This window comes from Streptomyces sp. NPDC001135 (assembly GCF_053598395.1).
Genome location: NZ_JBSFKD010000028.1, coordinates 1 through 57,671 on the forward strand (window position 1 = coordinate 1; position 57,671 = coordinate 57,671).

At 72.0% G+C, this 57,671-nt stretch carries 41 protein-coding genes (1 of these 41 running past the window's edge); 16 read left to right on the top strand and 25 right to left on the bottom strand.

Annotation, left to right across the window (positions count from 1 at the left end; translation table 11 throughout):
- Positions 1-153: 153 nt before the first annotated feature.
- The 5 genes from ACWC94_RS29115 to ACWC94_RS29135 are packed head-to-tail and all read right to left on the bottom strand — an operon-like array spanning position 154 to position 5,806.
- Positions 154-1,464, bottom strand: a complete 1,311-nt coding sequence (locus ACWC94_RS29115) for a DUF58 domain-containing protein (RefSeq protein ID WP_450800161.1) — start codon at positions 1,462-1,464, stop codon at positions 154-156.
- Positions 1,464-2,453, bottom strand: coding sequence for an AAA family ATPase (locus tag ACWC94_RS29120; protein WP_450800162.1), 990 nt, complete (start codon positions 2,451-2,453; stop codon positions 1,464-1,466). Before ACWC94_RS29120 ends, ACWC94_RS29115 begins: the two co-directional genes overlap by 1 nt.
- The gene (locus ACWC94_RS29125; RefSeq protein WP_450800163.1) at positions 2,453-3,649 is read right to left on the bottom strand and encodes a DUF4350 domain-containing protein; all 1,197 of its coding nucleotides are present in this window, start codon (positions 3,647-3,649) and stop codon (positions 2,453-2,455) included. Before ACWC94_RS29125 ends, ACWC94_RS29120 begins: the two co-directional genes overlap by 1 nt.
- The gene (locus ACWC94_RS29130; RefSeq protein ID WP_450800164.1) at positions 3,646-4,425 is read right to left on the bottom strand and encodes a DUF4129 domain-containing protein; all 780 of its coding nucleotides are present in this window, start codon (positions 4,423-4,425) and stop codon (positions 3,646-3,648) included. Before ACWC94_RS29130 ends, ACWC94_RS29125 begins: the two co-directional genes overlap by 4 nt.
- Positions 4,426-4,429: 4 nt before the next feature.
- Entirely contained in the window at positions 4,430-5,806 is a 1,377-nt protein-coding gene (locus ACWC94_RS29135) for a glycerophosphoryl diester phosphodiesterase membrane domain-containing protein (RefSeq protein WP_450800165.1), read from the bottom strand.
- A gap of 140 nt (positions 5,807-5,946) precedes the next feature.
- Between ACWC94_RS29135 and mtnA the strand changes: the two genes are divergently transcribed.
- The 7 genes from mtnA (at position 5,947) to ACWC94_RS29170 (ending at position 14,666) form a co-directional block, all read left to right on the top strand.
- Positions 5,947-7,089, top strand: a complete 1,143-nt coding sequence (gene mtnA, locus ACWC94_RS29140) for an S-methyl-5-thioribose-1-phosphate isomerase (protein WP_450800166.1) — start codon at positions 5,947-5,949, stop codon at positions 7,087-7,089.
- A 4-nt stretch (positions 7,090-7,093) separates the two neighbouring features.
- Positions 7,094-7,783 carry a two-component system response regulator MtrA gene (gene mtrA / locus ACWC94_RS29145; protein WP_187279108.1) on the top strand — a complete coding sequence of 230 codons (690 nt, stop codon included), beginning with the start codon at positions 7,094-7,096 and terminating at the stop codon, positions 7,781-7,783.
- 1 nt (position 7,784) lies between these two features.
- Positions 7,785-9,899, top strand: coding sequence for an MtrAB system histidine kinase MtrB (gene mtrB / locus ACWC94_RS29150; protein WP_450800167.1), 2,115 nt, complete (start codon positions 7,785-7,787; stop codon positions 9,897-9,899).
- Positions 9,889-11,727, top strand: coding sequence for an LpqB family beta-propeller domain-containing protein (locus ACWC94_RS29155; RefSeq protein ID WP_450800168.1), 1,839 nt, complete (start codon positions 9,889-9,891; stop codon positions 11,725-11,727). Before mtrB ends, ACWC94_RS29155 begins: the two co-directional genes overlap by 11 nt.
- A gap of 126 nt (positions 11,728-11,853) precedes the next feature.
- The gene (locus ACWC94_RS29160) at positions 11,854-12,714 is read left to right on the top strand and encodes a ComF family protein (RefSeq protein ID WP_450800169.1); all 861 of its coding nucleotides are present in this window, start codon (positions 11,854-11,856) and stop codon (positions 12,712-12,714) included.
- A gap of 311 nt (positions 12,715-13,025) precedes the next feature.
- Positions 13,026-13,718, top strand: a complete 693-nt coding sequence (hpf, locus tag ACWC94_RS29165) for a ribosome hibernation-promoting factor, HPF/YfiA family (RefSeq protein ID WP_450800170.1) — start codon at positions 13,026-13,028, stop codon at positions 13,716-13,718.
- A 201-nt stretch (positions 13,719-13,919) separates the two neighbouring features.
- Positions 13,920-14,666 carry a response regulator gene (locus ACWC94_RS29170; protein ID WP_450800171.1) on the top strand — a complete coding sequence of 249 codons (747 nt, stop codon included), beginning with the start codon at positions 13,920-13,922 and terminating at the stop codon, positions 14,664-14,666.
- A 10-nt stretch (positions 14,667-14,676) separates the two neighbouring features.
- Here the strand turns inward: ACWC94_RS29170 and ACWC94_RS29175 are convergent, their stop codons facing one another.
- Positions 14,677-15,879 carry a winged helix-turn-helix domain-containing protein gene (locus tag ACWC94_RS29175; RefSeq protein WP_450800172.1) on the bottom strand — a complete coding sequence of 401 codons (1,203 nt, stop codon included), beginning with the start codon at positions 15,877-15,879 and terminating at the stop codon, positions 14,677-14,679.
- A gap of 49 nt (positions 15,880-15,928) precedes the next feature.
- Positions 15,929-16,501 (bottom strand): GNAT family N-acetyltransferase, encoded by a 573-nt coding sequence (locus tag ACWC94_RS29180; RefSeq protein ID WP_450800173.1) that lies wholly within the window; start codon positions 16,499-16,501, stop codon positions 15,929-15,931.
- Between the two features lie 252 nt (positions 16,502-16,753).
- Between ACWC94_RS29180 and secA the strand changes: the two genes are divergently transcribed.
- A complete protein-coding gene (gene secA, locus ACWC94_RS29185) occupies positions 16,754-19,564 on the top strand; it encodes a preprotein translocase subunit SecA (RefSeq protein ID WP_450800174.1) in 2,811 nt (936 codons plus the stop codon).
- A gap of 138 nt (positions 19,565-19,702) precedes the next feature.
- Here secA and ACWC94_RS29190 read toward each other — a convergent pair whose 3' ends face one another.
- Complete coding sequence (locus ACWC94_RS29190) at positions 19,703-20,290, bottom strand: Rv3235 family protein (protein WP_450800175.1); 588 nt, start codon at positions 20,288-20,290, stop codon at positions 19,703-19,705.
- Positions 20,291-20,619: 329 nt separating this feature from the next.
- Here ACWC94_RS29190 and ACWC94_RS29195 point away from each other — a divergent pair, with 329 nt between their 5' ends.
- A complete protein-coding gene (locus tag ACWC94_RS29195) occupies positions 20,620-21,132 on the top strand; it encodes a DUF6912 family protein (protein ID WP_450800176.1) in 513 nt (170 codons plus the stop codon).
- Between the two features lie 57 nt (positions 21,133-21,189).
- A complete protein-coding gene (locus ACWC94_RS29200; protein WP_450800177.1) occupies positions 21,190-21,858 on the top strand; it encodes an HAD family hydrolase in 669 nt (222 codons plus the stop codon).
- Between the two features lie 119 nt (positions 21,859-21,977).
- Here the strand turns inward: ACWC94_RS29200 and ACWC94_RS29205 are convergent, their stop codons facing one another.
- Complete coding sequence (locus ACWC94_RS29205; RefSeq protein WP_450800179.1) at positions 21,978-22,544, bottom strand: DJ-1/PfpI family protein; 567 nt, start codon at positions 22,542-22,544, stop codon at positions 21,978-21,980.
- Positions 22,545-23,242: 698 nt separating this feature from the next.
- Here ACWC94_RS29205 and ACWC94_RS29210 point away from each other — a divergent pair.
- The 3 genes from ACWC94_RS29210 to ACWC94_RS29220 all read left to right on the top strand — a co-directional run bounded on the left by ACWC94_RS29210 (position 23,243) and on the right by ACWC94_RS29220 (position 30,288).
- Positions 23,243-28,180 carry an NAD-glutamate dehydrogenase gene (locus ACWC94_RS29210; RefSeq protein WP_450800181.1) on the top strand — a complete coding sequence of 1,646 codons (4,938 nt, stop codon included), beginning with the start codon at positions 23,243-23,245 and terminating at the stop codon, positions 28,178-28,180.
- 127 nt (positions 28,181-28,307) lie between these two features.
- Positions 28,308-28,796: a GtrA family protein gene (locus ACWC94_RS29215; RefSeq protein ID WP_450800182.1), complete on the top strand. Its 489-nt coding sequence runs from the start codon at positions 28,308-28,310 to the stop codon at positions 28,794-28,796.
- A gap of 55 nt (positions 28,797-28,851) precedes the next feature.
- Positions 28,852-30,288, top strand: coding sequence for a hypothetical protein (locus tag ACWC94_RS29220; protein ID WP_450800264.1), 1,437 nt, complete (start codon positions 28,852-28,854; stop codon positions 30,286-30,288).
- Positions 30,289-30,525: 237 nt separating this feature from the next.
- Here the strand turns inward: ACWC94_RS29220 and ACWC94_RS29225 are convergent, their stop codons facing one another.
- The 4 genes from ACWC94_RS29225 to ACWC94_RS29240 form a co-directional block, all read right to left on the bottom strand.
- Positions 30,526-32,205, bottom strand: coding sequence for a glycosyltransferase family 2 protein (locus tag ACWC94_RS29225; protein ID WP_450800183.1), 1,680 nt, complete (start codon positions 32,203-32,205; stop codon positions 30,526-30,528).
- Positions 32,202-34,418, bottom strand: a complete 2,217-nt coding sequence (locus ACWC94_RS29230; RefSeq protein WP_450800184.1) for a CDP-glycerol glycerophosphotransferase family protein — start codon at positions 34,416-34,418, stop codon at positions 32,202-32,204. The genes ACWC94_RS29225 and ACWC94_RS29230 overlap by 4 nt, the downstream gene beginning before the upstream one ends.
- Positions 34,419-34,568: 150 nt before the next feature.
- Positions 34,569-35,390, bottom strand: a complete 822-nt coding sequence (locus ACWC94_RS29235; protein WP_450800185.1) for an ABC transporter ATP-binding protein — start codon at positions 35,388-35,390, stop codon at positions 34,569-34,571.
- Positions 35,383-36,297: an ABC transporter permease gene (locus tag ACWC94_RS29240; protein ID WP_450800186.1), complete on the bottom strand. Its 915-nt coding sequence runs from the start codon at positions 36,295-36,297 to the stop codon at positions 35,383-35,385. Before ACWC94_RS29240 ends, ACWC94_RS29235 begins: the two co-directional genes overlap by 8 nt.
- A 221-nt stretch (positions 36,298-36,518) precedes the next feature.
- Here ACWC94_RS29240 and ACWC94_RS29245 point away from each other — a divergent pair, with 221 nt between their 5' ends.
- A complete protein-coding gene (locus ACWC94_RS29245) occupies positions 36,519-37,145 on the top strand; it encodes a TetR/AcrR family transcriptional regulator (protein WP_450800187.1) in 627 nt (208 codons plus the stop codon).
- A gap of 152 nt (positions 37,146-37,297) precedes the next feature.
- On the opposite strand, the gene galE is transcribed toward ACWC94_RS29245, so the two are convergent.
- The 3 genes from galE to ACWC94_RS29260 all read right to left on the bottom strand — a co-directional run bounded on the left by galE (position 37,298) and on the right by ACWC94_RS29260 (position 41,346).
- Entirely contained in the window at positions 37,298-38,278 is a 981-nt protein-coding gene (galE, locus tag ACWC94_RS29250; RefSeq protein WP_450800188.1) for a UDP-glucose 4-epimerase GalE, read from the bottom strand.
- Positions 38,279-38,377: 99 nt separating this feature from the next.
- On the bottom strand, positions 38,378-40,033 hold the full coding sequence (locus tag ACWC94_RS29255) for a glycosyltransferase family 2 protein (protein WP_450800265.1): 1,656 nt from the start codon (positions 40,031-40,033) through the stop codon (positions 38,378-38,380).
- Positions 40,034-40,077: 44 nt separating this feature from the next.
- A complete protein-coding gene (locus ACWC94_RS29260) occupies positions 40,078-41,346 on the bottom strand; it encodes a glycosyltransferase 87 family protein (protein WP_450800189.1) in 1,269 nt (422 codons plus the stop codon).
- 241 nt (positions 41,347-41,587) lie between these two features.
- Between ACWC94_RS29260 and ACWC94_RS29265 the strand changes: the two genes are divergently transcribed.
- Entirely contained in the window at positions 41,588-43,183 is a 1,596-nt protein-coding gene (locus ACWC94_RS29265; protein WP_450800266.1) for a glycosyltransferase family 39 protein, read from the top strand.
- Positions 43,184-43,198: 15 nt separating this feature from the next.
- On the opposite strand, the gene ACWC94_RS29270 is transcribed toward ACWC94_RS29265, so the two are convergent.
- Both ACWC94_RS29270 and ACWC94_RS29275 read right to left on the bottom strand, forming a co-directional pair.
- Positions 43,199-43,615 (bottom strand): hypothetical protein, encoded by a 417-nt coding sequence (locus ACWC94_RS29270; RefSeq protein WP_450800191.1) that lies wholly within the window; start codon positions 43,613-43,615, stop codon positions 43,199-43,201.
- 9 nt (positions 43,616-43,624) lie between these two features.
- Positions 43,625-44,119, bottom strand: coding sequence for a MarR family winged helix-turn-helix transcriptional regulator (locus ACWC94_RS29275; RefSeq protein WP_450800192.1), 495 nt, complete (start codon positions 44,117-44,119; stop codon positions 43,625-43,627).
- A 96-nt stretch (positions 44,120-44,215) separates the two neighbouring features.
- Between ACWC94_RS29275 and ACWC94_RS29280 the strand changes: the two genes are divergently transcribed.
- Positions 44,216-44,629 (top strand): organic hydroperoxide resistance protein, encoded by a 414-nt coding sequence (locus ACWC94_RS29280; RefSeq protein WP_450800193.1) that lies wholly within the window; start codon positions 44,216-44,218, stop codon positions 44,627-44,629.
- 61 nt (positions 44,630-44,690) lie between these two features.
- Here ACWC94_RS29280 and ACWC94_RS29285 read toward each other — a convergent pair whose 3' ends face one another.
- The 7 genes from ACWC94_RS29285 to ACWC94_RS29315 all read right to left on the bottom strand — a co-directional run.
- A complete protein-coding gene (locus ACWC94_RS29285) occupies positions 44,691-46,898 on the bottom strand; it encodes a bifunctional glycosyltransferase/CDP-glycerol:glycerophosphate glycerophosphotransferase (protein ID WP_450800194.1) in 2,208 nt (735 codons plus the stop codon).
- A 6-nt stretch (positions 46,899-46,904) separates the two neighbouring features.
- Positions 46,905-49,106: a bifunctional glycosyltransferase/CDP-glycerol:glycerophosphate glycerophosphotransferase gene (locus tag ACWC94_RS29290; RefSeq protein ID WP_450800195.1), complete on the bottom strand. Its 2,202-nt coding sequence runs from the start codon at positions 49,104-49,106 to the stop codon at positions 46,905-46,907.
- 152 nt (positions 49,107-49,258) lie between these two features.
- Positions 49,259-51,496 carry a bifunctional glycosyltransferase/CDP-glycerol:glycerophosphate glycerophosphotransferase gene (locus ACWC94_RS29295; RefSeq protein WP_450800196.1) on the bottom strand — a complete coding sequence of 746 codons (2,238 nt, stop codon included), beginning with the start codon at positions 51,494-51,496 and terminating at the stop codon, positions 49,259-49,261.
- A 157-nt stretch (positions 51,497-51,653) separates the two neighbouring features.
- The gene (locus ACWC94_RS29300) at positions 51,654-52,493 is read right to left on the bottom strand and encodes a carbohydrate ABC transporter permease (protein WP_450800197.1); all 840 of its coding nucleotides are present in this window, start codon (positions 52,491-52,493) and stop codon (positions 51,654-51,656) included.
- On the bottom strand, positions 52,490-53,836 hold the full coding sequence (locus tag ACWC94_RS29305; RefSeq protein WP_450800198.1) for a carbohydrate ABC transporter permease: 1,347 nt from the start codon (positions 53,834-53,836) through the stop codon (positions 52,490-52,492). The genes ACWC94_RS29300 and ACWC94_RS29305 overlap by 4 nt, the downstream gene beginning before the upstream one ends.
- 7 nt (positions 53,837-53,843) lie before the next feature.
- Positions 53,844-55,223: an ABC transporter substrate-binding protein gene (locus ACWC94_RS29310; protein ID WP_450800199.1), complete on the bottom strand. Its 1,380-nt coding sequence runs from the start codon at positions 55,221-55,223 to the stop codon at positions 53,844-53,846.
- A gap of 165 nt (positions 55,224-55,388) precedes the next feature.
- Positions 55,389-57,671, bottom strand: partial view of an FHA domain-containing protein gene (locus ACWC94_RS29315; RefSeq protein ID WP_450800267.1) — the 3' portion only. The gene runs 1,620 nt beyond the window's last position; 2,283 of the gene's 3,903 nt are visible here — the last part of the coding sequence; its start codon lies beyond the right edge, outside the window; its stop codon occupies positions 55,389-55,391.

The following is a 57,671-nucleotide window of genomic DNA, read 5'->3' on the forward strand; positions in this document are numbered from 1 at the left end:
CCGATGGTACTGCAGGGGGGACCCTGTGGGAGAGTAGGACACCGCCGAACAAATTTTGAGAAAACCCCCGCATCAATCGATGCGGGGGTTTTCTGTTTTCAGACGCATGCTGACGCATCCCCGAAGGGCGGCTGAGCCGGAGCGGACCAGGGGTCAGAGCCGGCCCGCCGCCTTCAGGGCCAGGTACGCGTCCGCCAGGGCCGGCGCCAGATCCTCGGGTGTCGCGTCCACGACCGTCACTCCATGTCGTCGTAGCTGCTCGGCGGTGCGCTGACGTTCGCTCTGGGCCCGGGCCGCCGCGGCGGCCTCGTACACTGCCTCCGCGTTTCCGCGGGCCTCGGCCATGCGCGCGATGTGCGGGTCGGCCACCGAGGCGACCAGAAGACTGTGCCGTTGAGCGAGCTGGGGGAGGACAGGGAGCAGCCCCTGTTCCACCGGAGCCGCGTCGAGCGTCGTGAGCAGCACGATCAGAGAGCGGCGGGGTGCCGTACGCAGAGCCGCCGCGGTGAGCCCGCGGGCGTCGGTCTCGACGAGTTCCGGCTCCAGCGGCGCCATTGCGTTCACCAGGCCTGGCAGAACGTCTCCCGCCGAGCGGCCCTGGACCAGGGCACGTACACGGCGGTCGTACGCCAGGAGAGCCACGCGGTCGCCGGCTCGGGAGGCCAGTGCCGCGAGGAGGAGTGCCGCGTCCATGGAGGCGTCGAGGCGTGGTGCGTCGCCCACCCGGCCGGCCGAGGTGCGGCCGGTGTCCAGGACGAGCAGGATGTGCCGGTCGCGTTCCGGGCGCCAGGTGCGCACGGCGACGACGGACTGGCGGGCGGTGGCGCGCCAGTCGATCGAGCGGGTGTCGTCTCCGGGAACGTACTCGCGCAGGCTGTCGAACTCCGTTCCCTCACCCCGTGTCAGCACGCTGGTCCGGCCGTCGAGTTCACGCAATCGGGCGAGTTTCGACGGGAGATGCTTTCGGCTGGTGAACGGGGGCAGGACTCGTACCGACCAGGGCAGTTTGTGGGCGCCTTGGCGGGAGAACAGGCCGAGTGGGCCGTAGGAGCGGATCGTCACGCGGTCGGCCTGGCGGTCGCCGCGGCGGGTCGGCCGCAGTCTGGTCGTCACGCGCCTGCGTTCGCCCGGCGGGACGGTCAGACGGTGGCGGGACGCCTCGGTTTCGGTGCCGGGCCCCCAGCTGCTGGGCGGCCACCCGTCCCGCAGCTGTGCACGCAGGGGGCGGCGGGAGGGGTTGGTGATCGTGAGCGTGACGTCGGCGGTCTCGCCGAGACGGGTGGAGGTGTCACCGGAACGGGACAGGACGAGCCGTCGTACGGGGGCGGCGAGCGCGTAGTCGCAGGCGCAGGCGAGGGCCAGCGGGCCGTTGACCGCGAGGATTCCCGTCCAGCCGGGTTCCAGGATGCCGACGGGAATCGAGCCGAGGGCCGCGAGGAGGGCGGTGCGTCCGGTGAGGGCCATCAGCGGGGGACCGGGACGTGGGCGAGGAGGGCGTTGATGACGGAGTCAGCTGTCACACCTTCCATCTCCGCCTCGGGCCGCAGCTGGACGCGGTGACGCAGGGTGGGCAGGGCGAGTGCTTTGACGTCGTCGGGGATGACGTAGTCGCGGCCCGTCAGCCAGGCCCAGGCGCGCGAGGTGGCCAGGAGGGCGGTGGCCCCGCGCGGGGACACGCCGAGGGTGAGGGAGGGCGACTCGCGGGTGGCGCGGCAGATGTCGACGACGTAGGCGGTGATCTCCGGGGACACGGTCGTCTTGGCGACGGCGGCGCGGGCGGCTTCCAGTTCGGCGGGGCCGGCAACGGGGCGTACGCCGGCGGCGCGCAGGTCGCGTGGGTTGAAGCCCGAGGCGTGACGGGTCAGGACGTCGATCTCGTCCTGACGGGAGGGCAGAGGAACCGTCAGTTTGAGGAGGAAGCGGTCCAGTTGGGCTTCAGGGAGGGGGTACGTGCCCTCGTACTCGACCGGGTTCTGTGTCGCGGCGACCAGGAACGGTTCGGGGAGCGGGCGGGGAGTGCCGTCGACCGTGACCTGCCGTTCCTCCATGGCTTCGAGGAGGGAGGACTGGGTCTTGGGCGGGGTGCGGTTGATCTCGTCCGCGAGGAGGAGGTTGGTGAAGACCGGGCCTTCCTGGAAGGAGAACTCGGCGGAGCGGGTGTCGTAGACGAGGGAGCCGGTGACGTCGCTCGGCATGAGGTCCGGGGTGAACTGGACGCGCTTGGTGTCGAGTTCCAGGGCGGATGCGAGGGCGCGGACGAGCAACGTTTTGGCGACTCCGGGGACTCCTTCAAGGAGAACGTGTCCGCGGCACAGGAGGGCGACGACGAGGCCGGTCACAGCGGGGTCCTGGCCGACCACGGCTTTGGCGATCTCGGCGCGCAGGGCCTCCAGGGAGGCCCGGGCGGTGCCCGCGTCCCCGGTGTTCCCGGCGTTGTCAGTGGTCGGGGCCATCATGGACGGCGTACCTCTCTTTCGAGGGCGTCGAGTTGGTCGGTCAGTGTGATGAGGGCCGCGTCGTCGCCGGGCGGCGGTCCGAAGAGGAGGGATTGCAGGGCCTGTCCGTCGCCGGAGAGGTGGGCGGACAGGGCGGGGAGCAGGGCCTCGGGTGTGTGCGCCCGGGTGACGGGGACGCCGACGAGGGGGGCGAGGCGGGTGCGTGTGGTGGAGCGAAGAGCGTCGGCGGCACGGTCGCGGGCGTTGGCCTTGCGGTAGAGGCGGGCGCGGCCTTCGGCGGTCTCGGAGGCCCGGATCGCGACGGGGAGTTGCTCGGGTACGAGGGGGCCGAAGCGGCGTGCCCGCCAGAAGGCGGCGAGGACCGCTGCGACGAACAGCTGCAGGGTGCCCCAGAGCCAGCCCGAGGGGAGCAGGTCGAGGAAGTCCTTCCGGTCGCCGGTGTCGGTGGCCGAGGCGTCGGAGAGCGAGGGGAGGTACCAGACCAGATGGGGGCGGGAGCCGAGGAGTTGGAGGGCGAGCGAGGCGTTGCCCTGCTTGTCGAGGCGGTCGTTGTAGAGGATGTCGGGCGCGCCGAGCACGACGGTGTCGCCGCCCCCGGATGCGTCGGGGATGCGGAGCACGGTGGCGAGGCGTGCGCTGAAGTAGCAGGAGTCGGCGTCGAGGTGGGTGGTGGTGTAGCGGGTGCCGCCGGTGTCGGCGCTGCCCGCGCGCTGGGCTTCGGGCAGGGTGCAGTCGGGGGCGAGCGTCGTGCCGGTGCTGGTGGCGGGGTCCGCGGTCACTCCTGGAACCAGTCGCTGCACGGACGAGCTGCCGGCCGCGACGAGGACGGTGCGCCCGCCGGAGGTCGCGGTGGCCTTGCGCAGCCGGCCTTGTTGACGGGGGGTCAGCAGGTCGGGCACGGCGACCAGGAGGGTGGTGTCGGGTCCGGCGGCGGCGCGCGCCGCGCCGAGTGTGTGGACCACGCGCGTGGAGACGCCCCGGTCGGCGAGGAGTTGGGCGACGGCGCGGCTGCCGTAGGGGTCGGCGGAGCGCGGGTCCAGGTCGCCGTGCCGGGCGGTGGAGTGTACGGCCGCCAGGGCGACCGCCCCGGCCAGGATCAGCACGACGGCGAGTGCGATGCCTCGTGTCCGTGTCCACACCTGGCGGACGGTGGGCGCGGTGGAGGTCGTCGGCAGCGTGGCCTCGGCGGTCACTCGGCGGCCCCCTGGTGGGTGCTGTGGGCCGTGGCGGCGGTGCTGTGGGCGAGGGCGGCCCTGGTGCGTTCCAGGTCACGGTCGAGTTCGGCGATGCGGAGGTACGACTGCTCCCCCGCCCGGCGTCCGCCGTATGTCACGTCGTCGAACTCGCGGGCCGCGGCGTGCAGCCGGTCGGTGTGTGCGGGCAGCGTGCGGCCGGCCTCGGCGGCCGCTTCGTCGGCGGTGCGGCCGGGACGGACGTCGAGGAGGGTCCGCTCCTCCAGGGAGCGGACGATGGCCCGCATGCGTTCCTGCACTGCCTGGTTCCAGTGGCCCTGGGCTGCGTGTGCCTCGCTGGCGGCGCGGTGTTCGGCGGCGCTGCGGGGGCGGTCGTCGAACAGGACGGCGGTGGAGGTGGGCTGCCGGCGCGGGGTGCCGAGGCGCCACCACAGGGCGGCCACGACGGCGACGACGAACAGGACGACGACGATCAGGCCGATCGTGCCGCCGGGTGTGGCGGAGGCTGCCGAGGTGAACAGCCGGTCGAGCCAGTGCCAGAACGCGTTCAGTGCGCGCTGGAACAGTCCGGGGTCGTTCTCGTGGTACATCCGCTTGGACAGCTCGCGGCGGGCCGCATCCCGCGCGGGATCGCGCGGGATGGTCACGGGCGGCTCGTCTCCCGAGCCGTCGGCCGCGCGGACGGCCGTGTCCACAGCCCGCAGCAGGCCTCGTACGACCGTTTCACCGGTGCCGGACGAGGCCGCCGCCGTGAGCGCTCCCCCCGTGGGACTCACCGCATCAGCTCCCCGGGACGGGACCGGGGGCGCCGGTGCCGGAGGTCTGGACGCCGGCGGCGCGGGCCAGTTCGAGGTCGAGGGCCTCGCGGCGGATGCGCTGGTCGATGTAGAGGAGCACGGTGACGCCCGCGCTGATCGGCAGGGTGAGTGCGCTGCCGATCAGGGTGCCGATTCCCTGGATGACCAGGGCCGTCCAGCCGGGGTGTCCGCCGCCGCTGCCGAGCAGGTCGTTGATGCCGTCGCCGCTGACGGCGGCCCCGACGACGGTGAAGGGGATGGCGACGAGTGCCTGCACGATCCTGACGATGAGCCCGGTGAGCAGCAGGATGCCGAACGTGCGCCACCAGGAGCCGCGTACCAGCTTCGCGGAGCGGCTCATGGCCTTCACGATGCTCTGCCGTTCCAGCATCAGGGCGGGCGTGGACAGGCAGAAGCGGATCACCAGCCACGTCGTGACGACGGTGGCTGCGAGGAGGCCCAGGGCCAGCAGGCCCGCACCCGCGACCTCGTCGCCGCCGACGAGGACGACGAGAATGCCGGGCAGTGCCCCGGCGCACATGACGCCGACGACGATCAGTCCCAGCAGGAGGATCAGGCCGAACAGCTTCGGGAGTTGCGGGCGTGCGTCGCGCCAGGCCTCGCCAATGCCGACCGGCCTGCCCAGGACGGCGCGGCTGGTGATGGTCGTCAGCAGGGCGGTCGCGATGATCACGGCGATCGTGGAGATCACCGCGACGACGCCGGTGCCGATCATGACGTCGGGCAGGGCGCGGAACACGTCGTCGGGGTTGGCGTCACGGCTGCCCAGCTGCACCTGTGCGACGGCGTCGTTCAGGACGAAGCCCTGCATGAGGACGAGGCTGGTTGTCGTGAACAGAGCGACTGCGAGCGAGATGCCGAGCACCGTGCGCCAGTAGGTGCGCATGGTGGAGACGGCGCCGTCGAGGATCTCGCCGACGCCGAGCGGGCGCAGCGGGATGACACCGGGCTTGGCGGCGGGCGGGGGGCCGCCCCAGCCGCCGCCCCATGCTCCGTAGCCGCCGGGAGGGCCGTAACCGCTGTAGCCGCCGGGAGGGCCTGCGTAACCGCCGGGCCCCGGGCCCATGGGCGGCCGGCCGCCCCAGCCCGGGCCGGGCGGCGGGGGCGGCGGGGTGTGGTTCGGGCCGGGGGCACCGGTGGGCGCGGACCACTGCCCGGGTGGCGGCTGCTCCTTGGACCACTTCACGCCTGGGCCCTGCGCGTTCGCGTCCGGCTGCGGTGCGGGTGGGGTGTCGCCGGGGCGGCGGTCGGCAGGCTCGGTGGGACCGGACGCGCCGGGTTCCCGCCCCTCGGACGACGGGGCGGATCCGGGCGAGGCCCAGCCCGGAGTGTCTGTCATCGAAGCTCCTTCTCGGTGCCCGTCCGCGGTCGCGGCGGCAGGTTGGCAGCCATCGTGCCATGGGGTGGTCACCGGGGGACCGGCCGCGGTGGGCGCCGGATCCCTTCAATTGTCCGCCGGATCCGGGGCAGACTGACCGCATGGCTGATCAGCAGGCGCGAACCGACGGGGACAAGCGGCCGACCGAGATACCTGCGATCCGATGGGAGGAACCACCCGAAGGCCCTGTGCTGGTCCTTCTCGACCAGACGCGGCTGCCGGCCGAGGAGGTCGAGCTGGTGTGCACGGACGCGCCGGCGCTGGTGGAGGCGATCCGTTCACTCTCCGTGCGCGGGGCGCCGCTGCTGGGGATCGCGGGCGCGTACGGTGTCGCGCTCGCCGCCGCGCGCGGCTTCGACGTGGCCGAGGCGGCACTGGCGCTCGAGGGCGCCCGGCCCACCGCGGTGAACCTGTCCGTCGGCGTGCGCCGGGCGCGGGCCGCGCATCAGGCGGAGCTGGCGAGGACCGGGGATCCGACGGAGGCGGCCGGGGCGGCGCTGGCCGCGGCGCGGGCGCTGCACCGGGAGGACGCCGAGGCCAGCACTCGGATGGCGGCGCATGGTCTAGCGCTCCTGGACGAGTTGCTGCCCGGCGGCGGGCACCGGATCCTCACCCACTGCAACTCCGGTTCGCTGGTGTCGGGCGGTGAGGGCACGGCCTTCGCGGTGGCCCTGGCGGCGCACCGCGAGGGGCGGCTGCGGCGGCTGTGGGTGGACGAAACGCGTCCGTTGCTGCAAGGTGCTCGCCTGACGGCGTACGAAGCGGCCCGCAGCGGCATGGCGTACACCTTGCTCACGGACAGCGCGGCGGGTTCCCTGTTCGCGGCGGGCGAGGTGGACGCGGTGCTGGTCGGGGCGGACCGGATCGCGGCCGACGGCTCGGTGGCGAACAAGGTGGGGAGTTATCCGCTCGCTGTGCTGGCGCGCTACCACCACGTGCCGTTCATCGTGGTGGCGCCGGTGACGACGGTCGACCCGGACACCCCTGACGGTGCGTCCATCGAGGTCGAGCAGCGCGCCGGATTCGAAGTGACGGAGGTCACAGCACCCCAGGTGCCGGTGACAGGAGCAGGAGGCGGGATTCCGGTGGCACCCCTGGGGACCCAGGCGTACAACCCGGCGTTCGACGTGACGCCGCCCGAGCTGGTGACGGCCATCGTCACCGAGGAGGGAGCCGTTTCACCCGTGACGGCCGAGGCTCTTGCGGAGCTGTGTGCCAGGTCACGCCAGGTAACGATTAGCTAATGGGATGATGTCGTTTATGAAGGGACGAGTCCTTGTCGTCGACGACGACACCGCACTGGCCGAGATGCTCGGGATCGTGCTGCGTGGTGAAGGTTTTGAGCCGTCTTTCGTAGCCGACGGCGACAAGGCGCTGGCCGCTTTCCGGGAGAGCAAGCCCGATCTGGTGCTGCTCGACCTGATGCTGCCCGGGCGTGACGGCATCGAGGTGTGCCGGCTGATCCGGGCGGAGTCCGGGGTGCCGATCGTGATGCTCACGGCGAAGAGCGACACCGTCGACGTGGTCGTGGGCCTGGAGTCGGGTGCCGACGACTACATCGTCAAGCCGTTCAAGCCGAAGGAGCTGGTCGCCCGGATCCGGGCGCGGCTGCGGCGTTCGGAGGAGCCGGCGCCGGAGCAGCTGACCATCGGTGACCTGGTCATCGACGTGGCCGGGCACTCGGTGAAGCGGGACGGGCAGTCGATCGCGCTGACCCCGCTGGAGTTCGACCTGCTGGTCGCGCTCGCCCGCAAGCCGTGGCAGGTGTTCACGCGTGAGGTGCTGCTCGAGCAGGTGTGGGGCTACCGGCACGCCGCCGACACGCGGCTCGTCAACGTGCACGTCCAGCGGCTGCGTTCCAAGGTCGAGAAGGACCCGGAGCGGCCGGAGATCGTGGTGACCGTCCGTGGTGTCGGTTACAAGGCCGGGCCGAGCTGACATGTCCAGGGACAGCGCCGCTTCGGCTCCCGGCCGGTCCGGGGCCCGTCCGGGGCGGCCTGTCGGCCGGACGGCGGGTGCGCGGCTCAGGAGCCTCTTCGAGGGCGGACTGCTCGAGGGCGGGGTCCAGGGCAGCCCGGTCATCAGGCTGTTCCTGCGCTGGGTGCGCCGTCCGCTGCTGCCGGTGATGCGGCTGTGGCGGCGCAACATCCAGCTGCGGGTCGTCGCCACGACACTGGTGATGTCGCTGGGCGTGGTCCTGCTGCTCGGCTTCGTCGTGATCGGGCAGGTGCGCAACGGCCTGCTGGACGCGAAGGTGAAGGCCTCGCAGAGCCAGGCCACGGGCGGCTTCGCGGTGGCCAAGCAGAGGGCCGACGAGGCGGAGAGCGGTGCCGGAACCGGCGCCGGCGCCGGTGCGGCCGCCGGTGCCGGCACCGCCGACGGCACGGCGACCGTGGACGGCCGGCAGTCGCAGAACGTCATCCAGTGGATGAGCGACCTCGTGGAGTCGCTGTCCAGCGGCGGCGCGGGCGCCTTCGACGTCGTCACGCTGCCCGTCGGCGACGACAGCGGTGGCGGGCGCAGCCCGCGCGGTTCCGGGAACGTCAACCCGACCTCCAGCGTGCCCGCAGACCTGCGCGACAAGGTCAACGGCGGTACGACGGCCGCCCAGAGCTACACCCGGATCGTCTATTCCAACGGCAAGGAGTCCCAGCCGGCGCTGGTCATCGGCAAGCAGGTCAACGACCCCAACGGGCGGCCGTACGAGCTGTACTACCTCTTCCCGCTCACGCAGGAGGAGAAGTCGCTGAGCCTGGTCAAGGGCACGCTCGCGACCGCCGGGCTGTTCGTCGTCGTGCTGCTGGGCGCCATCGCCTGGCTGGTGGTGCGGCAGGTCGTCACGCCGGTGCGGATGGCGGCCGGGATCGCGGAGCGGCTGTCCGCCGGGCGGCTGCAGGAGCGGATGAAGGTCACCGGCGAGGACGACATCGCGCGTCTGGGCGAGGCCTTCAACAAGATGGCGCAGAACCTCCAGGTGAAGATCCAGCAGCTGGAGGACCTGTCGCGGATGCAGCGCCGGTTCGTGTCCGACGTCTCGCACGAGCTGCGTACCCCGCTGACGACCGTCCGCATGGCCGCCGATGTCATCCATGAGGCCCGCGAGGACTTCGACCCGGTGACCGCCCGGTCGGCCGAACTGCTCGCCGACCAGCTGGACCGGTTCGAGTCGCTGCTCGCGGACCTGCTGGAGATCAGCCGGTTCGACGCGGGGGCGGCGGCACTGGAGGCCGAGCCGATAGACCTCAGGGAGGTCGTGCGGCGTGTGGTCAGCGGCGCCGAGCCGCTCGCCGAGCGCAAGGGCACGCACATACGCGTGCTCGGTGATCAGCAGCCCGTCGTCGCCGAGGCCGACGCCCGCCGGGTGGAGCGCGTGCTGCGCAATCTCGTCGTCAACGCCGTCGAGCACGGCGAGGGCAAGGACGTCGTCGTCAAGCTCGCCGCTGCCGGTGGCGCGGTCGCCGTCGCGGTGCGCGACTACGGCGTGGGGCTCAAGCCGGGTGAGGCGACGCGCGTCTTCAGCCGTTTCTGGCGCGCGGACCCGGCACGCGCGCGTACCACCGGCGGTACGGGCCTCGGGCTGTCGATCGCCCTGGAGGACGCGCGGTTGCACGGCGGCTGGCTGCAGGCCTGGGGCGAGCCGGGCGGCGGCTCCCAGTTCCGGCTGACGCTGCCCCGGACCGCGGACGAGCCGCTGCGGGGCTCGCCGATACCGCTGGAGCCCAAGGACTCGCGGCGCAACCGCGGCCTCGACGAGGCCGGGCTGCCCGGGGGAGGTGAGGAGAAGCGGGCGACCGTGCCGGTGCAGCAGGGTGGGGCCCAGGCGCCCGCGCTGCCGCCACGCGCCCCGGTCGCGCCTCGCCCGGGCGCCGCCGGCCCGGCGGCGCTGCCCGGCAACGGCAACGGCGCGCGCGTGGTGCCCCGGCCCGCCGGTGGCACGCAGCGCGCGGACGGCAAGTCCGCCACACCTCCGGCACCCGACACGGGCGCGGCCCGGCCGGATGCGGCCCAAGCGGAGGACTCGACCGAGCCAGGGGAGGCATTTCGTGGGCGCTGACCGCAAGGGGGGCGCCCGGCCCAGGCCGGGACGCGCGGTGGCGTACGCCGCCCTGGGAGCCGTACTGCTGGCCGGGTGCGCCTCGATGCCCGACAGCGGGGATCTGCGGAACGTGGAGTCCACACCGCGGCAGGACACCCGGGTCCGGGTGTTCGCCGTGCCGCCGGCCGAGGGCGCGGGTCCCGCTGAGATCATGCAGGGCTTCCTGGAGGCGCTGACCAGCGACGACCCGGACTACGACACGGCCCGCAAGTACCTGACGTCCGACGCGGCGCGCCGCTGGCGGCCGGAGCGGTCGACGACGGTCCTCGCGGGCGGTCCGAGCATCGAGCCGGACTGCCGTGCGGGCGGCGGCACGGAGCCGACCAGCAGCGTCACCTGTGTGCTGGCGGGCAGCCGGGTCGCGACCGTGGACGCGCAGCTGGCGTACCAGCCGGCCGGGGGTGCCTACCGCAAGAAGGTCCACCTCACGCGGAGCCCCAAGGACGGTCAGTGGCGCATCGACGGGCTGCCCGACGGTGTCGTCATGGGCAAGTCGGACTTCCAGCGCAACTACACGTCCGTCGACAAGTACTACTTCGCCTCCGACACGGTGGTCGGGGCGGCGGGGCAGCCGGTGGCGGTCGCCGACCCGGTGTTCGTGCGCGGCAAGGTGGACCCGATGACACAGCTGGTCCGCTCGCTGGTCGGCGGCCCCTCCCGCTGGCTCAGGCCGGTCGTCAGGTCCAGTTTCCCGACCGGTACGGCCCTGCAGAAGGACGCGTCGGGGCTGGCGCCGGACGACCAGAACAAGCTGACGGTGCCGCTGAACCTCAAGGCGTCCCAGGTCGCGGCGCGCAAGTGCACCGAGATGGCGACGCAGGTGCTGTTCACGTTGCGGAACCTGGCGCCGACGCTGGAGTCCGTGGAGTTGCAGGGCGTCGGCGGGCACCGGCTGTGCGACCTGAGCGAGGAGCGCGCGGAGACCGTCGCGTGGCGGGGGTCGGCCAAGAGCCCCGAGAACCTGTACTTCCTCGACGGCAAGCACCGGCTGGTGCGGATACCGACGGGGAGCACGAGCACCAGCGCCGTTCCGGTGCCGGGTCCGCTCGGCGAGGGCGACAGGGCGCTCGATTCGGTGGCCGTGTCGCGGGACGAGCACACCGCGGCCGGCGTGGGCGACCAGGGCAGGTCGTTGTACGTGACGTCGCTGGCGTCGGGCGGTTCGCTGGGGGACGCGCTGGTGACCAGCCAGGGTCCGACCCCGGCCGACCGGCTGACGACGCCGAGCTGGGACGCCCGCGGCGACCTGTGGGTGGCCGACCGTGACCCGCACCGCAGGCGGCTGTACGTCATGGAGCAGGGCGTCGCCAAGCCGCAGGAGGTCGCGATCCCGGACCTGTCCGGCCAGATCCAGGATGTGCGGGTCGCGGCCGACGGGGTGCGGATCGCGCTCGTCGTGACGAAGGGCGACAAGCGGTCCCTGCTCATCGGCCGGATCCAGCGCGACGACGGGACCGGGCAGGGCACGTCGGTCGTGGAACTGCGGTCGGCCGCACCCGACTTGGAGCAGGTCGGCGCCCTGTCGTGGGCCGGGGACAGCAGGCTGCTCGTCGTCGGCCGGGAGCAGGGCGGCGTGCTGCAGATGCGGTACGTCCAGGTCGACGGCTCCACGCTCGACGGTCCGGCGCCGGGCGCGCTCACCGGCGTGAAGTCGATCGCCGCGTCCGAGGACGAGCGGGTGCCGCTGGTCGCCTACTCGGAGGACGACGGGATCGTACGGCTGCCGTCCGGGTCGCAGTGGCAGAAGGTGGACAAGGACGGCTCGGCACCGGTCTATCCGGGCTGACCACCGTGCCGCGCACCGCCCGTTCCCCCGTGTGGGGGATGGGCGGTGCGCGCTTTTGCGGGGTTGTCCACAGGCGGTTGTCCACAGGGGTGGCCGGGTGGCGTCGGCATTGGCACAGTGGTGGACATGCGGGGGTGGTGGCGAGACCTCACCGACCTGGTGCTGCCGGCCGAGTGCGCGGGCTGCGGGGCACCTCGTACGGTGCTTTGCCCGCGCTGCCGGGCCGCGCTGTGCGGTCGCGTGCCGCGGCGGGTGCGGCCGGTGCCGGAGCCGGACGGGCTGCCGGTGGTGCATGCGGCGGCTCCGTACGCGGAGGAGGTGCGCACGCTCCTCCTCGCCCACAAGGAGCGGGGCGCGCTGGCTCTCACGGGAGAGCTGGGCGCCGCTCTGGCGGGGGCTGTGCGGGCGGGGCTCGGCGGGCGCGGTGCCGACGGCGGTGCCGGGGAGTCCGGGACCGTCCTGCTCGTTCCCGTGCCGTCCGCCCGGTGGGCGGTTCGGGCGCGCGGGCACGATCCGGTGCGGCGGATGGCGCTCGCGGCGGCCGGGGAGCTGCGGCGCACCGGGACGCCGGCCGGGGTGGCCGCCGTGCTGCGCCAGCGGCGTCCGGTGGCGGACCAGGCCGGGCTGGACGCACGGCGACGTCTCGCGAACCTCGCGGGCGCGCTGGAGGTGACGGCGGGCGGCGCCCGGCTGCTCGGCTCCGGCCCCGTCGTGCTCGTCGACGACCTGATCACGACGGGCGCCAGCCTCGCGGAGGCGGCACGGGCCGTCCGGGACGTGGCAGAGGAGCGAAGTCGAGTGAGAACGGCCGTGTACGGGGCCGTAACTCGGGAAGGAAGGGATGAACAACGGATCGGAGCACGGACGGAGCGCGAGAAGTGGGTGCATGGTGCACCGGAAAAGGCGTCGCCGAACGGCCTCTGGCATGCGCTCCGTGCAGCCGTGGTCGCCGCTCCGCGGGATTCTTTCGAAATAAACAGGAACTGACCGCCGACCTGCGTCGTTGCAGGTAGCGAGAGGGTAATTCAGCTGAACGGAGGTACGCCGGAGTAGAGGGTGACGACATCCGTCCGGGCGAGATATGTTCGGTTGTGAGGAAAGGCGCAGGCCACACCTCTCATATCGGAATGCCGTGCCACGGGTTTTCCGCAATCACCCGTGCCGGTGGGGTGGAGATCTCGCCCATGGGGGAGGAGGAGGTGGAAGTCACCGAGTCCGAGGTCCGGTGGTCACCGGACCTGGTGCGAAAGGGAGATGCTCCGCCGAGCGGGCGGAGCGATCCGGGAACGGAGTTCTGCGTGGACATCGTCGTCAAAGGCCGCAAGACCGAGGTGCCCGAGCGGTTCCGCAAGCACGTGGCCGAGAAGCTGAAGCTGGAGAAGATCCAGAGGCTCGATGCCAAGGTGATCAGCCTCGACGTCGAGGTGTCCAAGGAGCCGAACCCCCGACAGGCCGACCGTTGCGATCGAGTGGAGATCACGCTCCGCTCCCGCGGTCCGGTGATCCGGGCGGAGGCAGCGGCCAGCGATCCGTACGCGGCACTCGACCTGGCGGCGGAGAAGCTGGACGCCCGGTTGCGCAAGCAGCACGACAAGCGATTCTCGCGCCGGGGCGCACGCCGGATCTCGGCGGCCGAGGTTGCCGATCACGTCCCGGGCGCGGCGACGCTGAACGGCACCGGCCTTCCCGTCCAGGAGGAAGAGGCGGAGGGAGTGCCGACGAAGAAGATCGGCTCGCTGGAGGTCAAGGGTGACGGCCCCCTCGTCGTCCGCGAGAAGACCCACGTCGCCTCCCCGATGAGCCTCGACCAGGCCCTCTACGAGATGGAGCTGGTCGGCCACGACTTCTACTTGTTCGTCGACGCGGAGACGAAGGAACCGAGCGTCGTCTACCGGCGGCACGCCTACGACTACGGCGTGATCCACCTCAGCACGGATCCGATGGTCGCCGAGGCGCAGGCCCCCGCGGCGGGTGGCACGCTGGGCGGCTGACATCCGGCCCCAGCAGATCCGGTGCCCCTGGGAGCGCGTGTGCGCCCCCAGGGGCACCTGTGTGCGACCACTTCACGCCCCGCACGTCACCTCTGTGCCGCCCGGGCATGAAATCATGGCCGGACCGGCCCAACCGGTGGGCCGCTGCCTTGGGTTGGCGATGGCACAGGACCACGGGCCACAGCCTCAGGGGGAGGAACGATGGCGGACACCTTCGGACCGATGCGGGACGGGGATGGCGACGACGGTGTCATCGGCATGCGGCCGGACGCGGGCGCCGTACGCGCGGAGCCGATCAGAGTCCTGGTCGTGGACGATCACGCCCTCTTCCGGCGCGGCCTGGAGATCGTGCTCGCGGCCGAGGAGGACATCCAGGTCGTCGGCGAGGCCGGCGACGGCGCCGAGGCCGTGGACAAGGCCGCCGACCTGCTGCCCGACATCGTGCTGATGGACGTCCGCATGCCCAAGCGCGGCGGGATCGAGGCCTGCACCTCCATCAAGGAGGTCGCTCCCAGCGCGAAGATCATCATGCTGACGATCAGCGACGAGGAGGCCGATCTCTACGACGCGATCAAGGCGGGGGCGACCGGATACCTCCTGAAGGAGATCTCCACGGACGAGGTGGCGACCGCCATTCGCGCGGTGGCCGACGGGCAGTCCCAGATCAGCCCGTCCATGGCGTCCAAGCTCCTCACCGAGTTCAAGTCGATGATCCAGCGCACCGACGAACGCCGGCTGGTGCCCGCGCCGCGGCTGACCGACCGGGAGCTGGAGGTCCTCAAGCTCGTCGCCACCGGGATGAACAACCGGGACATCGCCAAGGAACTGTTCATCTCGGAGAACACCGTGAAGAACCACGTCCGCAACATCCTGGAGAAGCTCCAGCTGCACTCCAGGATGGAAGCCGTGGTCTACGCGATGCGGGAGAAGATCCTCGAGATCCGTTAGCGGCGGCGGACTAGGCCAGGGTGCGGGCGAGTTCGCTGGTCAGGGCCTCGCGCAGGGCGGGTGGGTCCACCCGCTCCACCCGGACGTCCGTGCAGTCCACCCAGGTCGCCGCCTCGACCAGGGCCTGGGCGACCGCCGGAACCGCCTTGGGGCCGTCCAGGGTGACCTGCTTGGCCACCAGCGTGCGGCCCTCGCGGGCCGGGTCGACCCGCCCGACCAGCCGGCCGCCCGCGAGCACCGGCATCGCGAAGTAGCCGTAGACCCGCTTCGGCCTGGGCACGTACGCCTCCAGGCGGTGGGTGAAGCCGAAGATGCGCTCCGTGCGCGCCCGCTCCCAGACCAGCGAGTCGAACGGCGACAGCAGCGTGGTCCGGTGACGCCCGCGTGGCGCCGTGGCAAGGGCCGCCGGGTCCGCCCAGGCCGGCTTCCCCCAGCCCTCGACCTCGACCGGCACCAGCCCCGAGTCGGCGATGACCGCGTCCACCTGTTCGCCCTTGAGGCGGTGGTAGTCGGCGATGTCCGCGCGTGTGCCGACGCCGAGGGACTCGCCGGCCAGCCGGACCAGACGGCGCAGGCACTCGCCGTCGTCCAGCTCGTCGTGCAGCAGCGCGTCCGGGACGGCGCGCTCGGCGAGGTCGTACACCCGCTTCCAGCCGCGCCGCTCGACGCACACCACCTCGCCGTACATCAGCGCGCGCTCCACGGCGACCTTGGTGCCGGACCAGTCCCACCACTCGTTCGTCTTCTTCGCGCCGCCCAGTTCCGTGGAGGTCAGCGGGCCCTCCGCGCGCAGTTGCTTGATGACCTGGTCGTAGGCGCCCTCGGGCAGCGCGTGGTTCCAGTGCGGGCGGTCCCGGTAGGCGCGGCGGCGGAAGGCGAAGTGCGGCCACTCCTCGATGGGCAGGATGCACGCCGCGTGCGACCAGTACTCGAAGGCGTGCGGGCGCGCCGCCGACACGCCGGTGGACGCGCCCTTCCAGTAGGCGGCTTCGACCGTCTTGCGGCCGACCGCGCCGAGCCGGGCGTAGGGCACGAGTTCGTGGGAGCGGGCGAGGACCGAGATCGTGTCGAGCTGGACCGCGCCGAGGTGGCGCAGCACCCCCCGGACTCCGGCCCGCCGGTCGGGCGCGCCGAGGAAGCCCTGGGCGCGCAGGGCGATACGGCGGGCGTCGTCCGCGGTGAGGGTGGTGGTCGGGCGCGGCAGGGTCGTCATGCCCCGGACGATAGAGGGTGCCACTGACAGTCCCCGGCGACCTGCGGTTTCACCGGACGCGCGCGGGCAGGTACGGCGCCGTGGACGGCAGGCCGAGGTCCGAGGGGAGCAGGGAGCCGACCCAGCAGTCCCGGCGTACGCCCTTGTTGTTGAGCGCGGAGCGCAGGGTGCCCTCGATGGTGAAACCCGCGCGTTCGGCCACCGCGCGGGAGGCGTGGTTGCCGACCTCGGCACGCCACTCGACCCGGTCGACACCGAGCTCGGTGAAGATCCACCGGCAGGCGGTGAGTGTGGCCTCGGTGACGTACCCGTGGCCGCGATGCTTCTCGGCCGCCCAGAAGCCGACCTCCGCCACGCCGAGCGAGCGCATGGTGAGACTGAGCATGCCGGCGAGTTCCCCGGCGGTGAGGAAGACGCCGAAGGTGAACATCGAACCCTCTGCCCAGCCGTCGGGGACCAGCTGCTCGGTGAAGCCGCTCGCGTGCTCGGGCAGATACGGCGACGGCACGGTGGTCCAGCGCTGGATGTCGGCGTCCTGCACGGCGTCGTGCACCGCCTGCGTGTCGTGCGGGCCTACCGTGCGCAGGACCAGGCGGTCCGTGGTGAGTGTGACGGGTTCCATCGGCCGATTGTGCTCGGCGGCACGCGGTCGGGCCATCGGTTTTCGCCATGCGTGAGCACACGATCACAGTTCGCGCAAATCCTCGCGCCGATGCGGCACTATCGCCGTGGCCCGTCCGTTGTCCTGGGTGAAGCAGCCGTCGGGCCGCCAGGCCTCCCGGCCCAGCCGGGTCCTCGCATACGATGGCCGTTGCTCAGTATGTCCAATGGAAACCGACCGTCCCAGGCCCGACCGGCAAGGAGACAAACCCCCGTGTCCGTCCTCTCGAAGATCATGCGTGCAGGCGAAGGCAAGATCCTGCGCAAGCTGCACCGCATCGCGGACCAGGTCAACTCCATCGAAGAGGACTTCGTCGACCTCTCCGACGCCGAGCTGCGAGCCCTCACCGAGGAGTACAAGCAGCGCTACGCCGATGGTGAGAGCCTGGACGACCTGCTCCCCGAGGCGTTCGCCACCGTCCGCGAGGCCGCCAAGCGCGTCCTCGGCCAGCGGCACTACGACGTGCAGCTGATGGGTGGCGCCGCCCTCCACCTCGGCTACGTCGCCGAGATGAAGACCGGCGAGGGCAAGACCCTCGTCGGCACCCTGCCCGCGTATCTGAACGCCCTGTCCGGAGACGGCGTCCACATCGTCACGGTCAACGACTACCTGGCCGAGCGCGACTCGGAGATGATGGGCCGCGTCCACAAGTTCCTGGGCCTGGACGTCGGCTGCATCCTCGCCAACATGACGCCGGCCCAGCGCCGCGAGCAGTACGCGTGCGACATCACCTACGGCACGAACAACGAGTTCGGCTTCGACTACCTGCGCGACAACATGGCGTGGTCGAAGGACGAGCTGGTGCAGCGCGGCCACAACTTCGCGATCGTCGACGAGGTCGACTCCATCCTGGTCGACGAGGCCCGTACGCCGCTGATCATCTCCGGCCCGGCCGACCAGGCCACCAAGTGGTACGGCGACTTCGCCAAGCTCGTGCTGCGCCTGAAGAAGGGCGAGGCGGGCAACCCCCTCAAGGGCCTCGAGGAGACCGGCGACTACGACGTCGACGAGAAGAAGCGCACGGTCGCCATCCACGAGTCCGGTGTCTCCAAGGTCGAGGACTGGCTGGGCATCGACAACCTCTACGAGTCGGTGAACACCCCGCTCGTGGGTTACCTGAACAACGCCATCAAGGCCAAGGAGCTCTTCAAGCGCGACAAGGACTACGTCGTCATCGACGGCGAGGTCATGATCGTCGACGAGCACACCGGCCGTATCCTCGCCGGCCGCCGCTACAACGAGGGCATGCACCAGGCGATCGAGGCGAAGGAAGGGGTGGACATCAAGGACGAGAACCAGACGCTCGCCACGATCACCCTGCAGAACTTCTTCCGCCTCTACAACAAGCTCTCCGGCATGACCGGTACGGCGATGACCGAGGCCGCCGAGTTCCACCAGATCTACAAGCTCGGCGTGGTCCCGATCCCGACGAACAGGCCGATGGTCCGCAAGGACCAGTCGGACCTGATCTACCGCACCGAGGTCGCCAAGTTCGAGGCGGTCGTCGACGACATCGCCGAGAAGCACGAGAAGGGCCAGCCGATCCTCGTCGGCACGACGTCCGTCGAGAAGTCGGAGTACCTCTCGCAGCAGCTGTCCAAGCGCGGTATCCAGCACGAGGTGCTCAACGCCAAGCACCACGAACGCGAGGCGTCGATCGTCGCCCAGGCCGGCCGCAAGGGCGCGGTGACCGTGGCCACCAACATGGCCGGCCGTGGTACGGACATCAAGCTCGGCGGCAACCCCGAGGACCTCGCCGAGGCGGAGCTGCGCCAGCGCGGCCTCGACCCCGAGGAGCACATCGAGGAGTGGGCGCACGCCCTGCCCGCCGCCCTGGAGAAGGCCGAACAGGCCGTCAAGGCGGAGAAGGAGGAGGTCGAGGAGCTCGGCGGCCTCTACGTCCTCGGCACCGAGCGGCACGAGTCGCGGCGCATCGACAACCAGCTGCGCGGTCGTTCCGGCCGTCAGGGCGACCCCGGCGAGTCCCGCTTCTACCTGTCGCTCGGCGACGACCTGATGCGCCTGTTCAAGGCCCAGATGGTGGAGCGCGTGATGTCCATGGCCAATGTGCCGGACGACGTGCCGATCGAGAACAAGATGGTCACGCGCGCGATCGCGTCCGCGCAGTCGCAGGTCGAGCAGCAGAACTTCGAGACCCGTAAGAACGTTCTGAAGTACGACGAGGTGCTCAACCGGCAGCGCGAGGTCATCTACGGCGAGCGCCGGCGCGTCCTGGAGGGCGAGGACCTGCACGAGCAGGTCCAGCACTTCATGGACGACACGATCGACGCGTACGTCGCCGCCGAGACCGCCGAGGGCTTCCCGGAGGACTGGGACCTGGACCGGCTGTGGGGCGCCTTCCGGCAGCTGTACCCGGTGAAGGTCACCGTCGAGGAGCTGGAGGAGGCCGCCGGCGACCGGGCGGGTCTCACCGCGGAGTTCATCTCCGAGTCCATCAAGGAGGACATCCACGAGCAGTACGAGGCCCGGGAGGCCCAGCTCGGCTCCGAGATCATGCGGGAGCTGGAGCGCCGGGTCGTGCTGTCGGTCCTCGACCGCAAGTGGCGTGAGCACCTCTACGAGATGGACTACCTCCAGGAGGGCATCGGCCTGCGCGCGATGGCGCAGAAGGACCCGCTGGTCGAGTACCAGCGCGAGGGCTTCGACATGTTCACCGCGATGATGGACGGCATCAAGGAGGAGTCCGTCGGCTACCTGTTCAACCTGGAGGTCCAGGTCGAGCAGCAGGTCGAGGAGGTCCCGGTCGAGGAGGCGGAGCCGGTCGGCGAGGGTGTCCACGACACGGTTCCGGCGCAGGCCGGGGCGCGTCCGGAGATCCGTGCGAAGGGGCTGGACGTTCCCCAGCGGCGGGATCTGCACTTCTCGGCGCCCACCGTGGACGGTGAGGGCGGCATCGTGGAGCGTGACCTCGAGGACGACGAGCCGGTGCGGTCCGAGTCGGACGGGCTGACCCGGGCCGAGCGGCGGCGTCAGGCCAAGGGCGGGCGGCGTCGTAAGAAGTAGCGGCTTGCCTGCGGCGCTTTGACCGTGCCGAAGGGCCGGGTTCCTTTGGGGCCCGGCCCTTCGGCGTTGTGTGTTCCCGGATGCCCCGCGCCTGCGGCTGGGCGGGGTCTCGCCGGCCCGCAGGTGTGTGTGGGGCTGTCAGGGGTGGTTGCCGGTTTCCACCGCTGTGCAGCGCCAGCGGAGGTCCCGGCCGAGTTCCAGGCGGAAGGCCAGGGCGCGGAGCCGGTCGCCGGCGCTGATGCGGGCGAAGACCTCCAGGGCGCCGTCGCGCGGGACGTAGTAGCCGATGTCGTGAACGCGGGGGCGGGAGCCCCGCGTGCGCAGGGGGCTGCGTTCGGCGAGGCGGATGAGGTCGTCGTAGGCGCGGCCGGCGGTGTGGCGGAGCATCCAGTGGACGGGCCGCTGACCGCTCAGGACGGCCAGCAGACGGTCGGCGAAGAGGTCGGTGGGGCGGGGCTGTCGTAGGGGCGTTCGGGACGCTGCGGGGGCTGCTTCCGGCGCAGTGGGCGGGCGGGTGAGGGCCGGCTCCGGGCTCGTGGCCGGGCGGGTGCCGGCCGGCTGCGGGTGGTCGGTCGCCCGCCGGGCCGTCGGACGGCGGGACGGGACCCTGGGTGGGGCTCCCGCCGGGCGGCGGGTGTCGTGGCGGGTGGGCGGGCGGTGGCGCGGGCGGGGCTGGGAGGTGCGGCTCGTCGCCTTGTCCGTGGTGCGGCTCATGACCTTGTTCATGGGGTCCCCGTTCGGCGGCCCGATCGATACCGGGCGGTAACTCGCTGGTGGGGATCTTGTACGGGGGCCGGTGGCGGGGTGGCAAGGACGGCGGAGCGAGCTCGGAAGGGGGCCGGAGGTTCACCTATCCGGGGGACGCGGGACGGGCCGACCGCTGTGATGCGGCGGGTGCCCCGGGTGAATTCGCGGCACGGGGTCGACGGCCTCCGGGGCGTGGGCACAGACCCGAAAGGGGACGGGCGCACGTATCCTGAAGGCCCTCCGGGAGACGCGGCAGCCGGCCTTCCCGGGGCCTCAGCGGAGCCTTTGAGCAGGAAAGAGCGGCCAGCATGCGCGTCTACGTCCCCCTGACCCTTCCCGGTCTCGCCGAGGCGCACAAGACGGGTGAGCTGGGGAGCGGCCCCTTCGCCGCGTATGCCGTCACGCCCGCGTTGCGCGAGTGGTACGTCTCGGAGGACATCGAGGAGCTGGAGTACGCGGCGCTCAGCCGGGCCGCGCTGGCCTCGCTGCGGCGGCTCGCGGCGGACCCGGACGCGGTACGGCGCCGGGTCGTGGTCGCCGTGGACGTGGCCGACGGTGCCGCGACCGTCGACCCCGACCGTGGTCTCGACCCGACCGCTCTGGGCGAGGTGACCGTGACGGTGACCGTGCCGCTCGCCAAGGCGGCCGCGGTGCACGTCGACGCCGATGACGCGGAGCAGGACGTGGCCGCGGCGGCCGAGGCGCTGGAGGCGGCCGACGGCGGGGACGACGACGCGCAGTCCGTCGTGGACGGAGCGGACGATCACGAGCTGCTGTGGTACGCCACGCAGGAGATCCACAACCTGGTCGGACCGGCCTGACCTGGGCGTATCCGCTCGCGGCGGTCGTTGTCAGTGGGGGCGGGTACGGTCTTTGGCATGGGGATGCAGGCAAGCACGCACATCGTCTGGGACTGGAACGGCACGCTGTTCCACGACAATGACGCGATCATCGGGGCGACCAACGCGGCCTTCGCCGAGCTGGGGCTCGCGCCGATCACCCTGGAGCAGTACCGGTCGCTGTACTGCGTGCCGGTGCCGAAGTTCTACGAGCGGCTGCTCGGCCGGCTGCCGACCGATGCCGAGTGGGAGCTGATGGACGGGGTCTTCCACCGGTACTACGCCGAGCACCGGACGCGGTGCGGTCTGACCGAGGGGGCGGCGGACCTGCTCGCGGGGTGGCGGTCGGCGGGGTACAGCCAGTCGCTGCTGAGCATGTACGGGCACGAGGAACTGGTGCCACTGGTGCGGGGATTCGGCATAGAGGCGCATTTCCTGAGGGTCGACGGGCGGACGGGGCCGTCCGGGGGCAGCAAGGCCGCGCACATGGTGCGGCATCTGAAGGCGCTGAGCGGGGTGGTGGAGCCCGCGCGGACCGTGGTGATCGGGGACGCGGCGGACGACGCGGTCGCGGCGGGGCGAGTCGGGGCCCGGGCGGTGCTGTACACCGGCGGGTCGCACAGCCGGGCCAGTCTGGAGGAGGCGGGGGTGCCGGTGGTGGACACGTTGGCCGAGGCAGTGGAGGAAGCGGAGCGAATAGCGGCGTAGCAGGGGCTTGTCAGGTGCCCTGCTGCGCCAGCGGGGCGGGCGTTCGTTGCGCTGGACCGCGCTTGCAGCGTGCCGCCGAACCGCGGCGCCACCGGCGAGACCCCGCCCCGCCACCCGGTTCAGTTCGCCGGTGCCTTGCTCCTCAGTACCCGGAGGAACTCCCGCATCCAGGCCGGGTGGTCCGGCCAGGCCCGGGAGGAGACCAGGGTGCCGTCGACCACGGCCTCGGCGTCCTGGAAGCCCGCTCCGGCCGCCTGCATGTCCGGCTCGAGCGCGGGGTACGCCGTGACCCGGCGGCCGCGCAGGCTGTCGATCGCCGCGGTGAGCAGCGGACCGTGGCAGATCTGGGCGACCGGCTTGTCGGAGTCGAAGAACGCCTTGAGGATCTTCCGCAGTTCGGGGTCGTTGCGCAGATACTCGGGGGCCCGCCCGCCGGGGATGACGACGGCCGCGTACTCCCCGGGATCCACGTCGGAGAAGGCCAGGTCGGCGGGCCAGGTGTAGCCGGGCTTCTCGGTGTAGGTGTCGTAGCCGGGTTCGAAGTCGTGGACGACGAAGCGGAGCGTCTTGCGGGAGGGAGCCGCGATATGGACGTCGTAGCCTTCCTCGCGCAGACGCTGGTACGGGTAGAGGACTTCCAGGGACTCCGCCGCGTCGCCGGTGACGATCAGGATCTTCGCGGGCATGTCGGCTCCTCCGGGTACTCCGGTGTTCCGGTACTCCTGAGCGGGACGCACTGTCCCTGGGCAAGGTGCCAACACCAGGCGTGCTTGCCAAGGGGGCCGTCGCGGTTCCGGCGACGACCTCGGAGCCTCACCGGATGTCAGGGTGCCCTGTTCTCAGAGTGCGGTCGGGACTCTGCCCGCGCGACCGGACGCCGCCGCCCGCCCCTGCCGCCCGCGCCGGTGACCCCAGGGGCCCCACGCATCCGGATACGTCACCACCCCCCGCCCGGCCGCTGTGCAGAACGTCAAACTTCACCCCTTGGTTTTGTACACATACGGCTCATGACGGGTCCGGGGTAAGGAGCGATAGCCTTGTGGCGTGATCAGCGCGATATCTCGCGGGGGCGATCCTGCCCCCGCCCTGCGCCCGGGTTGCACGGAACACCTCCGTGACCGGGCGGCGGTCGCTGGTCTTCGCGGGCGGGACGGGGCCGCAGCAGCCCCCGGGACGCCGAGGACACCCCTGGACACGGCGGCGCCGAGAGCAGCGTCACACCCCATGGGCGTGTCGAGAATGGCCGAATTCCCCCCGCGTATCTCACCTCGCGGCATAGCGTCGATACGGACCGGACACCCCGGGCCGTGGCGTCGGGCCGGAGGGGAAGAGACCGTACTTCCTTCTACGTCACGCAACGGCGCGCGACAGGAGTCAGAGGACAATGCAGACCAAGCTGGACGAAGCCAAGGCCGAGCTGCTCGAGAGGGCCGCCCGGGTAGCTGAGAACAGCCCGGTCGGGGGGCACCTACCGACCGGGACCACGGGCGAGGGCTCCCCGGACACCCCGGACAGCGAGTCCGTGCTCGCGTTCCTCCAGCGCTACTACCTGCACACGGCCCCGGAAGACCTCACCGGCCGCGACCCGGTCGACGTCTTCGGCGCCGCGCTGTCGCACTACCGGCTCGCCGAGCACCGCCCCCAGGGCACGGCGAACGTGCGGGTCCACACCCCGACCGTGGAGGAGAACGGGTGGACCTGCAGTCACTCGGTCGTGGAGGTCGTCACCGACGACATGCCCTTCCTCGTCGACTCGGTCACCAATGAGCTGACCCGGCGCGGGCGCGGCATCCATGTCGTCGTCCACCCCCAGTTCGTCGTCCGGCGCGACCTGACCGGCAAGCTGATCGAGGTCCTGCCGACCCCGCCCGCCGGCGACCTTCCGCACGACGCGCACTTCGAGTCCTGGATCCACGTCGAGATCGACCGGGAGACCGACCGCGCCGACCTGAAGCAGATCACCGCCGACCTGCTGCGCGTGCTGTCCGACGTCCGCGAGGCCGTCGAGGACTGGGAGAAGATGCGGGACGCGGCGACCCGGATCGCCGACGGCCTGGAGAGCGAGCCGCTGCCCGGCGACCTGCCCGCGCCCGAGGCCGAGGAGGCCCGCGAGCTGCTGCGCTGGCTGGCCGACGACCACTTCACCTTCCTCGGCTACCGCGAGTACCAGCTGCGCGACGACGACACGCTCGCCGCAGTGCCCGGCACCGGTCTCGGCATACTGCGCTCGGACCCCCACCACGCCGAGGACGAGCAGCACCCGGTCAGCCCCTCCTTCGAGCGGCTGCCCGCCGACGCCCGCGCGAAGGCCCGCGAGCACAAGCTCCTCGTGCTGACGAAGGCCAACAGCCGGGCCACCGTGCACCGGCCGTCGTACCTGGACTACATCGGCGTCAAGAAGTTCGACGAGCAGGGGAACGTCGTCGGTGAGCGGCGGTTCCTCGGGCTGTTCTCCTCGGCCGCGTACACCGAGTCCGTGCGCCGCGTCCCCGTCATCCGCCGCAAGGTCGACGAGGTGCTGGAGCGCGCCGGGTTCTCGCCCCACAGCCACGACGGCCGGGACCTGCTGCAGATCCTGGAGACCTACCCGCGCGACGAGCTGTTCCAGACGCCCGCCGCCGAACTGCAGTCCATCGCCACGTCCGTGCTGTACCTGCAGGAGCGTCGCAGGCTGCGGCTCTACCTGCGCCAGGACGAGTACGGCCGCTACTACTCGGCCCTCGTCTACCTCCCGCGCGACCGCTACACCACCGGTGTCCGGCTCCGGATCATCGACATCCTGAAGGAGGAGCTCGGCGGCATCAGCGTCGACTTCACCGCCTGGAACACCGAGTCGATCCTCTCCCGGCTGCACTTCGTCGTCCGCGTCCCGCCGGGCACCGAACTGCCCGAGCTGTCGGACTCCGACAAGGAGCGCATCGAGGCCCGTCTGGTGGAGGCCGCCCGCTCCTGGACCGACGCGTTCGCCGAGGCGCTGACCGCCGAGTGCGGCGAGGAGCACGCGGCCGAGGTGCTGCGCCGCTACAACAACGCCTTCCCCGAGGGATACAAGGCCGACCACACCCCGCGTGCCGCGGTCGCCGACCTGGTCCACCTCGAGCAGCTCGGCGAGGACAAGACCTTCAGCCTGAGCCTGTACGAGCCGGTGGGCGCTGGGCCCGAGGAGCGCCGCTTCAAGATCTACCAGAAGGGCGGCACGGTCTCCCTTTCCAAGGTGCTGCCGGTGCTCAGCCGCCTCGGCGTCGAGGTCACCGACGAGCGGCCGTACGAGCTGCGCTGCGCGGACCGCACCACCGCCTGGATCTACGACTTCGGTCTGCGCATGCCGAAGGCGGCCGGTGGCGGGGAGTACCTCGGCGACGACGCCCGTGAGCGCTTCCAGGAGGCCTTCGCCGCCACCTGGACCGGCAAGGCGGAGAACGACGGCTTCAACGCGCTCGTGCTGAGCGCCGGGCTGACCTGGCGGCAGGCGATGGTGCTGCGCGCCTACGCCAAGTACCTGCGGCAGGCCGGTTCGACCTTCTCGCAGGACTACATGGAGGACACCCTCCGCAACAACGTCCACACCACCCGGCTCCTCGTCTCCCTGTTCGAGGCACGGATGTCGCCGGAGCGGCAGAAGGCCGGGCTGGAGATCACGGACGCCCTGCTGGAGGAGCTGGACGCGGCCCTCGACCAGGTGGCGAGCCTGGACGAGGACCGGATCCTCCGCTCCTTCCTCACCGTCATCAAGGCGACCCTGCGCACGAACTTCTTCCAGGCGGCGCACGGCGGCCAGCCGCACGAGTACGTCTCCATGAAGTTCGACCCGCAGGCCATCCCGGACCTGCCGGCGCCCCGCCCGGCGTACGAGATCTGGGTGTACTCGCCGCGTGTCGAGGGCGTGCACCTGCGCTTCGGCAAGGTCGCCCGAGGCGGTCTGCGCTGGTCCGACCGGCGTGAGGACTTCCGCACCGAGATCCTCGGCCTGGTCAAGGCGCAGATGGTGAAGAACACCGTCATCGTGCCGGTCGGCGCCAAGGGCGGCTTCGTCGCCAAGCAGCTGCCGGACCCGGCCAAGGACCGCGACGCGTGGCTGGCCGAGGGCATCGCCAGCTACAAGACGTTCATCTCGGCGCTGCTCGACATCACCGACAACATGGTCGCCGGCGAGGTCGTGCCCCCGAAGGACGTGGTCCGGCACGACGAGGACGACACCTACCTGGTCGTCGCCGCCGACAAGGGCACCGCGACCTTCTCCGACATCGCCAACGGGGTCGCCGAGAAGTACAACTTCTGGCTCGGTGACGCCTTCGCCTCCGGCGGCTCGGCCGGCTACGACCACAAGGGCATGGGCATCACCGCGCGCGGCGCCTGGGAGTCCGTCAAGCGGCACTTCCGCGAGCTGGGTGTGGACACGCAGACCGAGGACTTCACGGTCGTCGGCATCGGTGACATGTCCGGTGACGTGTTCGGCAACGGCATGCTGCTGTCGGAGCACATCCGCCTGGTCGCCGCCTTCGACCACCGGCACATCTTCATCGACCCGACCCCGGACGCGGAGACGTCGTACGCCGAGCGCCGCCGGCTGTTCGAGCTGCCCCGCTCCAGCTGGGCCGACTACAACACCGAGCTGCTGTCGGCGGGCGGCGGGATCTTCCCGCGCAGTGCCAAGTCGATCCCGGTCAACGCCCACATCCGCGAGGCCCTCGGCATCGAGGACAAGGTCACCAAGATGACCCCGGCCGACCTGATGAAGGCGATCCTCCAGTCGCCGGTCGACCTGCTGTGGAACGGCGGCATCGGCACGTACGTGAAGTCGTCCGTCGAGTCGAACGCGGACGTCGGCGACAAGGCCAACGACGCCATCCGCGTCGACGGCAAGGACCTGAGGGTCAAGGTCGTCGGCGAGGGCGGCAACCTGGGCCTGACCCAGCTCGGCCGGATCGAGTTCGCCCACCACGGTGGCAAGATCAACACCGACGCGATCGACAACAGCGCCGGTGTGGACACCTCCGACCACGAGGTGAACATCAAGATCCTGCTGAACGGCCTGGTCGCGGACGGCGACATGACCGTCAAGCAGCGCAACAAGATCCTCGCCGAGATGACCGACGAGGTCGGCGCGCTGGTCCTGCGCAACAACTACGCGCAGAACACCGCGATCGCCAACGCCCTGTTCCAGGCCAAGGACATGCTCCACGCCCAGCAGCGGTTCATCCGCCACCTGGTGCGCGAGGGCCACCTGGACCGGGCGCTGGAGTTCCTGCCGACCGACCGCCAGATCCGCGAGCGCCTCGGCCAGGGCCAGGGCCTGACCGGCCCGGAGACGGCCGTCGTCCTGGCGTACACGAAGATCACAGTCGCCGAGGAGCTGCTGGCCACCTCCCTGCCGGACGACGCGTACCTGCGCGGCCTGCTGCACGCCTACTTCCCGACGGCGCTGCGCGAGCGGTTCGCCGACGCGATCGACAGCCACCCGCTGCGCCGTGAGATCACCACGACCGTGCTGGTCAACGACACGGTCAACACGGGCGGTACGACGTATCTGCACCGTCTGCGCGAGGAGACCGGCGCCTCCCTGGAGGAGATCGTCCGGGCCCAGACCGCGGCCCGCGCGATCTTCTGCTCGGCACCGGTGTGGGACGCGGTCGAGGCCCTGGACAACCAGGTCGACGCCGCCGTGCAGACCCGCATCAGGCTGCACTCGCGCCGCCTGGTGGAGCGCGGCACGCGCTGGCTGCTCAACAACCGGCCGCAGCCGCTGGAACTCGCCGAGACCGTCGAGTTCTTCGCCGAGCGGGTCGAGCGGGTGTGGCAGGAGTTGCCGAAGCTGCTGCGCGGCGCGGACCTGGAGTGGTACCAGCACGTGTACGACGAGCTGTCCGCGGCCGGGGTCCCGGACGAGCTCGCCACCCGCGTGGCCGGGTTCTCCTCCGCCTTCCCGGCGCTCGACATCGTGTCGGTGGCCGACCGCATGGGCAAGGAGCCGCTGGACGTCGCCGAGGTGTACTACGACCTCGCCGACCGGCTCAGCATCACGCAGCTGATGGACCGCATCATCGAGCTGCCCCGCGCCGACCGCTGGCAGTCCATGGCCCGCGCCTCCATCCGCGAGGACCTGTACGCGGCACACGCGGCGCTCACCGCGGACGTCCTCGCGGCCGGGAACGGCACCTCCACTCCCGAGCAGCGCTTCAAGGCCTGGGAGCAGAAGAACGCGCCCATCCTGAGCCGGGCGCGCACCACCCTGGAGGAGATCCGTAGTTCGGAGACCTTCGACCTCGCCAACCTCTCGGTGGCGATGCGGACGATGCGGACGCTGCTGCGCACGCACTCGTAAGCCGTAGCGCCCCGGGCCGACGTGAAATCGGCCCGGGGCGTTCCCTTTCTTGCCGACCCTTAGCGAAAAACGATCAGCGAATTTACGGTTTCCTGCTAATCGATGGCCTTCGGATAAGGTCTGCGATGTGACTGTTCACCTCACCGAGACCCGCCCGGCAGCGCCCCCCGCGCCCGCACCCGCGCCGGCTCCGGCCCGGCCCGTCACGCGTGTCGTGCTGGAGGTCGTGAAATTCGGGATCGTCGGCGGCAGCGGTGTCCTGATCAATTTCCTGGTCTTCAACCTGCTGCTGCACGGTCTGGGTTCGCCGGTGATGACGGCGAACGTCCTGGCCAGCTGTACCGCGATGGCGACCAATTACCTGGGCTTCCGCTATTTCGCCTATCGCGACCGGGCCTCGCGCACCCGCGGCCAGATCATGCTGTTCTTCGTGTTCAGCGGCCTCGGTGTCCTGATGGAAATCGGCCTGTTCTGGGTCGGCTACCACGGTCTCGGCCTGCACGGCGTGCTGCAGGCGAACGGGGCGAAGGCACTGTCGATCGTGCTCGCCTCCGCCTTCCGTTTTCTGGTCTATCGCACCTGGGTGTTCCAGCAGGATGCACACCGCACCGTCTGACACCGAGCCGGTGAGCCGCACACCGTCCCCGGCGGGCGCCGCGCGGGCCGGCCGGATGCTGCCGCAGGCCGCCGCCGCGCTCGTCGTCGTCCTGCTCCTCCTGGTGATCGTCCGCCTGCCGTGGGCGGGGGACCTCGGCATGCACGCGGCCACCGTCCAGCGCCTGCGCCATGACCTGCTGCATCCCGGCAACCCGCTGGTCGACGCGGACACCCCGAGCCCGTACTACTCGCCGTGGATGCTGGTGCTGGGCGTGTTCGCCCAGCTGACCGGCCTGCCGGTGTTCGTGGTCCTGCGGATCGCCGCGCTCTGCGGGCTGACCCTGCTGGTCACGGGGGTCTGGCGGTACGTCCGCACCCTCAGCGCCCATCGCATGGCCCCCGCGCTGGCCCTGCTGGGCCTGCTCTTCCTCTGGGGCCCAGTGCTGTTCAACTGGTCCGGCTTCCTGGGCCTGAACTCCCTGGCGCTGACAGTGGCCTACCCCAGCGTCTTCGCGCTCGGCCTCACCTTCCACTTCTGGGCCTGGCTCACTCGGGCGATGCGGGAGGAGACCGCGTGGGCGAGGTGGCTGTGGCTCGGTGTGCTGTGGGCGCTGATCCTGCTGTGCCACCAGTTCACGGGCGTCGTGGCGTCTCTCGGGGCGCTGGCCACGGTGATCGCGGCGCGGCCGGCCCGGGCGGTGCTGCCGCGACTGGCCGCCGCGCCGGCCCTGGGCCTGCTCCTGCTGTGGCTGTGGCCGTACTACGACTTCTTCTCCCTCTTCTCCGCCGGTGCGGACCTGGAGGCCATCCACAAGCCGCTGTACGAGGACCTGGCCGCGCGGTTCGGGCTGGCGCTGCTCGGGGTGGCGGCGCTGGTGCTGCGCGTCCGCCGGGACCGCCGGGACCCCCTGGCCGTGTTCTTCCTCCTCGGCGTGCTGGTGTTCGCCGCGGGCGGGCTGACCGGCCACTACTCCTGGGGCCGCGCCCTGCCGGCCGCGCTGATCCCGGCGCAGCTCGCGGCCGCGCTGGAGGCCGTGTCCGCGGAGCGGCGGGCCGTGCGGACGGGGTGGGCGTGCGTGCTGGGCGCCGCGCTGGCCGTGGGGGCGTGGACGCAGGCCGGGACGCTCGGGTACGTGACGGGAAGGGCCGCGCTTCCTTCGCCGGTCGCGGCGAAGTACCGGACGCCGTGGGTGGGGTACCACTGGATCACGCCCTGGGTGAGGTACGGGGACGTGGTCATGGCCCGGACGTTTCCCGCGCGGCAGATCCCCGCGTACGGGGCGTACACCGTGGCACCCGGGTATCCGGATGTGTTTCTGCGGGACGCCGCGCGGCGGGAGGCGGCGGTGGAGCGGTACTTCGCCGCGGGGACGTCCGCTGCTGCCCGGGCCGGGATTCTGCGGGAGTACGACGTGAAGTGGGTCGTGGGGCCGGAGAGCCTGACGGGACCAGGGTTGCGGAAGGTGACCGTGGGTCCAGGAGGCCAGACCCTGTACCGAGTGGCGCCCTGAGCCGAGGCGGTCCGGGGAGGCACGACTGCCCGCGGCCAGGAGCGCCCCGAAGGGGCGCGGGGAACCGCGCGAGCGGCCACGTCGGACCCGCAGCCGTCCACGCGCCGTCGGTTCAACGGCGCATCGGCGACTACGGACCCAGCCGTCCACGCGCCGTCGGTTCAACGGCGCGTGGGCGACCACGGACCCGCGGTCGCCGACGCCCCTCCAGCTCGACGGCGTTTCGCAACCGGCCCCTTACCTCAGCACGCTGGACAGCAGCTTCGCCGCCTTGCGGACCCGGGGTCCGGCCATCCGCTTCACCACCGGTCGGACCACACGGGCCGTGACCCCCACGGGAGTCCAGCGGAGCTGCAGGCGGCCGGGGGTGCGGCCCTCCGGCTCGACGGTGACCTCGTGGGGGGTCGCGCCGGAGCGGTAGTCGATGCGGGCCCGGAGGACGGGGAAGTCCAGGGGTGCCAGCAGGAGGCCGGTGTTGGCCAGGCCCTGCTGCTGGAGGCGGACCAGCGGGTGGCGTACGCCCGCGAAGCCCTGCAGTGGGAGCGAGGCCGTGGTCAGGTCCAGGCGGACCGTGCCCTCGAAGACGCCGGGGCTGACCGGGTCGAGGCGGAAGGGAACCGTCATACGGCGGTTGCCCGGCGACACGAGCAGGGCGGCGCGCTGCGGGCCGACCGGCAGCCGCAGCCCGGGGTCGTACGTGCGGACGGAGAGCGTCACGCAGGCGCCCCGCCCGGGCGTCAGCTCGACGATCTCGTGGCGGAACTGCGCGCTCGGGAACGGACGCGTGTCCAACTCCATGTCGGACACGTCCAGTTCGCGGCGACCGCGGTCGTCGCAGGGGACACGGTCCCCCCAGTACGGCACTCCGGACGCGTCGGTCGTGATCAGGCGCGGTGCCACCCCGTGGCCGAGGCCGCGCGCGGCGAGCTGGGCGTCGGTCAGGCGCCCCGCCCGCACCAGTTCCAGCACCACCCGCTCGGGGCGGGGCAACCGGACGAACGCACCGTCGGACAGCGTGTCCAGGTACGGGTTCACGATGTCCGCGAAGGCGTTCAGCCACTCCTCGTCCCGGTAGGGCAGGTCGCCCGCGTACATCCGGAAGTCGTGCTTGAGGAACTTGAAGTCCTTGTCCTCGCGCAGACCCGCGTGTCCGCTCTCCACCAGGAAGTCGTCGATCAGGCGCTGGACGTGGACGCGGTCGCGGACGTTCGTGACCTTGTGCCGCTGGTTGGAGATGGAGGCCGTCGCCGCCGCCGCGAACGGGTCGATGTACCAGACGTACACCGGGTCCGGGATGATCGTGAACGCCTTCGCCAGGCAGTACGCCTGCGCCGAGAACAGCTGGTCCTCGTAGTGGATGCCCTCCGGGAAGCGGAGTTCGTGGCGGTCCAGGAAGGAGCGGGTGTACATCTTGCTCGTCGACAGGTGCTCGAAGAGCAGGCGGGGGTCCGCCTCGATGCCCTCCACCGTGCGGCGCTCCGCCACCAGGTGCGGCATCCACGTCGTACGGCGGCCGTTGTCCACCCGTACCCGCCGTACCGCGCCCATGGCGAAGTCCACCTCGCGCTCGCGGTGTGCGGCGAGCAGCAACTCGACCGCGCGGGGCGGCAGTTCGTCGTCGCTGTCGAGGAACATCAGATACGGCGCCCGGGCGATCTCGATGGCCCGGTTGCGCGGGGCGCTGCAGCCGCCGCTGTTCTCGGGCAGGCGGAGGTAGCGGACGCGGGAGTCCTGCGCCTCCAGCCGGCGCGCCACCGTCGGTGTGTCGTCCGTGGAGTGGTCGTCGCTGATGATGATCTCGATGTTCGCGTGCGTCTGCGCGCGCAGGGACGCCACCGCCCGCGGCAGGCGCGCCGCGTCGTTGTAGACGATGACGGTGACCGTGACGTCGGGGGTCGTGGTCGTCGTGGTCGTCATGCCGAGGCCTCCTCGGGGGTCGGGGCGGGGGTGCGTTCCTCGAGCGGGACCACCGGTGGCAGTGACTCCTCCGGCTCGCCCAGGAACACCCGTCGTACGACCCGTTCGGCGGCGTGTCCGTCGTCGTACTCGCAGAACCGGCGCCGGAAGGCGGCCCGCGCCTTGGCCGCGCTCTCGTCGCGCCAGGCGCCGGAGGCGAAGATCTCCGTCAGCTCCTCCTGGGTGCGGGCGACCTGGCCGGGGTGGTCGGTCATCAGGTCGAAGTAGACGCCTCGGGTGGTGCGGTAGGTCTCCCAGTCGTCGGCGTAGACGACGATCGGGCGGTCGAGGTTGGCGTAGTCGAACATGATCGACGAGTAGTCCGTGACCAGCGCGTCGGCGGCCAGGCACAGCTCCTCGACGGGGTCGTAGGAGGAGACGTCGATGATCCGGCCGGAGCGGCGCAGGCCGGTGAGCGGGGAGGCCGCGCCGCCGTAGAAGTAGTGGGCGCGGACCAGGAGCACCGTGTCGTCGCCGAGCCGGTCGGCGAGGGCCGCGAGGTCCAGGCGCGGGGTGAAGCCGGCCTCGTAGTCGCGGTGGGTCGGGGCGTACAGGACGGCCGTCCTGCCGCGCGGGATGCCGAGGCGTGCGCGGGCGGCGCGGACGTCGTCGGCGGTGGCCGAGTAGAAGACGTCGTTGCGCGGGTAGCCGTGGTCGAGCGAGGTGTAGCGGGCCGGGTAGGCGCGCTCCCACATGCGGGTGGAGTGGCTGTTGGCGCTGACGCTGTAGTCCCACTTGTCGATGCGGCCCAGCAGGGCGTCGAAGTCCAGGCCCTTGGCGGCGGCCGGGTGCTCCATCTGGTCCAGGCCCATGCGCTTGAGCGGGGTGCCGTGGTGGGTCTGGAGGTGGATCGCGTCGGGGCGCTTGACCACCGCGTTGGGGAAGTTGACGTTGTTGACGAGGTACTTGGCGGTGGCCAGGGTCTCCCAGTAGCGGCGGGTGCCGGGGATCACATGGTCGGTGCCGGGCGGCAGCAGGGCCTCGTTGCTCTTCGCCACCACCCACACGGGGTGGATGTGCGGGGCGAGTTCGCGGAGTTTCGCGGCGATCGCGGCCGGGTTGCAGGCCACTCCGCGCTCCCAGTAGGCGGCGAACACGGCCAGGTCCGGGTCGACGGGGCGGCTCAGGGCGCGCCGGTACTGCTGGTCGCGGAGCTTGGCGCCGACCTGCTTCTTACGGGTCCGTACGGCCTTCTTGGCGGCGCGGCGGGCCCGGTTGGCGGCCTGGAAGGCGCGGTACTTCGTGTACGCGCCCTCCTCCAGCAGCGCGTGCCGTACGCCCTCCACGCCCGCCGGGCGCTCGTGGTTCTCGGGGCGCCAGCGGACCGCGGCGAGGGAGGCCCGGCGGAAGAACTCCCGGGCCACGTCGTCGGGGAGGTTCTCACCGGCGAAGGTGCGCACGAGGTCGCGCATCATCAGGTCGTAGAGCACCGTGCGGGCGGCGCGGCGGTCCTTGGTGAGCGCGAGCAGCGACTCGTAGCGCTCGATCAGCGCGAACCGCTCCTCGGGGGCGCGCGGCGGCAGGCTCTCGGGGCGCAGTTCGCGGTTCTCGTACGCCACCTGGTTCAGACAGGCGACGCGGCCGGCGTGCAGCAGGGTGGCGTACGCGGCGTGCGGTTCGTCGTGGGTGGTGAGCCGCTCCTCGTGCGCCTGCCAGAACGACGCGCGCACGGCGCGGTTGCCGAGCAGCGGGGTCAGGCGCAGCAGGTCGGCGGACTCGTCCAGGGGCAGGCCCTCGCGGCCGACGGCGGCGAGGAGGCGGCCGTCGCGGGAGGGGGTGGCGGCGGTCTGCCAGGTGGTGGTGACGTGGTCGACCAGGAGCACGTCCACGGGGGCGGCGCCGTCGGTGCCGGCGGCGTCCAGTTCGGCGGTGCGCTCGGCGATCAGCCGGGCGGCGCCGGCCGGCAGGCCGTCCTTGGCGTGCACGAAGTGCAGCCAGCGGCCGGTCGCGCGGGCGGCGCCGGCGGCCCGGGCCGCCGCGTCACCGGTGCCCTCGGGCAGCGGTACGACGACCGTGTCGGGGGCGTGGCCCTCGGCCGTCTCCCGCGCCCAGTCGCCGACCGCCGCGACGACGACCTCGGCGTCCGGGAGGGGGTGGGCTTCCAGGGAGCCCAGTAGCTCTGTCAGATGCCCCTGTGCGTTCGGTCCGTAGACGATGACGCTGAGTTGGGGCATCGCAGTGAACTCCTTCTGCTCGTTCAGCTCGGGGCACCCTTCATAACATACTGTCACTAAGCGGATGAAAGGGATGACCGTGCTCGGGGTGAGAGACGTGCGGGGAGGAAGAGGAAGTTCCGCGACTCCCGGTTTCCCTCCTGCTAACTTTTACGCCGCCTTGCCGGCACCGGCCTTCTTGTCGCCCTTGTCACCGGTGAAGGCCTCGTACTCCTTCATGACGTCCTCCGTCGGTCCGTCCATGCGCAGCTCGCCGCGCTCCAGCCACAGGACCCGCTCGCAGGTGTCGCGGATCGACTTGTTGTTGTGGCTGACCAGGAAGACCGTGCCCGCCTTCTCGCGCAGTTCACGGATCCGCTCCTCGGAACGCATCTGGAACTTGCGGTCGCCGGTGGCCAGGGCCTCGTCGATGAGCAGGACGTCGTGGTCCTTGGCGGCGGCGATGGAGAACCGCAGCCGGGCCGCCATACCGGAGGAGTACGTGCGCATCGGCAGGGTGATGAAGTCGCCCTTCTCGTTGATCCCGGAGAAGTCGACGATGTCCTCGTAGCGCTCCTTGACCTGCTCCCGGGACATGCCCATGGCGAGTCCGCCGAGGTGGACGTTGCGCTCGCCGGTGAGGTCGTTCATCAGGGCCGCGTTGACGCCGAGCAGGGAGGGCTGGCCGTGGGTGTAGATGTGGCCGTTCTCCACGGGGAGCAGTCCGGCGACCGCCTTGAGGAGCGTCGACTTGCCGGAGCCGTTGGTGCCGATGAGGCCGATCGCCTCGCCCTTGTAGGCGATGAACGACACCTTCTTCACCGCGTGCACCCGGCGCACGCCCGCCGCCTTCTCGGCCTGCTTGCGGCGCAGGATGCGGTTGAGGGCGGCGGTGGCGGTGCCGCGGCCTGAGCCGGTGCCGTTGACCCGGTAGACGATGTCGACGTTCTCGGCGATGACGGTGGGGATCCTTGCTTCGGTCTGCTCAGCCACGGCCGTACGTCTCCTCAGCCTTCCAGAAGTAGATGAAGCCGCCGATGCCGGCGAGCAGCGCCCAGCCGGTGGCCGCGGCCCACACGTGCGGGGGCAGCTGGCGGGCGTGGAAGCTGTCGATCAGCGCGAACCGCATGAGGTCGATGTAGACCGCGGCCGGGTTGGTCTCCAGCAGGATCGTGACGATGTGCGGCAGGTGGTCCTTCTTGGTGAGCTTGTCGATGCTCCACATCACACCGGACACGTACATCCAGGTGCGCAGGATGAACGGCATCAGCTGGGCGATGTCCGGGGTCTTGGCGCCCATCCGCGCCATGACCAGGGACACGCCGGTGTTGAAGACGAACTGCAGGACCAGGACCGGGAGCGCCAGCGCCCAGGAGGCGGCGACCGGCACGCCGAAGCAGAGCAGGATGACGATCAGCGCGGCCATCGAGAACAGCAGCTGCTGCAGCTGCTGGAGGCAGAAGGAGATCGGCAGGGCGGCGCGCGGGAAGTGCAGGGCGCGGACCAGGCCGAGGTTGCCGGAGATCGCGCGGGTGCCCGCCATGATCGAGCTCTGCGTGAACGTCCAGATGAACACGCCCGTGACCAGGAACGGGACGTAGTCCGGCACGTGCTGCTTGGTGCCCATCAGCACGCCGAAGATGAAGTAGTAGACCGCCGCGTTCAGCAGCGGGGTCATGACCTGCCAGACCTGGCCGAGTTTCGCCTGGCTGTACTGGGCGGTGAGTTTGGCGGTGGCGAAGGCGGTGATGAAGTGGCGCCGGGCCCACAGCTGGCGGACGTACTCCGGCAGGGAGGGGCGGGCGCCGCTGACCGACAGGCCGTGCCGGGCGGCCAGTGCCGCGAGGTCGTCGTCGGCCGGGGCCTGGGTGGGGGGCGGTGTGTCGAGGACCTGGCTCACATCCGCTGCTTTCGCTCGGGGGGAGGGGTGGCGCGTCCGGCCGCCGGCCGGGGCGCGTCGTGTGGGTCCGTCGTCCGGCGCTTCCTCCGCTTCGCGTGTTTCCTTACGCTTCTCTTCACGTTCTCTTACGTCGGGACGGGACCGTATCGTCGCAACGTGAGCGTAGAACCAATCGACGTCGGAACGCAACCGTTTCGTCGTAACGGCCTATGCTGTGCGTCATGACGACGAACGCCGACGAGCCGCCGACGCGTACGCGCCGCCGGACCCCCGCCGGGGCCGCCGTGCTCCGGGAGGACGTGACCGAGGCCATCCGCGCGGCGGTCTTCGAGGAACTGGCGGCCGTCGGATACGCGCGCATGTCCATCGAGGGGATCGCGCGGCGCGCGGGTGTCGGCAAGACGGCGGTGTACCGGCGCTGGCGTTCGAAGCTGCACCTCGTCCTGGACGTGGTGTCGGCGATGGCGGTCCTCGGCCTCCCCGCCCCCGACACGGGCTCCCTGGAGGGCGACCTCCGCCTCCTCTACGAGGTCACCTCCCGCGCCCTGCGCCACCCCGTCGCCTCGCAGATCATCCCCGACCTGCAGGCGGAGGCGGCCCGCAACCCCGACATCGCCGACGCCTTCCAGAAGGCCCTGCGGGACGGTCAGGAGGGCGTGGCCAGCAAGATCGTGGCCGCGGCCGAGGAGCGGGGCGAGGTGCGGGCCGGGCTCGACCCCGACCTCGCGCTCGATCTGATCTCCGGCCCCCTGTACTGGCGCGCGGTGGTCATCCGCTCCCCGAAGCCGCCGAAGGGCTACCTGCAACAACTGGCCCGGGCCACGGCGGGGGCACTGAAGGCGCTGTGAGGGGGAGCGCCCCGCAGGGGGCGCGGAGAACCGCGCCGGCAACGACGTACTAGCCGCAGGCGGGACGCTTGAGAAGTCGTACGGCGAGCCGCGTCAGGTCGTCCGCACGCAGAACCCTTCTGCCGAACCCCGGGAACGATCACCGGTGCGGGCTACGACCGTGCCGCCTCCGGGTGGTGGTGCACCCAGCCCTCCCAGGCTGAGGTGATCATGTCCTGGACGTCGTACTTGGCCTGCCAGCCCAGCTCGGTGGCGATGCGGGTGGCGGAGGCGACGACGCGTGCGGGGTCGCCGGGGCGGCGCGCGGTGACGGTCGGCGGGCGGTCGTAGCCGGTGACCGCGTTGATGCGGTCGATCATCTCGCGGACGGAGACGCCCTCGCCGCGCCCGATGTTGAGGGTCAGGTCGGTGCCGGGGGAGGAGGCCAGGGCGCGGGCGACGGTGACGTGGGCCTCGGCCAGGTCGACCACGTGGATGTAGTCCCGGACGCAGGTGCCGTCGGGGGTCGGGTAGTCGTCGCCGAAGATGCGCGGCGCCGCCCCCTCGGTGAGCTTCTCGAAGACCATGGGGACCAGGTTGGACACGCCGGTGTCGGCGAGTTCGGGGCCGGCCGCGCCCGCCACGTTGAAGTAGCGCAGGGAGGCGGTCGACATGCCGGTCGACCTGCCCGCCGCGCGGACCAGCCACTCGCCGGCCAGCTTCGTCTCGCCGTAGGGGGACATCGGCCGGCACGGGGTCTCCTCCGTCACCACGTCGACGTCCGGCATGCCGTAGACGGCGGCCGAGGAGGAGAAGACGAAGGACGGGATCTCCGCGGCCGTCACCGCCTCCAGGAGGACCCGCAGGCCCTCGACGTTCTCGCGGTAGTAGTGCAGCGGGCGCTCCACCGACTCGCCCACCTGCTTCTTGGCCGCCAGATGCACGACCCCGCTGACCTCGTGCTCGGCGAGCGTGCGGGCCACCCGGTCCGCGTCCAGGATGGAGCCCCGTACCAGGGGGACCTGTGCCGGTACGCGCTCTGCGACGCCCGAGGACAGGTCGTCGTAGACGACCGTGCGCTCGCCCGCCTCGGTCATCGCCCGTACGACGTGTGCCCCGATGTATCCGGCACCGCCGGTGATCAGCCAGGTCATTACGGCCGTCTCCTCGTCACTCGGCCCGTTCCGCCGCGTGGCGCGGAGGTGGGCATCTCTCAGTCAAGCAGCGGGCGCGTCGGTGACGCACCGGGCGGCTCAGCGCAGCAGCCGCCGGAGCCGGCCGCGCAGCACCTGTACGACTCCGCGCACGCCGGTCGCCAGGCGCACGGCCAGGGCGCCGGAGTGCGTGGCGTACGGCTGCACCAGGAGCACGCCGTGCCGGACGCTCGGGACGGCGCTCCGGCGCAGCCGGCCGGCGCCCGCCAGGGCGTGCGCCGTGACCTCCCGTTGCGTGCCGTCCGCGAAGCGTACGGTCAGCCGCAGGTCCCAGGTGCCCGCACCGAGCGCGGCCAGGTCGACGGGCAGTTCCGTCGACCAGCTGTCCGTGCCCAAGGGCGCGAGCGGAACCGTCGTGCGCCCCCGCGTGCGCTCGTCGTCGCGCGAGACCCACTCCACGTCCACCTCGCGCGGGCCCCCCTCGGCCACTCTGCCGTACAGCTCGTGCAGCCGCAGGCGCAGCAGCGAGGCACGCGCGCGTGGACGCAGTTCCGCGTCGAGGGCGAGCGGGAGGCCGGCGACCGGACGGGTCAGGAACGGCGCGAGGGTGACCTGGGGAAGGTCGGCGGACCAGACGGGGACGCCGTCGGCGGTGCGGGCGTAGGGCGGCAGGAGGCGTGCCGGGCGTGCGGCCAGTTCGCGCAGCCGGGGCAGGTCGCGCGGCTCGGGCGACTCCAGGACGACCCGCGCGAGCAGCCGGCCGGGCGCCGTCGGGTTCAGCTCCCAGTCGGGGGCTTCGTAGTGCGCGAGGTGCTCCCGTGTGTGCGCCCACCACGCGCGCTGGTAGTGCGCGTCGCGCAACCCCAGCTCGCGCGTGTACATGCGCACCTCGTGGTCGAGGAACTTGGCCCGCGCCGCCCGCGCCAGCTCCTTCTGCCCGGCGCTCAACAGGATGTCGTACGCCTGCGCGCACGCCTCCACGCGCGCCTGCCAGTTGTCGATGTGCTCCCGGTCCAGTGAGAGCGACAGCCGCTCGGCGTTGCGGCGCACATGCCACACGTACACGCGCTCCGGTACGAGCGCGATGCGGGGGCCGGCGGCCAGCACGCGCGCGGTGAAGACGATGTCCTCGTAGAGGAAGCGGCCATCCGGGAAGCGGATGCCGTGCTCCCGCAGGAAGTCGGTGCGGTACAGCTTGTTGACGCACAGCGTGTCGTGGACCAGGCGCGGCCGCTGGGAGGGGCGCGCGAGGGTGGTGTGCGCCGTGTAGAGGGGTGCCTGCCAGGGCTGTTCGCGCCCCGAGGGCAGCTCCCGGCGCACGCACAGCCCACTCGCGACCTCGGCGTGCGCCCCCGTGGCCGCCGTCAGCAACGCGTCCACCGCACCGGGAGGCAGTACGTCGTCGCTGTCCAGGAACATCACGTACGGCGTCGTCACCGCGTCGACCCCGGTGTTGCGCGGGCTGCCGCAGCCGCCGCTGTTCTCGCTCCGGCGCACGACGCGCAGCCGGGGCTCGTCGGCGGCCAGCCGGTCGAGCAGCTCGGCGCTGCCGTCCGTCGAGCAGTCGTCCACGGCGACGACCTCGGTGACCGCCGGACCCTGGGCGAGTGCCGAACGCACGGCGTCAGCGATGTGCGCACGGTCGTTGTAGCCGATGACGACGACAGCGACCTGCGGGGCGGGCTCGGGCTCGGCGGGGTCCGGGCCGACGGGCGGATCGGGCCGGTCGGGTGTGTCGGGCGGGTCGGGTCGCATGGAATCCACAGGCCGGGAGCGTAGAAATGAAGGGTAATATTCCGTTAAGAGCTGCTTAGCAGTCGGTCGGGAAGACGGTCGGAATCGCGCCAGGGTTGCGTCGTTCGCAGGTTCTTTCCATCCGCCTCCGCGGCCCGCCACAACCGGACGAAGGACAGCACGGCGGCGGCGGCCAGGACGCCGTTGCGGATCAGCATCAGCACACAGCCGGTCCAGGTGCCGCCGATCACCTCGTGGTAGCACATCGGGTACACCACGGTGCTCAGCGCGGTCGCCGCCAGGACCAGCGCCGCGACCGGCCGCTGACTGGTGTGCCTTGAGGTCAGGCACACGGCGGCCAGACCGAGCAGCCAGATCATGTACTGCGGGCTGATCACCCGGCTGGTGACCGTGAACAGCAGCACCGCGCTCAGCGCCGCGTCGTACGGTGTGGCCTCGTTCCAGCGCCGCGCCCGCACCCGCCACAGCACCAGCAGCGCGAAGGCGACCGCCGTCAGCGCCAGCGAGGCGGTGGCGACGGCGTCCACCGCAGGGCCGACCAGTTCGACGGCGCCGTACCGGTAGCGCGTCCGGCCCGGCCAGCCGGTGTGCCGCGCGAGGTTCAGCGCCGTACCGCCGAGTGACTCGATCTGCACCCCGCGCCCGCCCTGCTGCCGCAGAAAGGACAGCGGGTGGTCGAACAACACGGCGAGAACCCCGAGGCAGCCCGCCCCGGCGGCCACCGCCCACCCCCACGCCCCCCGCGTCACCCGCCCCCGGGGCGTGCCCAGCAGCACCAGCGCCGGCCACACCTTCACGAGCGCACCCAGCGCCCCGCACACCCCGCCCGCGCGCGGGGAGCGGCCCAGCGCCAGCAGGGAGAGCACGGCCAGGCCGGTGACCTGGACGTCGTACCGGGCGAGCGGGACGTGCAGCAGCAGCGGCAGTCCGCCCGTCCACAGGGCCGCACCGAGCAGACTGCGCCCGGCACGCGCGCCCGCGCGGGCCAGTGCCGCCGTCACCAGCGCGTCCATGGCCAGTGTGAGCACCACGAACGCCTGGAAGTACGTCAACCACGGCAGCAGCCCCGGCATCAGCAGCACCACGCCCGCGCCCGGCGGGTACTGCCACAGCGTGTCGTGCGCCGGGAGGGAGCCGTGCGCCAGGACGCCGCGCCAGCCGGAGTACAACCGCCACACCTCACGTGCCACCGACCCCCCGCCGAGCAGTGGGTCGTTGTCATGGACGAGGAGCCACAGCATCAGGGCGCGCGTGGTGAGCCAGAGAGCGGTGACGGAGAGGACCGGGCCGGGGGTGACACGGAGACGGTTCATCACATGGGAGCCTAAGCCGCACGGATGGTGTATCCCTGCTGATACGCCGTCATGGCCGCTAAAAGGTTGGCTAATCACAAAAGATCGGGCCGTGGTGAACGTCGGGGTTCCTGCGAAAGCGCAGTCGCGCGAGGCGGCTGCAACGACAGCCGTCGCAGCGGCCGGTGGGGCGGGGCACACGTCCAACGGCCACCGGGCGCGGATCCGCCGCCGGGTCGCCGCAGGCGTGCCCGCGCTCGTGATGCTCGGGGCCGGGCTCTGGGGGCTCGACCGGGGCGGGATGTGGCGGGACGAGGCCGTCAGCTTCCAGGTCGGGCGGCGTACGCCGCCGCAGATCTGGCAGTTGCTGCACGAGGTGGACGCCGTGCACGGTCTGTACTACCTGCTCGTGCACGCCGTCCTCGCCGTCCGTCCCGGCGAGGTCGCCCTGCGGCTGCCGTCGGTGGGCGCGGCGGCGGTGACGGCCGCGCTGGTGGCGGCGCTCGGCACCCGGCTCGCCCGGCCGCGCGTCGGACTGTGGGCCGGGCTGCTGTACGCCGTCGCGCCGATGGCCGGCCACTATGCGCAGGAGGGCCGCTCCTACGCCCTGGTCGCCGCCGGAGCCACGGGCGCGACGCTGCTGCTCGTACGGGCGGTGCAGGGGGGTTCCTGGTGGGCGTACGGCGCCGTCCTCGCCCTCACCTGCTGGCTGCACGAGTTCGCGGTGCTGCTGCTGTGTGCCCACGCGGGGTCGCTCGTGCTGGCTCGGGCAGGGGCGCGGGTGTGGCGGGGCTGGGGGTGCGCGGCGGGCGGGGTGGTGCTGTCGCTGCTGCCGATGGTGGTGGTGTCGTGGGGGCAGGCGGCGCAGGTGGCGTGGCTTCGGAGGCCTACGGCGTCTTCGGCGGAAGGGTTGTTGCGGGGGTTCCTGGGGCCGGCCACCGGGGTGTACGCGGTGTGCCTGGTCCTTGCCCTGGTGGGGCTCTCGGGGCTGGTGGGGCGGCGGGGGGACATCACTCTTTCGGGGGTGGCGTTGCCGTTGACCGTGGTTCCGCCGGTGGTGTTGATGTCGGCTTCCCAGATCTCGCCGCTGTATGTGGACCGGTATGTGCTGTACGCGTTGAGCGGGGCGCCGTTGCTGGTGGCCGGCGGGGCGGAGTGGGTGGCCGGGGCCGTGGGGCGCCTGCGGCTCGGGGGCCGTCGCGCGCCCACCCGTTGCGCTCCGCGGAACGACTGCCCCCACGGTGACGGCGGGTTGAAGGGGCGCCCTCTGCGGAACGACTGCCCCCACGGCGACGGGAGGCCGGAAGGGTGCCCCCTGCTGCAGGCCCCTTTCGGTGCCCTGGCCGGTGTTCTCGCCGTCTGCCTCGCCCTCCTCGTCCAGCTCCCCCTCCTGCGCGCGGACCGTGATCCCGACAGCCGGGCCGATGATTTCGGGGCCGTTTCCGGGGTGGTGGCACGGGAGGTGAGGCCGGGTGACGCGGTGGTGTTCCTGCCGGGGAGCGTTCGGAACGTGGCCCTCGCCTATCCGCGGGCGTTCCGGGGGGTGCGGGACGTGGCGCTGGTGGAGGGGGCGGCCGGGTCGGGGACCCTGTACGGGCGGGAGGCCGGGCCCCGCGAGGTGCGGCGCAGGCTGGCGCGGCTGGACCGGGTGTGGGTCGTGGCGGACCCGGACCTGCTCGCCGGGCACTGGAGCCCCCGCAGTCCCGCCGAGCGGGCCAAACTCGCCGTGCTGCGGAGGGAGTTCACCCTGCGGGAGGACATCCCGCGGGACGGGACGACCGTACGGCTGTACGTCCGCGGCCCACGGTCCGCGCCCGTCGGCCGGCGTCGGACGGTCCGCGTCGGCCGGTGGGCCTAGGGGGTTTCGTTTGCGTCAGGTCGGATCAGCCCGGGTCCGAACGAAACCCCCCTGGGGCGCGTTGGGCGGATCCTGCGGCCGTACGGCGTCGAACAGGGGCCAGCCGTCCACGTCCACCGAGCCCGCCGCGGGAAACAGCCCACGGGCCAGGGCCTCGTCCAGCAACGCCCGGACGCTGCCGGGCTCGTGGAGGTTGAGGTACTCACGGTCCGGCAGGCGCACCACCGCGCCCTCGTCGAAGTAGCCGTCGGCGATGGCCCGGCCGGATGCCGGCCGGAACACAAGGCGCAGACGGGCCCGGCTTCCGGGACGCCACAGCGTCACCGTGCTGCTGCAGCCGGGGTGGCCCCGCACGCGATCGTGCCGGTGCCCGAAGCACCAGCCGTACACGATGCCGCCCGCCACCAGGCGGCGGACCCTGCGCCTCGCCATGGCGGCACTCTAGGACAAGGCCTGGTGCCCTTCGGCCCGTGCCGCCGCGTCCAGCGCGGTGGTGAGCCGGTCGAGGCGTTCGCGCAGCTCGGCGATCTCCGCCAGGTCGAAGCCGGTCGCGCCCATGATCCGGCGCGGCACCCGAAGGGCCTGCTCGCGCAGTGCCGCGCCCTCCTCGGTGAGCCGGACCCGGACCGAGCGCTCGTCCTCGGCGCTGCGCTCCCGGCGCACCAGGCCCGCCCCTTCCAGCCGCTTGACCAGCGGGGACAGTGTCCCGGAGTCGAGCCGCAGATGTTCGCCGAGGGCCTTGACGGGCAGGTCTCCCTGCTCCCACAGGACGAGCATCACGAGGTACTGCGGGTAGGTCAGCCCGAGGTCCTTGAGGATCACGCGGTAGACGCCGTTGAAGGCGCGGGACGCCGCGTGCAGCGAGAAACAGATCTGGCGGTCCAGGCGCAGCCACTCGGTGTCGGTCATGCCTCCAGGGTAGCTCTTGCGGTCCATTTAGTTGTGCACAACTTAATTGTGTGCTCTACTTGTGATCGTGAGGCGGCCAGGACAGGGGCCGCCGGAACCCCGACTTCGTAAGGGATGGTCTTCATGGACGCGCTCTACACCGCTGTCGCCACCGCCACCCACGGCCGTGACGGTCGCGCCGTGTCCTCCGACGGCAAGATCGACCTCCAGCTGGCCCCGCCGGTGGAGCTGGGCGGCAACGGCCAGGGCACCAACCCGGAGCAGCTCTTCGCCGCCGGCTACGCCGCCTGCTTCGGCAGCGCCCTCGGTCTCGTCGGCCGGCAGGCGAAGGTGGACGTCAGCGACGCGGCGGTGACCGCCGAGGTCGGCATCGGCAAGCAGGGCGAGGGCTTCGGGCTGAAGGTGACGCTGCGCATCGAGCTGCCCGACACCGTGGACGAGGAGACCGGCCGCAAGCTGGTCGAGACCGCCCACCAGGTCTGCCCCTACTCCAACGCCACCCGCGGCAACATCGAGGTCGACCTCGTCATCGAGTAGTCCCGCAGGACAGGCGTGACGAGGGTGCCGGGCAGGGGCCGGCACCCTCGTACCCGTGCCGTCACGCCGACGTCAGTGTGTCCCGGCCGGCCGCCTGGCCGGGGATCCGTACCGTGCCCTCACCGGCCATCGGCTCACCCAGCAGCAGTGTCCGTACGACGCGCTCGGCGGCCCGGCCGTCGTCGAACTCGCAGAACCGGGCCCGGAAGTCCGCCCGCAGCCGCGCCGACTCCTCGTCCCGCCAGGACCCCGAGGCGAACAGCCAGGCCAGCTCCCGGTAGGAGCCCGCGACATGGCCCGGCGGCTCGGCGGTGATGTCGAAGTAGGCGCCCCGGCTCGCCCTGTAGGCGGGCCAGTCGTCGGCGTGCACCACGATCGGCCGGTCCAGGTTGGCGTAGTCGAACATCACGGCCGAGTAGTCGGTGACCAGCACGTCCGCCGCGAGCAGGACGTCCTCCACCCGCGGCTCCCCGGTCGCGTCGACCACGATCCCGCGCCGGGCCAGCTCCGCGAGGCCCAGCCCGCGCGCGGGCCCGTGCGCCAGCGACGGATGCAGCCGGACCACGAGGGTGCGCCCCTCGCCCAGGTCGGCCGCGAACCGGGCGAGGTCGATCCGGTCCACGTGCCCGCCGCGCCGGTAGTCCCGGCGGGTCGGCGCGTACAGCACGACCGTGTGGTCCGCCGGGATGCCGTACCGCTCGCGGAAGTCGCCCGGACCGCCGTTCACCAGTACGTCGTTGCGCGGGCTGCCGGTGCGCAGCGAGGTGAAGTGACAGGGGTAGGCCCGCTCCCAGACCAGCTCGGAGTGGCGGTTGGCGACCAGGCTGTAGTCCCAGCGGTCGGCCCGGCGCAGCATCTGCGGCACGTCGAAGCCGAGCCGGGCGCCCGGCTTGTCCCGCAGGTCGGCGCCCATGTACTTCAGCGGGGTGCCCTGGTGGGTGTGGATGTGCACGCTGCCGGGCCGCTTGGCCAGGGCGCCGGGCCAGTTGACGTCGTTGACGAAGAACGCCGCCCGCGCGGTGACCTCCCGGTACCGCCGGGACCCCACGAGAACGTGCTCGACGCCGGGCGGCAGCTGCGCGGCGGTCTCGGCGTCGCGGACCACCCACACCCCGCGCAGCTGCGGGGCGATCTCGCGGGCCTTGGCGTAGACGGCGGCCGGGTCACCGAGCACGCCCCGGTGCGAGGACGCCGAGTAGACGACCAGGTGCGGGTCCAGCGGCCGGTGCGTGTGCAGGGCGGCCCAGCCGGAGCGGGCCCGCGCGGCGGCCGCGCCGCCGACCAGGTCCGCGCGCCGTGCCGTCTCCCGTCCGGCCCGCGCCGCCTGCCGCCGGATCCGGTACGCCGTCCAGGAGCCCTCCAGCAGGCGGACCTCGCCGTCGGGCAGGGCGCCCTCGGGCCGGTGGTCGCGGAACATCCTCGCCGTACGCCGGAAGAACTCGGCCTTGTCGGCGGGCGGCAGCCGGTCCGGCTTGGCCAGGATGTCCAGGCAGTGCTCGCCCATCTTGCGGTGCAGGTACGGCCGCCAGTGCGCCAGCTGGGGCCGCTGCTCGACGAACGCGAAGACCCGCGCGTACTGGTCGTGGATGTCGAAGTGCTTGCGGCTGGTCGTGGACAGGATGTTGCCCTGCCGCCGCTGCCGGTAGTTCAGGCAGATCCGGTCCAGCGTGGCGATCCGCCGGGCGCTGAGCAGGGCCGGGAAGGTCCAGGGGGTGTCCTCGTAGTAGCCGGGCGGGAACTCGAAGCCCTCCGACTCCACGAACCGGCGCCGGTAGACCTTGTTCCACACCACCATCAGCAGATCCAGGATCCGCGGGAACCCGTCGGCGGTGAACGTGTCCGGGCCGGCCTCGCCGAGGACGTGGGCGAGGGCGTTGCGCCGGGTGCCGCCCCACCAGTAGGTGCGCGCGTAGTCGAAGACCAGCACGTCCGGGTCCCGGGCCTCGGCCAGCCGGTCGGCGACGGCCCGCAGCGCGCCCGGAGTGAGGGTGTCGTCGCTGTCCAGGAAGAACAGGTAGTCGCCGGTGGCATGCCGCATCCCGGCGTTGCGGGCCCGCCCGAGGCCCACGTTCTCCGGCAGGTGCAGCACCTTCACGCGCGGGTCGCGTCCGGCGTACTCGTCGAGGATCGCGCCGCAGCCGTCCGGGGAGCGGTCGTCCACGCCGATCAGCTCGAAGTCGTTGAAGGACTGCAGCAGCACCGAGTCCAGGCACTCGCGCAGAAAGCCCTGCACCTTGAAACAGGGCACGATCAGACTGAAGCGGGGCACGGCGGGTCAGCTCCTCACGAGGGTCGCGGCGGCCGGGGCGGGGACGCGCTCCGCCAGCGGGATCACCGGTGGGACCGCCTCCGGCGGCTCGCCGAGCAGCACCCGCCGTACGACCCGCTCGGCGGCCCGCCCGTCGTCGAAGTCGCAGAACCGCTCCCGGAACGCGGCCCGCAGCGCCCTGGCCTCCTCACCCGCGTACGAGCCGTCACGGAAGACGGCGGCCAGCTCCTGAGGGGTGCGCGCGACCGGGCCGGGGGGCTCGGTCATCAGGTCGAAGTAGACGCCCCGGGTCTCCCGGTAGACGTCCCAGTCGTCGGCGTACACCACGATCGGCCGGTCCAGGTTGGCGTAGTCGAACATGATCGACGAGTAGTCGGTGACCAGCGCGTCCGCCGCCAGGCACACGTCCTCCGAGGAGCGGTGCGCGGTGACGTCGATGATCCGGTCCGAGGTCCGGGAGCGGCCCCGGTCGTAGAAGTAGTGGGCGCGCAGGAGTACGACGACGTCCTCGCCGGCCGCTGCGCAGAACGCCTCCAGGTCCAGCCCGGGTTCGAAGCCGGTGTGGTGGTCGCGGTGGGTCGGCGCGTACAGCACGGCGGTCCTGCCCTCCGGGACCCCCAGCCGCCGCCTGATCCGTGCCACGTCCTCGGCGGTCGCCGTGTAGTACACGTCGTTGCGCGGATAGCCGTACTCCAGGTGCTCGTAGGAGCCGGGGAAGGCGCGCTCCCACATCTGGGTCGAGTGGCGGTTGGCGGAGAGGTTGAAGTCCCAGCGGTCGACCCGGCCCAGCAGCCGGGTGAAGCTGCCCGACTGGGCGGCCACCACCGGGTACGCCGACTGGTCCACGCCCATCGTCTTCAGCGGGGTGCCGTGCTGGGTCTGCAGATGCACGCTGCCGGGCCGCTTGACGATCCCCTCGGCGAAGTTGGCGTTGTTGATCAGGTAGGTCGCGCGGGCCAGTACCTCCCAGTAGCGGCGCGAGCCGATCACCGCGTACTCCACGTCCTTCGGCATGGCGTGCGCCTGGTCGGCCTCGACGAGGAACACCGAGCGGATGTGCGGGGCGAGTTCGCGGGCCTTGGCGTGGATCGCGGCCGGGTTGCAGGTATAGCCCCGGCCCCAGTAGGCGCAGTACACGGCCAGGTGCGGGTCGAGCGGGCGGTGCAGGTCGCGGGCGTAGCGCAGCCGGGTGCGCACCATCCGCGGGCGTGGCAGCCGCTCGGCGGCCCCGGAGGCCACCTGGTTGGCGCCGCGCAGACCGCGGAACGCGGAGTAGGCGCCCGCCGCCAGCAGCCGGTGCTGCACCCCCAGGCTGCCGCCCGGCGGCCGGAAGCCGGCCGGCCGGTGGCGCCGGTGGAGGCGGGCCGCGCGGCGGAAGAACGCCCGGTGCCCGGACGGCAGCCGCTCCGGCCGGGACGCGGTCTTCAGCACACGCGAGAACAGCTCCTCGAACAGCGGGCGGATCCGCTCGGCGGGCAGGGCGGCCTCCGCGGCCCGGGTCAGGACCAGGTCCACCTGGTCGAGCAGGGCGTGCTGGTGCGGCCCGGGCAGGTTGAGCCGGCTGCCCTGCCGGCGCAGCCGGTGCCGTACGACGACGCGGCGCAGCACCGCGATCCGCCCGGCGGCGAGCGTGACCAGGCCGCCCCAGCCGAGGTCGGTGAAGTGGCCGTCGGGAAAGGTGAGGTGATGCTCCGTGAGGAAGGCGCGGCGGTAGACCGCGCTCCACGCCGGCAGCCGCACGCCGGTCAGCTCCGGCAGGTCGGCGGGGGCGAAGGCGCCCTCGGGGGCCCCCGCGAACAGCGGCGCGGCCGGGTTGGCAGGCTCGCCCTCCCACCAGGGGACGCGCTCGTGCTCGACGTAGAGCACGTCCACGCCGGCGGTCTCGGCCAGCCGGGCGTCCAGTGCCGCGAGCGCGCCCGGCAGCAGCAGGTCGTCGCCGTCGAGGAACAGCACATACGCGCCGGTCGCCGCCCGCATCCCCGCGTTGCGCGCCCCGCTCAGGCCGGCGGACGGCGGTGAGTCGGCCGGGGTCACCCGGGAGTCCCGCTGCGCGTATCCGGCGGCCACCGCGGCGGCCGGGGAGTCGGGGGCGTCGCAGACCGGGATCAGTTGCAGATCGCCGAAGGACTGGCCGAGAACCGAGTCCAGCGCCTGGGACAGCCGGCCGGCGACCCCGTGGGACGGGACGATGATGCTGAAGCGGGGCATTCTGTTCTTTCTGTTGTCTTGCGGACACGTGTCCCGCGGACGGCGCCGGACACGCGACCGGGCCGCCCCGCCGGACGCCAGGTGGACGGCCGGCTCGGGGTGGGCCGCGTCGAGCCGAGGTGCAGGGGGACTCCCGCAGGGACCAACGCCGTTCAGTGCCTCTCGGTGACGGGGAGGGAACCGGAAGGTTGCTCCACGGTGGCCAGCGGCGACTGCGTGCAGGCGGACGGCACCGGGTTGCGCTCCGCGAGCGGCACCACCCGCGGCAGGCCCGTCTCGCCCAGCACGATGTGCCGTACGACCCGCTCGGCGGCGCGTCCGTCGTCGTACGGGCAGAACCGCTCCCGGAACGCCGCCCGCAGCTGGGCCGAGCGCGAGCCGCGCCAGTGGCCGGTCGCGAAGATGTCGATCAGCTCGTCCTCACTGCGCGCGACCGCGCCCGGCGGGAAGGCGCGCAGGTCGAAGTAGGTGCCGCGGGCCGCCCGGTACGCCTCCCAGTCACCGGTGTGCACCACGATCGGCCGGTCCAGGTTGGCGTAGTCGAACATGATCGACGAGTAGTCGGTGAGCAGTGCGTCCGAGGCCAGGCAGAGCGACTGCACGCTCGGGTGGCCGCCGACGTCGATGACCCGGGTGCCCGTGCCGAGCGGGCCGCCGCGGGTGGGGTGCGGCCGGGCCAGGATCACGAAGCGCGGGCCGAGGCGGCGGGCGATCCGCTCCAGGTCCAGCAGCGGGCGCTGGGTGTGCTGGTGGTCGCGGAAGGTCGGCGCGTACAGGATCGCGACCGCGCCCTCGGGGATGCCCAGCGACTCGCGCAGCCGGGCCACGTCCGCCGAGGTCGCCCGCTGGAGGGCGTCGTTGCGCGGGGCGCCGTACTCCAGCGTGGTGTAGCGGCCCGGCAGGACCCGCTCCCAGACCAGCGTCGAGTGCCGGTTGCCGGACAGGACGAGGTCCCACTGGTCGACGCCGCGCAGCAGTTCGGCGAAGTCGGTGCCGTGGGCCGCCGCCGGGCGCTCCTGGAGATCCAGACCCATGTGCTTGAGGGGGGTGCCCTGCTGGGTCTGGACCATCACCTGCCCGCGCCGCTTGCGCAGCCGCCGGTCCAGGGCGTCATCGGTGACCAGGTACCTGGAGCGGGCCAGCGCCGTCCAGTAGGCGGCCGTGCCGGGCCGCAGCCGGCGCGGGCCCGGCGGCACCGTGTGCTGGTGCTCGGGGCGGGTGATCCACGCGGTGCGGATGTGCGGGGCGTGGGCGCGGAACGCCTCCTCCAGGGCGCCCGGGTCGCCGCCGTGGCCGCGGCCCGCACCGGAGGCGAACACCGCCCGGTCGGAGCGGACGGGCAGCCGCAGCTGGATCCGGTAGTGCAGCCGCAGCGCGCCGGTGCGCAGGGCACGGGCCAGCTTCAGCGCCGTCTTCAGCGTGCGCCGGCACCCGGCCGAGGCCAGCTGCAGTGCCCGGAACGTGCGGTGCAGGCCGAAGCGGACCAGGACGTTCCGTCGCCGCATCCGGGCGCCGGGGACCCGGTGGCGGCGGTAGTGGGCGCGGGCCCGGCGCAGGAACTCGCCGTGGCTGCCGCGCGGCAGCCGGCCCCGCTTGGTGAACACGGTCGCGTAGTGGTCGATCATGCGGCGGAACAACTCCGGCCGCCACCGCGCGAGTTCCGGCCGCTCCTCGATGTAGGCGAACACCCGGTCGTACTGCTCGAACAGGTCGAAGTGCTTGCGGCTGGTGGTGCCGAGGATGCTGCCCTGCCGGCGCTGCCGGTAGTGCACGCACACCCGGTCGAGGGTGGCGATCGACTCCGCCGTCATCAGCACCGGGAAGGTCCAGGGGGTGTCCTCGTAGTAGCCCGGCGGGAACCCGAAGCCGTTCTCCTCGACGAACTCCCGCCGGTAGGCCTTGTTCCAGGCCACCATCAGCACCCGGAGCAGCCCCGGGCGGTCCTCCAGGCGGAACGGCGCCGGGCCCTGCTCGGTGAGCGGGGCGGTGAGCTGGTTGCGGACCGCCCGGCCGTCCCAGTACGTGCGCGCGTAGTCGTACACCAGGACGTCCGGCTCCCCGGACTCCTTGATCCGGTCGGCGATCGCGCGCAGCGCGTCCGGGGTGAGCGTGTCGTCGCTGTCCAGGAAGACCAGGTAGTCGCCGCTCGCCTCGGCCATCCCCGCGTTCCGGGCCCGCCCGAGCCCCCGGTTCTCGGCCAGGTGCACGGGCCGTACGCGCGCGTCACGGGCCGCGTACTCGTCGATGATCGCCCCGCAGGCATCCGGCGAGCAGTCGTCCACGGCGATCAGTTCCAGATCGGGATACGACTGCGAGAGCACCGAGTCCAGGCACTCGGAGAGATACGCCTGGACCTTGTACGCGGGGACAATGACACTGAACCTGGGCAAGGGACATCCAAGGGTCGTCGGTCGGCGCGAGGGTTCTGACCGGAAACGGCCGATGGAGTGAATTGGTTACGGTTCGTACGGCATGTGGGGGACACGAGGTGAACGTCGAGGAGCGGGCCGCTTAAGGCCCGCCCCTCGAAAAGTGTCGTTTTTGTTACTACTTGACCGCGCCCGCCATCACCCCGGACACGAACTGCCGCTGGAACGCGAAGAACACGGCCAGCGGGATCACCATGGAGATGAACGCGCCCGGCGCCAGCACGTCGATGTTGTTGCCGAACTGCCGCACCTGCGTCTGCAGTGCGACCGTGATCGGCTGGGTGCCCGACCTGGTGAACACCAGAGCGACCAGCATGTCGTTCCACACCCACAGGAACTGGAAGATGCCGAGGCTGGCGATCGCCGGGCCGCCGAGCGGCATCACCACCCGCGCGAACAGCCTCAGTTCACCGGCGCCGTCCAGCCGGGCCGCCTCCAGCAGCTCGCGCGGGATCTCCGCGAAGAAGTTCCGCAGCAGGAACACCGCGAACGGCAGACCGAACCCGGTGTGGAACAGGATCACCCCGAGGATCGACCCGAACAGGCCTATGTTCCCGAACAGTTCGGCGATCGGGATCAGCGCCACCTGCACCGGCACCACCAGCAGACTCACCACGCCCAGGAACCACCAGTCCCGGCCGGGGAACTCCATCCACGCGAACGCGTAGCCCGCGAGGGAGCCGACCACGACGACCAGGACCGTCGCCGGGACCGTGATCAGCACGGTGTTCCAGAGGGAGTGGGTGATGTCCCCGTTCTCGAGGAGCTTCCGGTAGCTGTCGAACGTCAATTGGGACGGCCTGGTGAACACCTTCCACCAGCCGCTCGCGCTCATGTCCTGCGGCGAGCGCAGCGAGGAGGCGAGCAGCCCGATCGTCGGCACCAGCCAGAACAGGCCCACGACGATCAGGAACACGCGGACCAGACCGCCGTTGATCTTCTCCAGCAGCCAGGTCATCGCCGCACCTCCCGCCGCAGCCGACGAATGTTGAACGCCATCACCGGGATCACCAGCACCAGCAGCAGCACCGCGATCGCGCTCGCGACGCCCGGCTGGTTCTCCGCGAAGCCCTTGCGGTACAGCTCCAGGGCGAGCACGTTGGCGTCGTCCTGGGACGAGCCCGGCGCGATGATGTAGACGAGGTCGAACACCTTCAGCACGTTGATCATCAGTGTCACGGTGACCACCGCGAGGACCGGCGCGAGCAGCGGCACGGTGACCTTGCGGAACACCTGCCACTCGGTGGCACCGTCCACCCGCGCCGCCTCCAGCAGCTCCCGGGGCATGCCCGCGAGCCCCGCCGCGATCAGCACCATCGCGAAGCCCGCCCACATCCACACGTACGCCCCGATGACCGCCGGGGTGACCAGCGCCGGGCCGAGCCACTCCACACCGTTGTACGGCTCCCGGAAGTTGCTCGCGGGAAGCCGCAGCCGCGCGCCGTCGGCGGCGGCGGGCAGCGTGAAGGTGCCGTCGCCGGCGGCCGTTGTGGAGGCGACCACCTTGCCGTCCTTCACCGCCTCGATCCGCATCCCGGCGTAGCCCAGCTCGGACGGGTCGGGGGCGCCGAGCCGTCCCACGCCCTTGCCGCGCGTGAAGTCCTGCCAGGTGGTGCCGGTGATCCTCCCCGGCTCCGGCCGGGCGGCCACGGCATTCTTCGCGCTGTCCGGCATCCGGTCCGGGGCGACGCCGACGAGGGGGAGGGTGACCGCCTGCCCGGCGCGGACGGTGGCCTTGGTGACGAAGCCCCCGTCCTGCGCGACGAGCGGCGACTCACGGCCCGGGTGGGCCTTCGGGAACGCCGACGACTGCGCGAAGGTGTCGTGGACACCCACCCACACCGCGTTCGCGACCCCCTTGTGCGGATCCTGGTCGTACACCAGCCGGAAGATGATCCCGGCCGCCAGCATCGAGATCGCCATCGGCATGAAGACGACCAGCTTGAACGCCGTCCCCCAGCGCACCCGCTCGGTCAGCACCGCGAAGACCAGACCGAGCGCGGTGGAGACCGTCGGCGCGAACACCACCCAGATGACGTTGTTCTTCAGGGCGGTGCGGATGCCGTCGTCGGTGAAAAGGGTCTTGTAGTTGTCGACTCCGGAGAAACCGTCACCGGAGGCGTTGTAGAAGCTGCGGATCAGCGAGTACCCGATCGGGTAGACCACGAGCGCGCCGAGCAGCACCAGGGCGGGCAGCAGGAACAGCACTGCCACGGTCCTGCGGGTGCCGGTCACGCTCCTACGACCGCGGGGTGCGGCGGGACCCGGTGAGGCCCCCGCCGCCGTTGCCGCCGACGTCATCGCCGGATCAGCTCCCGCTTCCGTACGCGGCCGCCGCGTCCTTCTCCAGCTTCGCCTGGGCGCCCGCCACGTCCGCCGGGTTCTTCAGGAAGTCCTGCAGGTCCTTCCACTCACCCTTGCCCGGGGTGCCGCCGAAGGCCTGCGGGGCCTGGTCGGACATGTCGAAGCGGAAGTCGTCACCGGACGCGATCAGCGCCTTGGCGATCTTCTGCTGCACCGCGTTCGGGTACGACGAGATCTCCACGTTCTTGTTCGGCGAGAGATAGCCGCCGAGCTTCGCCTGGATGGTCGCCGCGTCCGGGGAGGCGAGGAAGGTGACCAGGGCCTGGGCCGCCTTGGAGTCCTTCAGGATCACCGCCGCGTCACCGCCGGAGACCACGGGCGCGGTGGAGCCGACCGCAGGGAACGGGAACACCTTCGCGTCCGTGCCCACCTTCGCCTTGGTCTCCCCGATGTTGACCTGCGCGAAGTCACCCTCGTAGACCATCGCGGACTTCGGCTGGTCGCCGCCGGTGAAGGTCTGGGTGACCGAGGCCGGGAACTCCGTCTGCAGCGCGCCGTCCTGGCCGCCCGCCAGGTAGTCCTTCTTGCCCCAGATCTGTGCCAGCGTCGTCAGGGCCTGCTTGACCGAGGGATCCGTCCACTTGATCTTGTGCTGGGCGAGCTGGTCGTACTTCTCGGGGCCCGCCTGGGACAGATAGACGTTCTCGAACCAGTCCGTCAGCGGCCAGCCGTCCGCGCCGGCCACCGAGAACGGCGTGACCCCGGAGTCGTACACCGCCTGCGCGGCGCCCAGCAGGTCCTTCCAGGTCTTCGGCTCCTTGGCGTTCGCGTTCTCGAAGACCTTGGCGTTGTACCAGATCAGCGACTTGTTGGCGGCCTTGTAGTACACGCCGTACTGCTTGCCGCCGACCTTGCCGATGTCCTGCCAGCCCTGCGCGTAGTTCTTCTGCAGTTCCTTGACGGCCTCGGGTCCGAGCGGCTTGGCCCACCCCCGCTGCACGGCCTGCTTGATGGCACCGGGCTGCGGCAGCATCGCCACGTCCGGCGGCTGGCCGCCCGCGATCTTGGAGCCGAGGAAGTTGATGATCGGGTCCTGGGCGGGCACGAAGGTGACCTTCGCGCCGGTGCGCTTCTCGAACTCGGCCAGGACCTGCTTGAAGTTCTTCTGCTCCTGGCCGGTCCAGACGGCGGCGATCTCCAGGGCGGCGCCGTTCAGCTTCGGCAGGCTGACGGTGGAGCCGGTGGCCCCGCCGGTCTGCTCCCCGCTGCCCTTCTTGTCGTGGTCACTGCTGGAGCAGGCGCTGAGGGCGAGGGCTCCCGCCAGCAGCGCGGCGAGGGTGGTGACGGTCCTGTGGGTCCGGATGGTGCTGCTCGTGCTGCGCATCACTTCCCCGTTCGTCGTTCTTCGTTGAACGTCAGAACTCTGTCCGTGCGCTCCGGTGTACGCCGCGCCGCACAAGGGCGGCAAGAGCGCCTGCGCCGTCCGGCGGCTCATCGTGACCGGCTCGTGATCGGGGAGGTATGCGCATCCGCTTCCGGCGGGTTCCGCTCAGAGCAGTGAGGGCACCTGAACCGCGGACACCTCGCGAGCCGCCCGCTGCACCGCGCTCGCCAGCAGAGCCAGGTCGGTGGGGCCGTTGCCCAGCTCCCGCACGGGCCGGCGGGCCGGCGGGTCGCCCATGCGCTGCCAGTCCAGCGGGACGACCGTGGGCCGCTGGGTCGCGGTACGCGGGATTCGGCCCGTCACCCGGCCGCCCTGGAAACCGACGATCCGTCCGTCGGCGTACGCCAACCGCCCGCGCCCCGGCGCCGGTTCGTCCGGCCCCTGGTTCGGGGCGTCCAGCACGACCCGCGAGGTGGCCCTCCGCGCGGGCTCGCTCTCCGCCGTACGACCACCCGTCCCGGCCGACGCCACCAGATGCACCCCCAGCCGCTCGCCCTCCCGGGCCACCGCCTCCAGCGCGCGCAGCACCGACCCGGCGGCGGGCCGGCCCGGCGAGCCGAGCGGGGGCGAGACCAGCGCGTCCAGGTCGTCGACGACGACCACCAGCCGCGGCAGCGCGGGTGCGGCCTCGGCTTGCTGCCGCGCGCCCGCGCCCGGCCGCAGCCGCAGGGTGGAGCTGGGCGGCGTCTCTATGTCACCGTTCGCGGGCGTGCGCTGCGCCACGATCCGGCCCGACACCGCACGGCCCGTGTGCCACTGCGCGAAGTCGGTCCGGCCCAGCAGCTCCGCCCGCCGCTTCAGCTCGGCGGCCAGCGACTGGGCGAACTCCCGCATCCGCACGGGGTCGTTGGCCATGAGGTGCGTGGTGACATGCGGTATGTCGGTGCACACGCGCAGTCCCTCACCGCGCCCCGCGCCCGCCCCGGCCCCGTCCCGCCCGTCGATCAGCACCACGCCCAGCCGGTCCGGCCGCTCGGCGGCGGCCAGCGAGGCCACCACGGCCCGCAGCAACTCCGTGCGCCCGCTGCCGGCCGGTCCCTCGATCAGCAGATGCGGCCCGTCGGCGACGAGGTCGACGGTGACCGGCCCGCGCTGACCGGCCCCCAGCACGGCGCGCGCCCGTCCACCCAGTGCCTGGGTGTCGTCGGCCGCGTCGGCCCAGCGCGCCATCAGCGACGCCGGGGTGGCCCGGGCCAGCCCCAGTTCGTCCAGCAGCCGCGCCGACTGCGGCAGCGGCGTGGCCACGCGGGTGTCCCGCTCACCGGCCGGGCCGTCCGGCCGCAGCGGCGCCAGCGCCCGCGCGAACCGCTCCGCCCAGGCGAGGGAGACGGCGTCGACGATGGCCGGCGAACCCGGTCCGACGGGCCCGCTCGGCGCCACCCGCATCAGCTGCAGCGCCGAGGCGACATCACCGCTGAGCAGCGCCACGGCACCGCAGTGCCGGAACGTCGGCGTCACCGCGCACGCGGCCTCGTACGTCAGCGTCACGGGGGAGGCGGGCGAGGCGGGGTCGGTCTCGGCGAGACACACCACATGGATCCCCGCCCGCGGCCCGGCCACGGCCAGCCGCGCCACGGCCTCCCGCAGCGCGGCCCCTCCGGGGTCCCCGTCCACCACGACGACGGTGTACGGCCCGGGGAACCCACTCGTCCCGCCGGCCTCGAAGTCACCCTTGGCCCACGAGGGGCGACGGGTGGGGGCGGCGTCGCCGGACTGCGCGGAGGGGTGGGAGACGGGAGGGGTGGGGCTGCCGGGGTGGTCCGAGAGGGGCCCCGGGGCCGGGGCTTCGGGGTGGTCGGGGGCGGCTTCCGGCAGGGGCGCGCCGAAGGGGCGGGCCGTGGCGCCGGGGCCGCCGGACGCGAGCCCCTGGGCGACGGCGGCCGGCGTGCCGGGGTACGCGGTGGCGGTGTCAGGGTGGCCGGAAACGGGTTGGTGCGGGTGGCCGCCCTGGGCGGGCGTGCTGTCCGGGCCGGCCGGGGCGGTGGCACCGGTGCCGGATCCGGGCTCGGCCGGGCCGGACGGGCCGCTGTGCGCGACGGTGTCGGCGGGCGGGGTCTGGGCGCCCGTGCCGGGTGTGTGGGGGTGGGTGCTCCGGGCGGCGGCAGTCGGGCGGGGGCCGGGGGCGGCCGGGCCGGACGGGCCGCTGTGCGGGGCGTTGCCAGTGGTGCCGCGGGGGCCGGCGGGCGGGGTCTGGGCGCCCGTGCCGGGTGTGTGCGTGGGCCGGCCGGTGGGCTCGTCGGGGGTGAGGGTGCCCGACGCCGTGGCCGGTACGCGGGCGGAGGCGGGGTGGGCCGCGCTCCGGCCGGTCGCCGCGTGGTCCTCCACCCGGCGCAGCAGTTCCTCCGCGCGGGCCGCCGCCTGTTCGCGGTCGTAGGCGAGCAGCAGCCG

Coding starts and splice junctions, on each gene's coding strand:
- ACWC94_RS29115 (WP_450800161.1), bottom strand. CDS start 1,464: ATGGCCCTCACCGGACGCACCGCCCTCCTCGCGGCCCTCGGCTCGATT.
- ACWC94_RS29120 (WP_450800162.1), bottom strand. CDS start 2,453: ATGGCCCCGACCACTGACAACGCCGGGAACACCGGGGACGCGGGCACC.
- ACWC94_RS29135 (WP_450800165.1), bottom strand. CDS start 5,806: ATGACAGACACTCCGGGCTGGGCCTCGCCCGGATCCGCCCCGTCGTCC.
- mtnA (WP_450800166.1), top strand. CDS start 5,947: ATGGCTGATCAGCAGGCGCGAACCGACGGGGACAAGCGGCCGACCGAG.
- mtrA (WP_187279108.1), top strand. CDS start 7,094: ATGATGTCGTTTATGAAGGGACGAGTCCTTGTCGTCGACGACGACACC.
- mtrB (WP_450800167.1), top strand. CDS start 7,785: ATGTCCAGGGACAGCGCCGCTTCGGCTCCCGGCCGGTCCGGGGCCCGT.
- ACWC94_RS29160 (WP_450800169.1), top strand. CDS start 11,854: ATGCGGGGGTGGTGGCGAGACCTCACCGACCTGGTGCTGCCGGCCGAG.
- ACWC94_RS29170 (WP_450800171.1), top strand. CDS start 13,920: ATGGCGGACACCTTCGGACCGATGCGGGACGGGGATGGCGACGACGGT.
- ACWC94_RS29175 (WP_450800172.1), bottom strand. CDS start 15,879: ATGACGACCCTGCCGCGCCCGACCACCACCCTCACCGCGGACGACGCC.
- ACWC94_RS29180 (WP_450800173.1), bottom strand. CDS start 16,501: ATGGAACCCGTCACACTCACCACGGACCGCCTGGTCCTGCGCACGGTA.
- ACWC94_RS29190 (WP_450800175.1), bottom strand. CDS start 20,290: ATGAACAAGGTCATGAGCCGCACCACGGACAAGGCGACGAGCCGCACC.
- ACWC94_RS29195 (WP_450800176.1), top strand. CDS start 20,620: ATGCGCGTCTACGTCCCCCTGACCCTTCCCGGTCTCGCCGAGGCGCAC.
- ACWC94_RS29200 (WP_450800177.1), top strand. CDS start 21,190: ATGGGGATGCAGGCAAGCACGCACATCGTCTGGGACTGGAACGGCACG.
- ACWC94_RS29205 (WP_450800179.1), bottom strand. CDS start 22,544: ATGCCCGCGAAGATCCTGATCGTCACCGGCGACGCGGCGGAGTCCCTG.
- ACWC94_RS29210 (WP_450800181.1), top strand. CDS start 23,243: ATGCAGACCAAGCTGGACGAAGCCAAGGCCGAGCTGCTCGAGAGGGCC.
- ACWC94_RS29220 (WP_450800264.1), top strand. CDS start 28,852: ATGCTGCCGCAGGCCGCCGCCGCGCTCGTCGTCGTCCTGCTCCTCCTG.
- ACWC94_RS29225 (WP_450800183.1), bottom strand. CDS start 32,205: ATGACGACCACGACGACCACGACCCCCGACGTCACGGTCACCGTCATC.
- ACWC94_RS29230 (WP_450800184.1), bottom strand. CDS start 34,418: ATGCCCCAACTCAGCGTCATCGTCTACGGACCGAACGCACAGGGGCAT.
- ACWC94_RS29245 (WP_450800187.1), top strand. CDS start 36,519: ATGACGACGAACGCCGACGAGCCGCCGACGCGTACGCGCCGCCGGACC.
- galE (WP_450800188.1), bottom strand. CDS start 38,278: ATGACCTGGCTGATCACCGGCGGTGCCGGATACATCGGGGCACACGTC.
- ACWC94_RS29255 (WP_450800265.1), bottom strand. CDS start 40,033: ATGCGACCCGACCCGCCCGACACACCCGACCGGCCCGATCCGCCCGTC.
- ACWC94_RS29260 (WP_450800189.1), bottom strand. CDS start 41,346: ATGAACCGTCTCCGTGTCACCCCCGGCCCGGTCCTCTCCGTCACCGCT.
- ACWC94_RS29265 (WP_450800266.1), top strand. CDS start 41,588: ATGCTCGGGGCCGGGCTCTGGGGGCTCGACCGGGGCGGGATGTGGCGG.
- ACWC94_RS29270 (WP_450800191.1), bottom strand. CDS start 43,615: ATGGCGAGGCGCAGGGTCCGCCGCCTGGTGGCGGGCGGCATCGTGTAC.
- ACWC94_RS29275 (WP_450800192.1), bottom strand. CDS start 44,119: ATGGACCGCAAGAGCTACCCTGGAGGCATGACCGACACCGAGTGGCTG.
- ACWC94_RS29280 (WP_450800193.1), top strand. CDS start 44,216: ATGGACGCGCTCTACACCGCTGTCGCCACCGCCACCCACGGCCGTGAC.
- ACWC94_RS29290 (WP_450800195.1), bottom strand. CDS start 49,106: ATGCCCCGCTTCAGCATCATCGTCCCGTCCCACGGGGTCGCCGGCCGG.
- ACWC94_RS29300 (WP_450800197.1), bottom strand. CDS start 52,493: ATGACCTGGCTGCTGGAGAAGATCAACGGCGGTCTGGTCCGCGTGTTC.
- ACWC94_RS29305 (WP_450800198.1), bottom strand. CDS start 53,836: ATGACGTCGGCGGCAACGGCGGCGGGGGCCTCACCGGGTCCCGCCGCA.
- ACWC94_RS29310 (WP_450800199.1), bottom strand. CDS start 55,223: ATGCGCAGCACGAGCAGCACCATCCGGACCCACAGGACCGTCACCACC.